This is a genomic window from Rhodococcus sp. T7, from assembly GCF_009872365.1.
Lineage (GTDB): Bacteria > Actinomycetota > Actinomycetes > Mycobacteriales > Mycobacteriaceae > Rhodococcus_F.
Genome location: NZ_WXYH01000111.1, coordinates 226,642 through 267,916 on the forward strand (window position 1 = coordinate 226,642; position 41,275 = coordinate 267,916).

The 41,275-nt window shown below is 68.2% G+C and carries 41 protein-coding genes and 1 tRNA gene (1 of these 42 cut by a window edge); 32 read left to right on the forward strand and 10 right to left on the reverse strand.

What is annotated here, in order from left to right:
* Positions 1-412, reverse strand: the 5' portion of a protein-coding gene (locus tag MLGJGCBP_RS14455; protein ID WP_160096390.1) for an ArsA family ATPase. 605 nt of this gene lie to the left of the window's left edge; only the first 412 of its 1,017 coding nucleotides appear in the window; the start codon lies at positions 410-412; the stop codon falls past the left edge of the window.
* A 55-nt stretch (positions 413-467) separates the two neighbouring features.
* Here MLGJGCBP_RS14455 and MLGJGCBP_RS14460 point away from each other — a divergent pair, with 55 nt between their 5' ends.
* Genes MLGJGCBP_RS14460 through MLGJGCBP_RS14470 form a run of 3 tightly spaced genes read left to right on the forward strand, consistent with a single transcriptional unit; the run spans position 468 to position 1,910 of the window.
* Positions 468-632: a DUF4177 domain-containing protein gene (locus MLGJGCBP_RS14460; protein WP_005248493.1), complete on the forward strand. Its 165-nt coding sequence runs from the start codon at positions 468-470 to the stop codon at positions 630-632.
* A 5-nt stretch (positions 633-637) separates the two neighbouring features.
* Positions 638-1,114 carry a RidA family protein gene (locus tag MLGJGCBP_RS14465; RefSeq protein ID WP_087557261.1) on the forward strand — a complete coding sequence of 159 codons (477 nt, stop codon included), beginning with the start codon at positions 638-640 and terminating at the stop codon, positions 1,112-1,114.
* 4 nt (positions 1,115-1,118) lie between these two features.
* Positions 1,119-1,910 carry an MBL fold metallo-hydrolase gene (locus MLGJGCBP_RS14470; protein ID WP_160096392.1) on the forward strand — a complete coding sequence of 264 codons (792 nt, stop codon included), beginning with the start codon at positions 1,119-1,121 and terminating at the stop codon, positions 1,908-1,910.
* A gap of 63 nt (positions 1,911-1,973) precedes the next feature.
* Here MLGJGCBP_RS14470 and MLGJGCBP_RS14475 read toward each other — a convergent pair whose 3' ends face one another.
* Positions 1,974-2,648: a Crp/Fnr family transcriptional regulator gene (locus tag MLGJGCBP_RS14475; protein ID WP_005256089.1), complete on the reverse strand. Its 675-nt coding sequence runs from the start codon at positions 2,646-2,648 to the stop codon at positions 1,974-1,976.
* A 219-nt stretch (positions 2,649-2,867) separates the two neighbouring features.
* Positions 2,868-3,140 (reverse strand): hypothetical protein, encoded by a 273-nt coding sequence (locus tag MLGJGCBP_RS14480; protein ID WP_012691409.1) that lies wholly within the window; start codon positions 3,138-3,140, stop codon positions 2,868-2,870.
* Between the two features lie 81 nt (positions 3,141-3,221).
* On the opposite strand from MLGJGCBP_RS14480, the gene nth reads away from it, so the two are divergent.
* Genes nth through marP form a run of 4 tightly spaced genes read left to right on the forward strand, consistent with a single transcriptional unit; the run spans position 3,222 to position 6,627 of the window.
* Complete coding sequence (gene nth / locus MLGJGCBP_RS14485; protein WP_160096394.1) at positions 3,222-4,007, forward strand: endonuclease III; 786 nt, start codon at positions 3,222-3,224, stop codon at positions 4,005-4,007.
* 12 nt (positions 4,008-4,019) lie between these two features.
* Positions 4,020-4,682: a TlpA family protein disulfide reductase gene (locus MLGJGCBP_RS14490; RefSeq protein WP_160096396.1), complete on the forward strand. Its 663-nt coding sequence runs from the start codon at positions 4,020-4,022 to the stop codon at positions 4,680-4,682.
* Entirely contained in the window at positions 4,679-5,440 is a 762-nt protein-coding gene (locus tag MLGJGCBP_RS14495) for an NUDIX hydrolase (RefSeq protein ID WP_160096398.1), read from the forward strand. Before MLGJGCBP_RS14490 ends, MLGJGCBP_RS14495 begins: the two co-directional genes overlap by 4 nt.
* Positions 5,437-6,627, forward strand: a complete 1,191-nt coding sequence (gene marP / locus MLGJGCBP_RS14500; protein WP_160096399.1) for an acid resistance serine protease MarP — start codon at positions 5,437-5,439, stop codon at positions 6,625-6,627. Before MLGJGCBP_RS14495 ends, marP begins: the two co-directional genes overlap by 4 nt.
* Before the next feature lie 3 nt (positions 6,628-6,630).
* Here marP and MLGJGCBP_RS14505 read toward each other — a convergent pair whose 3' ends face one another.
* From MLGJGCBP_RS14505 to nhaA, 3 genes are read right to left on the reverse strand one after another with little or no spacing between them, the layout of a single operon-like run.
* Positions 6,631-7,569: an alpha/beta fold hydrolase gene (locus MLGJGCBP_RS14505; protein ID WP_087557267.1), complete on the reverse strand. Its 939-nt coding sequence runs from the start codon at positions 7,567-7,569 to the stop codon at positions 6,631-6,633.
* 9 nt (positions 7,570-7,578) lie between these two features.
* Positions 7,579-8,103, reverse strand: coding sequence for a phage holin family protein (locus tag MLGJGCBP_RS14510; RefSeq protein WP_087557268.1), 525 nt, complete (start codon positions 8,101-8,103; stop codon positions 7,579-7,581).
* Positions 8,100-9,335, reverse strand: a complete 1,236-nt coding sequence (gene nhaA / locus MLGJGCBP_RS14515; protein WP_160096401.1) for a Na+/H+ antiporter NhaA — start codon at positions 9,333-9,335, stop codon at positions 8,100-8,102. The genes MLGJGCBP_RS14510 and nhaA overlap by 4 nt, the downstream gene beginning before the upstream one ends.
* A 177-nt stretch (positions 9,336-9,512) precedes the next feature.
* Here nhaA and MLGJGCBP_RS14520 point away from each other — a divergent pair, with 177 nt between their 5' ends.
* A complete protein-coding gene (locus MLGJGCBP_RS14520; RefSeq protein ID WP_087557269.1) occupies positions 9,513-10,898 on the forward strand; it encodes an MFS transporter in 1,386 nt (461 codons plus the stop codon).
* Between the two features lie 83 nt (positions 10,899-10,981).
* Positions 10,982-12,694, forward strand: a complete 1,713-nt coding sequence (locus tag MLGJGCBP_RS14525; protein WP_236581085.1) for an adenylate/guanylate cyclase domain-containing protein — start codon at positions 10,982-10,984, stop codon at positions 12,692-12,694.
* A 43-nt stretch (positions 12,695-12,737) separates the two neighbouring features.
* On the opposite strand, the gene acs is transcribed toward MLGJGCBP_RS14525, so the two are convergent.
* Positions 12,738-14,762, reverse strand: coding sequence for an acetate--CoA ligase (acs, locus tag MLGJGCBP_RS14530; RefSeq protein WP_236581086.1), 2,025 nt, complete (start codon positions 14,760-14,762; stop codon positions 12,738-12,740).
* Positions 14,763-15,078: 316 nt separating this feature from the next.
* Between acs and MLGJGCBP_RS14535 the strand changes: the two genes are divergently transcribed.
* The 5 genes from MLGJGCBP_RS14535 (at position 15,079) to MLGJGCBP_RS14555 (ending at position 21,235) form a co-directional block, all read left to right on the forward strand.
* Positions 15,079-16,695, forward strand: a complete 1,617-nt coding sequence (locus tag MLGJGCBP_RS14535) for a peptide ABC transporter substrate-binding protein (RefSeq protein WP_160096403.1) — start codon at positions 15,079-15,081, stop codon at positions 16,693-16,695.
* A gap of 123 nt (positions 16,696-16,818) precedes the next feature.
* Positions 16,819-17,745 carry an ABC transporter permease gene (locus MLGJGCBP_RS14540; RefSeq protein ID WP_012691421.1) on the forward strand — a complete coding sequence of 309 codons (927 nt, stop codon included), beginning with the start codon at positions 16,819-16,821 and terminating at the stop codon, positions 17,743-17,745.
* Entirely contained in the window at positions 17,738-18,712 is a 975-nt protein-coding gene (locus tag MLGJGCBP_RS14545; protein ID WP_160096405.1) for an ABC transporter permease, read from the forward strand. Before MLGJGCBP_RS14540 ends, MLGJGCBP_RS14545 begins: the two co-directional genes overlap by 8 nt.
* A 5-nt stretch (positions 18,713-18,717) precedes the next feature.
* Positions 18,718-20,454, forward strand: coding sequence for a dipeptide ABC transporter ATP-binding protein (locus tag MLGJGCBP_RS14550; protein WP_442972100.1), 1,737 nt, complete (start codon positions 18,718-18,720; stop codon positions 20,452-20,454).
* 31 nt (positions 20,455-20,485) lie between these two features.
* Entirely contained in the window at positions 20,486-21,235 is a 750-nt protein-coding gene (locus MLGJGCBP_RS14555) for an oxidoreductase (RefSeq protein ID WP_160096409.1), read from the forward strand.
* Between the two features lie 414 nt (positions 21,236-21,649).
* On the opposite strand, the gene MLGJGCBP_RS14560 is transcribed toward MLGJGCBP_RS14555, so the two are convergent.
* The gene (locus MLGJGCBP_RS14560) at positions 21,650-22,486 is read right to left on the reverse strand and encodes an HAD-IB family hydrolase (protein ID WP_160096411.1); all 837 of its coding nucleotides are present in this window, start codon (positions 22,484-22,486) and stop codon (positions 21,650-21,652) included.
* A gap of 383 nt (positions 22,487-22,869) precedes the next feature.
* Between MLGJGCBP_RS14560 and ssd the strand changes: the two genes are divergently transcribed.
* The 8 genes from ssd (at position 22,870) to MLGJGCBP_RS14605 (ending at position 29,141) form a co-directional block, all read left to right on the forward strand.
* Entirely contained in the window at positions 22,870-23,955 is a 1,086-nt protein-coding gene (gene ssd, locus MLGJGCBP_RS14570; RefSeq protein ID WP_087557276.1) for a septum site-determining protein Ssd, read from the forward strand.
* Positions 23,952-25,151, forward strand: a complete 1,200-nt coding sequence (locus MLGJGCBP_RS14575) for a TadA family conjugal transfer-associated ATPase (protein WP_087557306.1) — start codon at positions 23,952-23,954, stop codon at positions 25,149-25,151. The genes ssd and MLGJGCBP_RS14575 overlap by 4 nt, the downstream gene beginning before the upstream one ends.
* A complete protein-coding gene (locus MLGJGCBP_RS14580; RefSeq protein ID WP_160096415.1) occupies positions 25,148-25,939 on the forward strand; it encodes a type II secretion system F family protein in 792 nt (263 codons plus the stop codon). Before MLGJGCBP_RS14575 ends, MLGJGCBP_RS14580 begins: the two co-directional genes overlap by 4 nt.
* On the forward strand, positions 25,936-26,523 hold the full coding sequence (locus MLGJGCBP_RS14585) for a type II secretion system F family protein (protein ID WP_160096417.1): 588 nt from the start codon (positions 25,936-25,938) through the stop codon (positions 26,521-26,523). The genes MLGJGCBP_RS14580 and MLGJGCBP_RS14585 overlap by 4 nt, the downstream gene beginning before the upstream one ends.
* Positions 26,524-26,580: 57 nt before the next feature.
* A complete protein-coding gene (locus MLGJGCBP_RS14590) occupies positions 26,581-26,799 on the forward strand; it encodes a DUF4244 domain-containing protein (RefSeq protein ID WP_087557278.1) in 219 nt (72 codons plus the stop codon).
* Positions 26,799-27,173 (forward strand): TadE family type IV pilus minor pilin, encoded by a 375-nt coding sequence (locus MLGJGCBP_RS14595; protein ID WP_087557279.1) that lies wholly within the window; start codon positions 26,799-26,801, stop codon positions 27,171-27,173. Before MLGJGCBP_RS14590 ends, MLGJGCBP_RS14595 begins: the two co-directional genes overlap by 1 nt.
* Positions 27,170-27,526 carry an Rv3654c family TadE-like protein gene (locus MLGJGCBP_RS14600; RefSeq protein WP_160096419.1) on the forward strand — a complete coding sequence of 119 codons (357 nt, stop codon included), beginning with the start codon at positions 27,170-27,172 and terminating at the stop codon, positions 27,524-27,526. The genes MLGJGCBP_RS14595 and MLGJGCBP_RS14600 overlap by 4 nt, the downstream gene beginning before the upstream one ends.
* Before the next feature lie 208 nt (positions 27,527-27,734).
* Positions 27,735-29,141 (forward strand): MFS transporter, encoded by a 1,407-nt coding sequence (locus MLGJGCBP_RS14605; protein WP_160096421.1) that lies wholly within the window; start codon positions 27,735-27,737, stop codon positions 29,139-29,141.
* 28 nt (positions 29,142-29,169) lie between these two features.
* On the opposite strand, the gene MLGJGCBP_RS14610 is transcribed toward MLGJGCBP_RS14605, so the two are convergent.
* Positions 29,170-30,066, reverse strand: a complete 897-nt coding sequence (locus MLGJGCBP_RS14610) for a LysR family transcriptional regulator (RefSeq protein ID WP_160096423.1) — start codon at positions 30,064-30,066, stop codon at positions 29,170-29,172.
* A 110-nt stretch (positions 30,067-30,176) separates the two neighbouring features.
* Between MLGJGCBP_RS14610 and MLGJGCBP_RS14615 the strand changes: the two genes are divergently transcribed.
* On the forward strand, positions 30,177-31,097 hold the full coding sequence (locus tag MLGJGCBP_RS14615) for a CoA transferase subunit A (RefSeq protein ID WP_160096454.1): 921 nt from the start codon (positions 30,177-30,179) through the stop codon (positions 31,095-31,097).
* Complete coding sequence (locus tag MLGJGCBP_RS14620) at positions 31,094-31,876, forward strand: CoA-transferase subunit beta (protein ID WP_160096425.1); 783 nt, start codon at positions 31,094-31,096, stop codon at positions 31,874-31,876. The genes MLGJGCBP_RS14615 and MLGJGCBP_RS14620 overlap by 4 nt, the downstream gene beginning before the upstream one ends.
* Positions 31,877-31,892: 16 nt before the next feature.
* On the opposite strand, the gene MLGJGCBP_RS14625 is transcribed toward MLGJGCBP_RS14620, so the two are convergent.
* A complete protein-coding gene (locus MLGJGCBP_RS14625; protein ID WP_160096427.1) occupies positions 31,893-34,256 on the reverse strand; it encodes a DEAD/DEAH box helicase in 2,364 nt (787 codons plus the stop codon).
* Between the two features lie 396 nt (positions 34,257-34,652).
* On the opposite strand from MLGJGCBP_RS14625, the gene MLGJGCBP_RS14630 reads away from it, so the two are divergent.
* From MLGJGCBP_RS14630 to MLGJGCBP_RS14660, 8 genes are all read left to right on the forward strand, one after another.
* Positions 34,653-34,856 carry a cold-shock protein gene (locus tag MLGJGCBP_RS14630; RefSeq protein ID WP_005248460.1) on the forward strand — a complete coding sequence of 68 codons (204 nt, stop codon included), beginning with the start codon at positions 34,653-34,655 and terminating at the stop codon, positions 34,854-34,856.
* 141 nt (positions 34,857-34,997) lie between these two features.
* Positions 34,998-35,582, forward strand: a complete 585-nt coding sequence (locus tag MLGJGCBP_RS14635) for a hypothetical protein (protein ID WP_124393240.1) — start codon at positions 34,998-35,000, stop codon at positions 35,580-35,582.
* A gap of 137 nt (positions 35,583-35,719) precedes the next feature.
* The gene (gene topA, locus MLGJGCBP_RS14640; RefSeq protein WP_160096429.1) at positions 35,720-38,641 is read left to right on the forward strand and encodes a type I DNA topoisomerase; all 2,922 of its coding nucleotides are present in this window, start codon (positions 35,720-35,722) and stop codon (positions 38,639-38,641) included.
* Between the two features lie 52 nt (positions 38,642-38,693).
* A complete protein-coding gene (locus MLGJGCBP_RS14645) occupies positions 38,694-39,908 on the forward strand; it encodes a DNA polymerase III subunit delta' (RefSeq protein ID WP_087557288.1) in 1,215 nt (404 codons plus the stop codon).
* Between the two features lie 31 nt (positions 39,909-39,939).
* A tRNA-Thr gene (locus tag MLGJGCBP_RS14650) sits at positions 39,940-40,012 on the forward strand.
* 97 nt (positions 40,013-40,109) lie between these two features.
* Complete coding sequence (locus MLGJGCBP_RS14655; protein ID WP_160096431.1) at positions 40,110-40,547, forward strand: DUF2752 domain-containing protein; 438 nt, start codon at positions 40,110-40,112, stop codon at positions 40,545-40,547.
* A gap of 42 nt (positions 40,548-40,589) precedes the next feature.
* A complete protein-coding gene (locus MLGJGCBP_RS53215; RefSeq protein WP_005248443.1) occupies positions 40,590-40,712 on the forward strand; it encodes a hypothetical protein in 123 nt (40 codons plus the stop codon).
* 48 nt (positions 40,713-40,760) lie between these two features.
* Complete coding sequence (locus MLGJGCBP_RS14660) at positions 40,761-40,958, forward strand: hypothetical protein (protein WP_087557290.1); 198 nt, start codon at positions 40,761-40,763, stop codon at positions 40,956-40,958.
* Positions 40,959-41,275 lie beyond the last annotated feature (317 nt).

A 41,275-nucleotide genomic window follows, 5' to 3' on the forward strand; every position in this document is an offset into this window, starting at 1 on the left:
TGCCGGTCAGCAGCACGTCCCGGAGGCCCGGTGCGATGGTGGTGGCGAACTCGATGGCGCCGAACTTGCGCATCGCGCGGCCCGCGAACCCGAGGTTGTAGAACATCTCGAGGTATTCGAGGAACGCGGTCTCGATGTCGATGGCCAGCGCCATGACCTCCCCGCCACCCTCGGCGGCCGCGACCTTCGTCTCCTGCGGCGGCAGCGGGGGCACGTCGAAGAGCTGAGCGATCCCCTGTCTGCCCTCGACTTCCACCAGTAGCACGCGGCGCCCACCCTCGGCCAGGGCGAGCGCCAACGCGGCGGCCACCGTGGACTTTCCGGTGCCGCCCTTTCCGGACACGAAGTGCAGCCGGGCCCGCGCGGCCTTCTCGGGCCACGTCGGGGTGAGCTGGTCTGGGGATGCAACCACGGGGTCGAGCCTATAAGTCTGGGAGCCGGGATGTGCGGGGGATAGGCTCACCGGCATGAGTGAATTGACTTCCTGGGAGTACGCCACCGTTCCGCTGCTCACACATGCGACCAAGCAGATCCTCGACCAGTGGGGCACCGACGGCTGGGAACTGGTGACGGTTCTGCCCGGACCCACCGGCGAGCAGCACGTCGCGTACCTGAAGCGTCCGAAGGGCTGACGGCCGTGGCGCAGACACAGAACTGGTCCGCCCGCCTGACCGAACTCGGCATCACGCTGCCGTCCGTCGTCCCGCCGGTGGCCGCCTACGTGCCCGCCGTGCGCACCGGCAACTACGTCTACACGTCCGGGCAGCTGCCGATCGTCGAGGGCAAGCTGACGATCGCGGGCAAGCTCGGCGCCGGTGTGTCGGACGAGGACGCCAAGGCCGCGGCCCGGGCATGCGCTCTGAACGCGCTGGCGGCGGTCGACGCCCTCGTCGGCATCGACTCGGTGGTGCGGATCGTCAAGGTCGTCGGATTCGTCGCCTCCGCCGAGGGATTCACCGGACAGCCCGGCGTCGTGAACGGTGCCTCCGAGTTCCTCGGCGAGGTGTTCGGGGATGCCGGCGCCCACGCCCGGTCGGCGGTCGGTGTCGCGGAACTGCCGCTCGGCGCCCCCGTCGAGGTCGAACTCATCGCCGAAGTGCAACCGGAGTCGTAGTGCCATGACTCTTGCCCATCCGGCCTACGCCCAGGTGCGGGAGGTCACCCCGATCGTCTCGGTGATGCTCGAGGACAATCCCGGCATGATGACGCTCGACGGCACCAACACGTGGATTCTGCGGGCGCCGGGCCGGGACGAGTGTGTGGTCGTCGACCCGGGTGACGCCGACGAGGAGCACCTCGCCCGCGTCGCCGCACTCGGACCGGTCGCGCTGACGCTGATCACCCACCGTCACTTCGACCACACCGGGGGCGTGCAGCGGTTCTTCGAACTCACCGGCGCGCCCGTGCGTTCGGTGGACCCGGAGTTCCTCCGCGGCGGCGGCGAACCCCTCGTGGACGGCGAGACCATCGACGTCGCAGGGCTCACCCTCACAGTGATCGCCACGCCCGGGCACACGAAGGACTCCGTGTCCTTCACCGTGGAAGGTGAGGGCACCGTCCTCACCGGCGACACGATCCTCGGCCGCGGCACCACGGTGCTCGACGACTCGGACGGCGACCTCGGCGACTACCTGTCGTCGCTGCGCCGGCTGCTGGACCTCGGCACAGGACACCGGGTGATGCCCGGCCACGGACCCGAACTGCCCGACCTGAACGTCGTGGCGCAGCAGTACCTCGATCACCGCGAGGAGCGACTCGACCAGGTGCGGGCCGCGCTCGGTGCGCTCGGCGGCGCCCCCACGGTCCGCGAGGTGGTCGAGCACGTCTACTCGGACGTCGATCCGAAGTTGTGGCCGGTGGCGGAGAAGTCCGTCAACGTGCAGCTCGCGTACCTGCGCAGCCTCGACTGACCGCACAACGACGTCGGCCACCCCCTCGCCGTGAGGGGGTGGCCGACGTCGTGGATGCGGGGACTACCGTGCGCGACGTGCCAGGCGCTCGGAGTCGGAGATCAGCACGCTCTTGCCTTCGAGGCGCAGCCATCCGCGGTGCGCGAAGTCGGCGAGCGCCTTGTTGACCGTCTCGCGGGAAGCGCCGACGAGCTGGGCGATCTCTTCCTGCGTGAGGTCGTGGGTGACGCGCAGCGAGCCCGCCTCCTGGGTGCCGAACCGCTGTGCGAGCTGCAGCAGCGCCTTGGCGACACGACCGGGGACGTCCGTGAAGATGAGGTCGGCCAGGTTGTTGTTGGTACGACGCAGACGGCGCGCGAGAACCCGCAGCAGCTGCTCGGCGATCTCGGGTCGGTGGTCGATCCACGCCTTGAGCGCTTCGCGGTCCATGCTGACCGCGCGGACCTCGGTGACCGTGGTCGCGGTGGACGTACGCGGACCCGGGTCGAAGATGGACAGCTCACCGAACATGTCGGACGGGCCCATGATCGTCAGCAGGTTCTCACGGCCGTCCGGCGAGCGGCGGCCGATCTTCACCTTGCCGGAAACGATGATGTACAGGCGGTCACCGGGCTCACCTTCGTTGAAGATGACATGTCCGCGGGGGAAGTCGACAGGCTGCAGCTGCTTGGTCAGCGCCGCTACCGCTGAGGGCTCGACTCCTTGGAAGATGCCGGCTCTTGCCAGGACGTCGTCCACGTGCGCTCCTTGGGAATATTGTTCGTCTGTATGCATATTGTGCGCGATTTGCTGCATGTCGACGATGCCCCGGTGATCCGCGGCGTGTCGCTGTGCAACAGGTACGGCTCTGAAGTCTACGTTGAGACGGCTCGGTCTGAGTGACCGATACCACGGAAGTCGCAAAAGTTAACCGGATGATGCGTCCGGTGGTGCGTCTTGCCGGGGGTTGTCCAGGGGTCAGCTGGCGCGCCGCGAGCCCACTTCGGTGATGTCGGCGTCGTCGGATTCGAAGCCCGACCGCCCCTTGCGACGTCGATGGAAGCGTGCCAATGCGTGGGGGAAACCTTCGTGGGCCAGGGTGGCCACTTCGTCGTGACTTGCCTGGTCGAGGAACTCTTCCACCTCTTGCTGACGAACCGTGAGCCGGCGGAGTCTGAACTCCACCCGCTCCATTGCCAGCGCAAACAGCATCAGCAGCACTGGGAAGAGGACCACAGCGAGACCTTGCATACCGGGAAGTAAACACTGCAAAGGTCTCAGAAGCGACACAGCAGCAATTCGGATCGGTCGGGTGTCCGTACAGTTGATCCCGTGCATGCGACCCCCAGCGACGGCTCCGAAGTGCGTGGACGCACCCGTTCGCGGGCCGCGAAGCAGGAAGAAACCCGGCTCGGACTCGTCCGGCGCGCCCGGCGGATGAACCGCAGGCTCGCCGAGGCCTTCCCTCACGTCTACTGCGAACTCGACTTCACCACACCCCTGGACCTCGCCGTCGCGACGATCCTGTCCGCGCAGTGCACTGACGTGCGGGTGAACATGGTGACGCCGGCGCTGTTCGCCCGCTACCCCGACGCGAAGGCGTACGCGGAGGCCGAACGCACCGAACTCGAGGAGTACATCCGGTCCACCGGTTTCTACCGGAACAAGACGAATTCTCTGATCGGGCTCGGGCAGGCCCTGCTCGAGCGATTCGACGGCGAGGTCCCCGGCAATCTGAAGGATCTCGTGACGCTGCCCGGGATCGGCCGGAAGACGGCCAACGTGATCCTCGGCAATGCGTTCGATGTGCCCGGAATCACCGTCGACACCCACTTCGGGCGGCTCGTGCGGCGGTGGAAGTGGACCGAGGAGGAAGACCCGGTCAAGGTCGAGCACGCCATCGGCGCCCTGATCGAGCGCAAGGAGTGGACGCTGCTCTCGCACCGGGTGATCTTCCACGGCAGACGCGTCTGCCACGCCCGCAAGCCCGCCTGCGGGGTGTGTGTGCTCGCAGGCGACTGTCCGTCGTACGGGGTCGGCCCGATCGACCCCGACGTCGCCGCGGGACTGGTTCGTGGACCGGAGACGGAGCATCTGCTGCGCCTGGCCGGCAGGTGAGGGTCGATACGAGTGTCTAGCGCAGCGCGGTGGAGTCTGGCCGCCCTCGTGGTCGTGGTGGCGCTCGTCGTCGCGATCTGGCCGCGGGGCGACGACGCGGGAACGCCGTCGTACGAGGACCGGTTCGGTGCGGGTGGCGCCGCCCCGACGTCGGTGAGCGCCGATCCCGACGCCCTCGCGGCACTGAGGACGCAGGCGGGCCTGGCTCCGTGCCCCGCTCCGGCGGTCGCGTCCGGGTCTTCCGCGGATCCCGTGCTGTCCGGCATCACGCTGGAATGCGTGGGCGACGGCAGTCAGGTGGATCTGGCGGCCGCGTTCGGTGGTAAACCGGCGCTGCTGAACCTGTGGGCGTACTGGTGTGGCCCCTGCGCCGAGGAGTTGCCCTATATGCAGCAGTTTTCGGATCGTGCGGGTGACGCGGTTACCGTGCTTACGGTGCACACCGATCCCAACGAGTCCAGCGCGCTGTCGCGGCTCATCGACTACTCCGTCACCCTGCCCGGTGTGCAGGACGGCGACGGTCGCGTCCGCGTCGCGGTCGGGGCGCCGCCCGTCCTCCCGGTCTCGGTGCTGATCCGGCCCGACGGCACGGTGGCGAAGGTGCTGCCACAACCGTTCCGCAGCGTCGACGAGATCGCGGACGCCGTCGAACAGAACCTGGGGGTGGCGGCATGACGTCTTCCGTGGACGGCGTCGCCGTTCCGCCCTGGCTGCGCAGGGTCGTGCACCGCACGCCCGCCGACCCGCACCGGATCAACCCCGTCCTCGATCGGCGCGCACCCACCGGGACGACCACCCGGGAGGCGGCGGTGCTCGTGTTGTTCGGCGGCCCCGTCGAGGCGGACCCGCTGATGTCGGGCGGCCTGCCCGCCGGCGCGGACATCCTGCTCACCCAGCGTGCGTCCACGATGCGGCAGCACAGTGGTCAGGTGGCCTTCCCCGGCGGCGCCAGCGACCCCGGCGACGAGGGACCCATCGCGACCGCGTTGCGGGAGGCCCAGGAGGAGACGGGACTCGACCCGTCCGGTGTCCGCCCGCTCGCCGTGCTCGAGGAGATCTTCATCCCACCGTCCGGATTCGACGTCACCCCGGTCCTCGCGTACTGGGAGAAGCCCAGCGAGGTCGGCGTGGTCGATCCCGCGGAAGCGGAACGCGTCGCCCGGGTTCCCGTGCACACCCTGATCGATCCGCGGAACCGGTTCCAGGTGCGCCACCCGGCCGGGTACCAGGGCCCCGCGTTCGCCGCCGACGGCATGCTCGTGTGGGGTTTCACCGCAGGCATCCTCGCCGCCCTGTTCGCCGTCTCCGGCTGGGAACAGGAGTGGGACCGCCGCGACATCCGCGACCTCGACACCGTCCTCGCCGAACTCGACAACGACCTCGACGACGACCACCTGACCCACGGTCACGGCCGCCCGGCGGCCGAGCGATGACCGGGTCGCACTGGATCGACCTCGCCATCGTCCTGATCGCCTTCGTCGCCGCGACGTCGGGCTGGCGCCAGGGCGCCGTGGCATCGGTACTCGCCTTCATCGGCGTGGTGCTGGGTGCGGTCGCGGGCATCCTGATCGCCCCGCACGTGCTGGTGCACGTGGACGAGGGACGCGGTCGCGTGCTGGTCGGCATCGCCCTGATCGTGGTGCTGGTGATCGTCGGCGAGGTCGCGGGCATGGTCCTCGGCCGGGCCGCGCGGGGAAGCATGCACAGTCCGGTCGCGCGTTCCGTCGACAGCGTGATCGGCGCCTGCGTGCAGGCCGTCGCGGTGTTCATCGCGGCGTGGCTGCTGGCGATCCCGCTCACGTCCTCGTCCCAGCCCCAGCTGGCGGCGGCGGTCCGCGGATCGAGCGTCCTCGAAACGGTCGACAACATCGCGCCCGCCTGGATGCGGCAACTGCCCACCGAGTTCACCGCCCTGCTCGACACGTCCGGGCTTCCCGACGTCATCGGGCCGTTCGGGCGCACCCCCATCACGACCGTCGACCCGCCGGACGCCAGCGTTCTGGAGAGCCCCGTCGCGTCCTCGCTGCAGTCGAGCGTGCTGAGGATCCGGGGTGTCGCCCCGAGTTGCCAGCGGGCGCTGGAGGGATCCGGCTTCGTCGTGGCACCCGACCGGGTGATGACCAACGCGCACGTGGTCGCGGGTACGGCGGGCATCGTCGTCGACACCGCGAACGGGCCGATGGACGCCGAGGTCGTGCTGTTCGACCCGTCCGCCGACGTCGCGGTTCTCGAGGTGCCCGGACTGGACGCTCCCGTCCTGAACTTCGCGCCCGAGCCCGCGCAGACCGGCGACAACGCGCTGGTGGTCGGCTACCCGGGCGGCGGGCCGTACACGGCCAGCGCGGCGCGGGTCCGGGAGATCCTGGACCTCAGCGGTCCCGACATCTACCGGGCGGGAACCGTCCAGCGTGAGGTGTACACGGTCCGCGGTTCCATCCGGCAGGGCAACTCGGGCGGACCGCTCGTCGACAGTGACGGCCGGGTGCTCGGGGTGGTGTTCGGCGCCGCCGTCGACAACAGCGACACCGGGTTCGTGCTCACCGCCGCCGAGGTGTCGCGTCAGTTGCAGGCGGCGTCCGGGGCGTCGGTCGCCGTGGACACCGGGGCGTGCATTCTCTGACGGTCAGACCGTGCGGGGTGCGACGAGGTCGAGCAGGGCGGCGTTGACGCGTTCCGGGGCCTCCCAGTGCGCGTAGTGGCCGACCCCGGGCACGGTGTGCATCTGCTGGGTGGGTGCGAAGCGGTGGCTGCGGCGCACCGTGTCCGCGAGCACGTACGGGTCGAGGTCTCCGTGGAGGTGCAGGACGGGGATCCGCAGCGTCTGATCCATCGACGCCATGAACCGGCTGCCGTCCGGCCGGAACTGACTGCGGAACGCCCACCGCTGGTACTCCAGGGTGCAGTGCGCGGTGCCGGGGATCTGGATCGCCGACCGCATCCGTGACACCACGACGTCGAATTCCGGGTTCTCCGTCCAGCCGGGTCCGGAGCGTTCGCGGATCAACCGCTCGACCTCCGACCCGTCGTCCCGGGTGAGGCGACGTTCGGGACGCCACGGCACCTGGCAGGAGACGAACGAGGGCAGCAGGGCTTTGCGCTGGTAGCGGTCGTGGAGGACGGCCTGCTTGAGCGCGACGGGATGCGGCGAGCTGACCAGTGCGATCGACCGGACGAGACGAGCGTGCAGGACTGCCGTGGCCCAGCAGACCAGGCCGCCGTCGGCGTGCCCGACGAGTGTGGCCTCGCCGTAGCCCATCGCCCGGATCAGGCCGGCGATGTCGCCGGCCAGCGTCCACCCGTCGTAGCCGCGCGGCGGTTTGTCGGAATCGCCGTAGCCGCGGAGGTCGACGGCGACGGCCCGGTACCCCTCCGCGGACAGCGCCGTCAGCTGGTGGCGCCACGACCACCAGAAGTCCGCGAACCCGTGCAGCAGGACGACGAGCGGCGCATCCGGTGCGGATGCGCCGACCTCGACGGTGTGGAATCGGATTCCGTTGGCATGGATGTCGCGATGAATCCAGGGGCCGTCGAAACGGACGGTGGACGGATCGGGTGGTGCCACAGGAGCGAGTTACCGCGCGTGACGTCCGGTGGACGATGCGAGATGGGCTTCCGCATCCGAGTACGACGTGGGCAGCACGGTCTTGGCCTGCCTCAGGGAGTCGATGGTCTTCTCGGGCGCGCGGAGTTTGCGTACCCGCAGATAACCGAGCAGGGCGAGTATCGCCGTCACCACGACCATGATCAGGAAGACGATCAGGAACGCCAGCCAACGGGCGATCCACACGTCGAGGAGTTCGGCGAGGAAGAAGAAGAAGAAGAACGAGCTGAACAGCAGCACGGTGAACGCGAGGATGAAGAACAGGCTGCCCTGCAGGCCCTTCTTGACCTCACCGGTGACCTCGGCCTTCGCGAGCTCGACCTCGGCGCGGACCAGGGTGGACACCTGCGCGGTCGCATGCTTGACCAGCGTGCCGAGGCTCGCCTCGCCGGGTGTCTGAGCGTCCACATCCGTGAGCGGGATCGACGACACCGTGTTCGGCACCCCGTCTCCCGTGTAACGCGGGCTGTCTCCCTTGCCGTGAGTGATGCTCACTTGTCGACCCCTCCAGGTAGCTCTTGCACGTCCGAGTCATCCTGCCGGGCCGCATGGGCCCGACCGCGTCGCCACAGTAACGCTGATCCGATCAGCGACGCTGTCAACGATGTCACGAGCACCGCGACCTTAGCTATTTCGGCCTCGCTGCCGTCACCGATTCCCGCAAGCGCGAGATCCGCTACGAGAAGGCTAACGGTGAACCCGATCGCACCGAGCACTGAGAGGGCAAACATGTCCCGGAACCCGAGTGCACGCGGTTTCTTCGCGATACCCAGGCGGATCGCGAGCCAGGAGATGCCGAAGATGCCGACGGTCTTGCCGACGAGGAGTCCGGCGATCACGGACTGCGAGATGGGGTTGGTGAACAGCTGCCCGAGGAGTTCGCTGCTGAGGGCGACCCCGGAGGCGAACAGGGCGAACACCGGGACACAGAAGCCCGCCGAAAACGGCTGGATGCGGTGCTCGAGGCGGGAGCCCGGGGATTCGTGTTCGCCGGGGTCGCGCCGCACCCGGGTGAGGAGACCGAGAGCGACGCCGGCCAGCGTGGCGTGGATTCCGGCTTGATGCATGCAGTACCAGGTGAACAGAGCGAGCGGAACGTAGAGCCATGGGGTGGTGATGCGCCGGTGCTGGGCGACGGCGTAGGCGACCAGGCACACGGCGGCGCCGAGCAGCCACAGCATGGCGATCGAACTGGTGAACAGGACCGCGATGAGCACGATCGCGAGGAGGTCGTCGACGACGGCCAGGCTGAGCAGGAACACGCGGGCGCTCGCCGGGATGCGGGACCCGGTCAGCGCCAGCACACCCAGTGCGAACGCGATGTCGGTGGCGACGGGAATGGCCCAGCCCCGGTCCATGCCGGGTGTTCCGGCGCCGATCGTGGCGGCGATGATCGCGGGCACCACCACGCCGCCGCAGGCCGCGATGATCGGGAGAAGGGCACGTTTGCGGTCGGCGAGTTCGCCCACCACCAGTTCCCGTTTCAGTTCCAGGCCTGCGACGAAGAAGAAGACCGCCAGCAGCCCGTCCTGCGCCCACGTCCCGACCGTCAGGTTCAGGTGTAGCGCCTCCGGGCCGATCGTCCAGTCGCGCAACGCGAAGTAGGAATCCGAGACGGGAGAGTTCGCCCACAGGAGGGCCACCGCGGCGGCGGCCAGCAGGATCGAACCGCCGACCGTCTCGGTGCGGAGGTAGCGGGAGAGTTCGGAGCGGATGGGCTGGGTCACCGGGGGGCGCTCGCTTTCGATGTGGTCCGGGTACGGCAATTGCTCTGCCGACCAGACTTCCCGGCGCACCGAGAAGAGCTTATCCAATTTGCCAAGCGAAAGACACGAGGTGTTCAATTCCTAAGGAATGGACTCTCGTCCCAATAGTTGAAATAACGTCGTGCAGGAGTAAGTCGAGTGAGCAGTGCCGTCGATACGTCGAAACCAGATCCGGACGGCGGGGCCACCGTCGCCGGCGTACCCAGAAGCCGGATCGTCGTCGCGAGCATGGTGGGAACGTCCATCGAGTTCTACGACTTCTACATCTATGCGACCGCGGCCGTGTCCGTGTTCCCGCACCTGTTCTTCCCCAAGGGAAACGGCACCACTGCGCTGCTGGCGTCACTCGCCACGTTCGGACTCGCGTTCGTCGCCCGGCCGCTCGGTTCGATCCTGTTCGGCCACTTCGGCGATCGCATCGGACGCAAGACGACGCTCGTCGGCTCCCTCCTTACCATGGGCATCGCCACGTTCGTGATCGGTCTGCTGCCCACCTATCACCAGATCGGCATCGTCGCGCCCGCGCTGCTGGCGTTGATGCGCTTCTGCCAGGGCCTCGGACTGGGCGGTGAGTGGAGCGGCGCGGCACTGCTCGCGACCGAGACCGCGCAGAAGGGCAAGCGTGCCTGGGCGGCCATGTGGCCGCAGCTGGGCGCGCCGATCGGCTTCTTCCTCGCCAACGGTCTGTTCCTGATCATCACGCTGTTCATGGACCACGACAACAGCAGCCCCGACCTGGACGGCGCATTCCTCACCTGGGGCTGGCGGATCCCGTTCCTGCTCAGCGCGATCATGGTGATGATCGGTCTGTACGTGCGGCTCAAGCTGGAGGAGACGCCCGTGTTCGCCCGCGCCGTCGCGCGCGGCGAGAAGGTGAAGACCCCGATCGCCGAGGTGTTCAAGACCAGTTGGCGTCAGCTGATCATCGGCACGTTCGTCATGCTCGCCACGTACACGCTCTTCTACATCATGACCACGTGGGTGCTGAGCTACGGCACCGGCAAGACCCCCGCCCAGGGCGGCACGGGAGCCGGGTTCCACTACACCGACTTCCTGGTCCTCCAGCTGATCGCGGTCCTGTTCTTCGCCGCCGCGGTCCCCGTGTCGGGGTGGCTGGCCGACCGCTACGGTCGTCGCATCACGCTGCTCACCATCACCGGGTTCATCATGCTGTTCGGACTCACGTTCGGTGTCATGCTGAACCAGGACGGCATGGGCAACGCTCGCATGCTCGTGTTCCTGGCAATCGGAATGTTGTTGATGGGCATGACCTTCGGGCCGATGAGTGCCGTTCTGCCCGAGCTGTTCCCGACCAACGTGCGCTACACGGGTTCGGGGATCGCCTACAACACCGCCAGCATCCTCGGTGCCGCCGTCGCACCGTTCATCGCCACCTGGCTCGCCACGTCGTACGGCGTCGGCTGGGTGGGCATCTACCTGCTCATCGCCGCCGCGCTCACGTTCGTCGCGCTGCTGGTGATGAAGGAGACGAAGAACGAGTCCCTCGACGACGTAGGGGCCTAGCCCCTGTGCGCCTTTCTGGTAGCAGGAGCAACCAGAAAGGCTCACGGGCGCGGAGCGCCTATCGCAACATCGATCTGTCGCCGGTGCGATTCGCTCCGATGCTGGACCGTCGCCGCAAGGGGCACTATTCGGCGGAGACTCGTTCGTACGGACGGCGGGTGCGGTACGAGGAGTTCCCGTTCGAATGGGTCGAGGGCCGGTTCTATCAGGTCCTTCGCCGCTTCTCCCGCGGTCCGCTCGCGGAGGTGTCCACGGGTGTCCGGCTCCACCCGGCCGCCGACGGGACCGACGTCGAGGTGTTCGCCCGGATCGTCCCGCGCACCCGGTTCGGCGCGATTGCCGCGCGAACGCTGCTGGCGCGCACGGGCATACGGAAGACGGTGGCGCTCGCCCACGCGCTGGAGCGACACGTCCGCGACCCGGAGACGCACGCCGTTCCCGCCCTGCCGCCGCCGGAGCAACTCGACGCCGGCCGGCTGGAACTCCGCACGACGCAGCTGTCGCGATCGCACGACGCCCCGAACTTGATCGGGCGCTTGGAGTCCCACTTGCGGACCGCCTCCGACCTGGAGGTGACGGGCATGCGCCCGTTCGAGCTGGCGGACCGCTGGGGTGCCGACCGGATACAACTGCTGTACGTCTTCCTCCACGCCGCGGACTGCGGTCTGCTGGACCTGAGCTGGAGCGTCCTGTGCCCGGTCTGCCGGACCGCCCGCGAGGACGCCGACCGGATTCGACAGTTGCCGAGTCGCGTCCACTGCGACACCTGCGACATCGCGTTCGACACGGACCTCGCGCGGTCGGTGGAGATCCGTTTCGACGTCAACCCGGCCGTCCGCCGGGCGGAGCGGGCCCGGTACTGCATCGGTGGTCCGGCGAATTCACCGTCGGCGGTGGCTCAGTTGCGGCTCGGGCCGGGGGAGCGGCGCTGTGAGCGGCTCGAACTCGACCCGGGGTGGTTGCGGCTCCGGTGTTATCAGGTGGGTACCCCGGTGGTCTGCGAGGTCGGTCCTGCCGGTGGCACGCTGCGGGTCGACTGCGGGCCCGGTGAACTCCGGGTGCGTGATGCGCCCGGTACCGACGGCGCGTGCCTGCTGGAGGTCGCTAACCGGCTCCCCGGTGAGGCGCTGGTGGTGGTCGAGCGGGAGCGGTGGAAGGACGCCGCGGCGACCGGCGCGCTCGTGACGTCGCTCGACGGTTTTCAGGACCTGTTCCCGGATCAGGGGGTGGCGCCGGGCGACGAGATCGGGATCGCGAACCTGGCGGTGCTGTTCACGGATCTGAGCGGTTCGACCGCCCTGTACGAGCGCATCGGCGACGTCCGGGCGTTCGCGTTCGTGCAGAGCCATTTCCGCTACCTGCGTGACGCGGTGGTCCGCGAGAACGGCAGCGTCGTGAAGCAGATGGGTGACGCGGTCATGGCGACGTTCGCCGATGCGAGGGAGGCCTGGTCGGCGGCGGCGTCGATGCAGAGCGGCTGGGACGAGTTCCGTCGCAGGCACCTCGGCGACGACGACTCGGTGTCGTTGAAAGTCGGGTTGCACCAGGGGCCTGCCGTGATGATCGACAACGACGGCCGGATCGACTACTTCGGTGCGACGGTCAACCTGGCGGCCCGGGTACAGGGCTGTGCTGCGGGCGGCGACATCGTTCTGTCCCGGGCCGTTCACGACGACCCGGAGGTGGCGCCGCTGCTCGCGACGTCCGGCTACCGGTGCGACATCTTCACCACCGGGCTGAAGGGAATCGGCGAGGAGCAGACGCTGTGGCGGCTTTCGCCGCCCGTGAGTGGTTGAGGAGTGCAGAGACTCGTCAACCACTCACGGGGCGCGGAGCGCCCTACTTGCCACGGATGGCGTCGAAGACCTTGGGGTCGACGAGGGTGGAGGTGTCGCCGAGGTCGCGGCCCTCGGCGATGTCCTTGAGCAGGCGCCGCATGATCTTGCCGGAGCGGGTCTTGGGGAGTTCGGGGACGATCGTGATCTGGCGGGGCTTGGCGATCGGGCTGATCTCCCGGGACACCTCGGCCTTGAGTTCGGCGATGAGGGTGTCGCCGGTGTTCTCGACGCCTTCGCGGAGGATGACGAACGCGACGATGCCCTGGCCGGTGGTCTCGTCGGCGGCACCGACGACGGCGGCTTCGGCGACACCGTGGTGGCCGACGAGGGCGGATTCGACCTCGGAGGTGGAGATGCGGTGGCCGGAGACGTTCATGACGTCGTCGACGCGGCCGAGGACCCACAGGGCGCCGTCCTCGTCGTACTTGGCGCCGTCACCGGCGAAGTACCAGCCCTGCTCGGGGTACCGGGACCAGTAGGTTTCGCGGTAGCGGTCCATGTCGCCCCAGATGCCGCGGAGCATCGCCGGCCACGGCTTGTCGAGGACGAGGTAGCCGGAGCCGCCGGCGCCGAGTTCCTTCGCGTCGTCGTCGACGATCTTCGCGGAGATCCCGGGCAGCGGCGCCATCGCGGAGCCGGGTTTGGTCGCGGTGATCCCGGGCAGCGGGGAGATCATGATGGCGCCGGTCTCGGTCTGCCACCAGGTGTCGACGATGGGGGCCCGGTTCCCGCCGATCACCTCGCGGAACCACTTCCACGCCTCGGGGTTGATCGGTTCGCCGACGGAGCCGAGGAGCCGGATCGAGGACAGGTCGTGGGCGTCGGGGATGTCCCTGCCCCACTTCATGAACGTGCGCACCAGCGTGGGGGCGGTGTAGTAGATGCTGACGCCGTACTTCTCGATGATCTGGAAGTGGCGGTGCTCGTCGGGGGAGTTCGGGGTGCCCTCGTAGACCACCTGGGTGACGCCGTTGGACAGCGGTCCGTAGACGATGTAGCTGTGGCCGGTGACCCAGCCGATGTCGGCGGTGCACCAGTACACGTCCTGGCCGGCCTTGTGGTCGAACACGTTGTGGTGGGTGTACGACGCTTGGGTGAGGTAGCCGCCGGAGGTGTGGATGATGCCCTTGGGCTTTCCGGTGGTGCCGGAGGTGTAGAGGATGAACAGCGGGTGCTCGGCGTCGAACGGCTGGGCCTCGTGGGTGCCGGACGCCTTCTCGACGGTCTCGTGCCACCACAGGTCCCGGCCGTCGGCGACCGCGACGTCGATGCCGGTGCGCTTGACGACGAGGACGTGCTCGACGGACGCGGCCCCGTCGACCGCCTCGTCGACGGCGGGCTTGAGGGGTGCGGCCTGGCCGCGGCGCCACTGCCCGTCGACGGTGACGACGAGTTTGGCTTCGGCGTCGTCGATACGCGAGCGCAGGGCGCTGGCGGAGAAGCCGGCGAAGACCACGGAGTGGGTCAGGCCCAGGCGGGCGCAGGCGAGCATGGTGACGATGGCCTCGGGGATCATCGGCATGTAGATCGCGACGCGGTCGCCGGCGACGAGTCCGAGGTCGGTGAAGGTGTTGGCGGCCTTGCTGACTTCGGTGAGCAGGTCGTTGTAGGTCAGGTCGCGGGTGTCGCCCGGTTCGCCTTCGAAGTGGATGGCGACGCGGTCGCCGTTGCCGGCGAGGACGTGGCGGTCGACGCAGTTGAAGGCGACGTTGAGTTGTCCGCCGACGAACCATTTCGCGACGGGTGCGTCGGACCAGTCGAGTACCTCGGAGAACGGCGTGTGCCAGTGCAGGCGCTCGGCCTGGGTGGCCCAGAATGCGAGTCGGTCCTCGTCTGCGGCAGCCTGGAGTTCGGGTCCGGCGTTCGCAGTGGCGGTGAACTCGGGGCTCGGCGGATATACCTGCGGGGCGGCATCGGAATGGTCCGACTTCTCCGTCGCTCCGCTCGCCTGTGTGGAATTCCCCGTCGCTCCGCTCGCCTGGGCGGCCTTCCCCGTCGCTCCGCTCGCCTGTGCTGCACTGGTCATTGTGGGCCGGCCTTCTTTCCAGTCTCGACTTCGGCACTTCTAGCACGTGTGAGGGTAGTCACAAGGGCCCCCGAGCGCACCGTTGCACAGGGTTGCAAGCCCATATTCTGCGACGATCGGTCGAATAGGCGCGACGGACGGCAGACGCGGACGACGAGCGGCGACCCCGGCGCCGACGATGTTTCGATCGGGTGCCGATTCCACGAGTTTCACCCGTCGTGGCCACACAGATTGAAACCTTGACTTATCGTCATCCCATCGTTCGGGCTGCGCCCGGCACCGCTGCCCGGAACCATGCAGATCTGGGAGGAACGTCTTGCGCATCACACGTGTGGCAACCGTCGTTCTGGCGGTCGGCCTGGCAGCAGGGATGCTGTCCGCCTGCTCGTCCGGTGACTCGTCGGGCGGGGGTGGCAGCGGCATCGTCAACGCCTGGGCGGGTGAACCGCAGAATCCGTTGATTCCCACCAATACCAGCGAGAATCAGGGTGGCCGCGTCGTCGATGCGCTGTTCGCGGGACTCGTCTCCTACGACTCCGACGGTGGTGTGAACAACGAGGTCGCCGAGTCCATCGAGACGACCGACGGCAAGACCTTCACCGTGAAGCTGAAGGACGGCTGGACGTTCACGGACGGCACGCCGGTCACCGCAGCCTCGTTCGTCGACGCCTGGAACTACGGCGCGCTGTCGACGAACGCGCAGCTCCAGGCGTCCTTCTTCGACCCGATCGAGGGCTACGACGAGGTGGCTGCGGAGAACCCCACGGCGCAGACCATGTCGGGACTGAAGGTGGTCGACGACTCGACGTTCACGATCGAACTCAAGCAACCCGAGTCCGCCTTCCCGGACCGTCTCGGTTTCGCCGCGTACTACCCGCTGCCGGCGGTGGCGTACCAGGACATGGCGGCGTTCGGCGAGAATCCCGTCGGCAACGGGCCGTACATGATGTCGGGTCCCGGGGCGTGGCAGCACAACGTGCGGATCGACACCGTCGTGAACCCCGACTACAACGGCAACCGCAAGCCGAAGAACGCCGGCGTCGACTTCGTCATGTACAACAGCCTCGACACGGCGTACACGGATCTGCTCGCGGGCAACGTCGACGTCCTCGACCAGGTGCCGCCGAGCGCGGTCACCACGTTCGAGACCGACCTGCCGGGGCGCACCGTGAACCAGCCGTCCGCGACCATCGAGACGTTCACGATCCCGGGCCGCCTGCCGCACTTCAGCGGTGAGGAGGGCACGCTGCGCAGGCAGGCCATCTCGATGGCGATCAACCGCGACCAGATCACCCAGCAGATCTACAACAACACCCGTACCCCCGCGCTCGACTTCACCAGCCCCGCCATCGAGGGCTGGTCGGATTCGCTGGTCGGCAACGGCAACCTGAAGTACGACCCGGAAGCGGCGAAGAAGCTGTGGGCCCAGGCCGACTCCATCGCCCCGTGGTCGGGCAGTTTCGAGATCGCGTACAACGGCGACGGCGGCCACAAGGAGTGGGTCGACGCCACCGCCAACAACATCCGCAACACGCTCGGTATCGACGCGAAGGGCAAGGAGTATCCGACGTTCGCGCAGATCCGCACGGAGGCCACCAACCGGACCATCCCCAGCGCGTTCCGTTCGGGGTGGCAGGGTGACTACCCGCAGCAGTACGGCTTCCTCGCGCAGAACTACCAGACCGGCGGCAGCTCCAACGACGGCGACTACTCGAACCCCGAGTTCGACCGGTTGCTGCGCGCCTCCGCGGGTGAGGTCGATCCCGACAAGGCACAGGACCTGCTGAACCAGGCGCAGGAGGTTCTCCTGCACGACCTGCCCGCGGTCCCGACGTGGTACCGCAACGCGGCGAGCGGCTGGTCCGAGAACGTGTCGAACGTGGTCATCGACTGGAAGGGCATCCCGATGTACTCGGACATCGAGAAGAACTGACGCACGGGAGTTTTCTCCGACGGGTGGGGCCGCGAGCTGTCAGTTCGCGGCCCCGTTCGGGAGTACTGGCCGAGGCTCCGGATTTCTTGACGTCACGGTCCCCGACGAATAGGAGGTGATCCGATGCTCTGGTACGTCGGTCGCCGTTTGCTTCAGATGATTCCCGTGTTCCTCGGGGCCACGTTCCTGATCTACGCGATGGTGTTCCTGCTGCCCGGAGACCCGATCGCGGCGTTGGCGGGCGACAAGGCCCTCAGCCCCGCGGTGGCGGCGCAGCTCCGCGCCCGGTACCACCTCGACCAACCGTTCCTGATGCAGTACTTCCTGTATCTGAAGGGCATCTTCACGCTCGACTTCGGTACGTCCTTCTCCGGTCGTCCCGTCAGCGAGGTTCTGGCGCAGGCCTTTCCGATCACCATCAAGTTGTCTCTGATGGCGCTCGCGATCGAAGGGATCTTCGGGATCGGTTTCGGCCTGTTCGCCGGGCTCCGCAAGGGCGGCATCTTCGACAGTTCCGTCCTCCTCGTCAGCCTGGTGATCATCGCGATCCCGATCTTCGTCATCGGTTTCCTCGCCCAGTTCTTCATCGGTGTGAAGTGGGGACTGGTGCCGCCGACGGTCGGGGGCAACACCAGTTTCAAGAATCTCCTGCTGCCCGCCTTCGTCCTCGGGTCGGTGTCGTTCGCGTACGTGCTCCGGCTCACGCGGACGTCGGTCGCCGAGAATCTCACCGCCGACTACGTGAGAACCGCAACGGCCAAGGGTCTTTCACGACGCCGGGTGGTGCAGGTGCACGTGCTGCGGAACTCGCTGATCCCGGTGGTCACCTTCCTCGGCGCCGATCTCGCCACCCTGATGGGCGGCGCGATCGTCACCGAGGGCATCTTCAACATCAACGGCGTCGGCGGCACGATCTATCAGGCGGTCACCCGCGGCGAGGCGCCCACGGTGGTGTCCTTCGTGACGGTGCTGATCGTCATCTATTTGCTCGCCAACCTGATCGTCGACCTCCTGTACGCCGCGCTCGACCCGAGGATTCGCTATGTCTGAGAAAGTGGAGAGTCAGTCGGCCGGAACGGGCGACCGGAAGACCCGTCAGGCGCATTTCGTGGCGCCCGAGGAAGTGGCGGCGCCGGGGGAGACCGACGCCGTCCACATCGAGCAGCCACCGACGAGCATGTGGTCGGATGCATGGCGCGATCTACGTAAGCGCCCGCTGTTCCTCGTCGCATCGGTGATCATCGTCGTGGTGATCGCCGTGGCGGCGTTTCCGGACCTGTTCACCAGCACCGATCCCCGGTTCTGCGATCTCGCGTTCAGCATGCAGGGGCCTTCGGCGGGCCACTGGTTCGGATTCGACAAGCAGGGCTGCGACATCTACTCCCGCACGATCCACGGGGCGCGGGCGTCGGTGCTGGTGGGCGTCGGTGTCACGTCGATCGTGCTGGTGGTCGGCGTGGTGTTCGGATCGGTCGCCGGGTTCTACGGCGGCGCGGTGGACTCGCTGCTGTCCCGGGTCGCCGACATCTTCTTCGGCATCCCGCTGATCCTCGCCGCGATCGTCCTGATGCAGCTGTTCACCAACCGCACCATCTGGACGCTGATCGTCGTCCTCGCCCTGTTCGGGTGGCCGCAGATGGCGAGGATCGCTCGTGGCGCGGTGATCTCGGCGAAGAGCAACGACTATGTGATGGCGTCGCGTGCGCTCGGCGTCTCGAACGTGCGCACCCTCGTCCGGCACGTGCTGCCGAACTCCCTGGCCCCGATCATCGTGATCGCGACCATCTCCCTCGGCATCTACATCGTGGCCGAGGCGACGCTGTCGTTCCTCGGCATCGGGTTGCCGTCCACCGAGATCTCGTGGGGCGGAGACATCAGCACCGCCCAGGTCACGCTGCGTCAGGGTTCGCCGATCCTGTTCTATCCGGCGACCGCGCTGGCGATCACGGTCCTGGGTTTCATCATGATGGGCGACGCTCTCCGGGACGCGCTCGATCCCAAGGCCCGGAAGAGGTGAGCGCGATGACCGCGAACGATTCGGCGGGACCGCAGGATTCGGCCGACGAGGTGCCGTTGCTCGAGATCCGGGACCTGGAGGTGTCGTTCCAGTCCCACTCCGGGCTCGTGCCCGCGGTGCGTCGTGTCAGCCTCACGGTGTATCCGGGGCAGACGGTGGCGATCGTCGGTGAGTCCGGTTCGGGCAAGTCCACCACCGCTCACGCGATCATCAACCTGCTGCCCGGAACGGGAAAGGTGACCGGTGGTCGGATCCTGTTCGAGGGGCAGGACCTGGCGGAGGCGTCCGAGCGCGAGTTCGTCGCACTGCGCGGGAAGAAGATCGGCCTCGTCCCGCAAGACCCGATGTCCAACCTCAACCCGGTGTGGAAGGTCGGGTTCCAGATCGAGGAGGCGTTGGAGGCCAACGGGATCGCGAAGGGCAAGGCCGCGAAGGCGCGTGCCGCCGAACTCCTCGAGGAGGCGGGCCTCGCCGACGCCGAGGACCGGCTGGGCCAGTATCCGCACGAATTCTCCGGCGGCATGCGTCAGCGCGCGCTCATCGCCATCGGGCTGTCGGCGCGCCCGCAACTGCTGATCGCGGACGAGCCCACGTCCGCCCTCGACGTCACGGTCCAACGTCAGATCCTCGACCACCTGGACGGTCTCACCGACGAACTCGGCACCGCGGTCCTGCTCATCACCCACGACCTCGGTCTGGCCGCGGAGCGGGCCGAACACCTGATCGTGATGAGCAAGGGGCGGGTCGTCGAGGCGGGGCCCGCGCTGGAGATCCTGCAGCGGCCGCGTCACCCGTACACCCGGAAACTGGTGGCCGCGGCGCCGTCGCTGGCATCGCAACGCCGGAGTTCTTCGCTGGCCCGGGCGGACATCCGGGAGCACGCGCTCGAAGTGGTGGGCGAGGCCGAGCAGCACGGCCAGATCGGCGTCGAATTCGGCAAAGCCACCGACGACGTGGTCGTCGCCACCGGGCTGACCAAGGTGTTCAAGATCCGCCACGGGCTACGGAAGTCCACCGACTTCACCGCCGTCGACGACGTCTCGTTCGCGGTCCGGCGCGGGACGACCACGGCCATCGTCGGAGAGTCCGGGTCGGGCAAGTCGACGGTCGCGCAGATGGTGCTCGGACTTCTCGCTCCGACGTCGGGGAATGTCGTGTTCGACGGCAAGGACGTCGCGACGCTGGACCGCAGGGAGATGCTCGCGTTCCGTCGGCGGGTGCAGCCGATCTTCCAGAATCCGTACGGCACGCTCGACCCGATGTACTCGATCTTCCGCACCGTCGAGGAGCCCCTGCGCACCCACAAGGTGGGGACGAAGGCGGAGCGGGAAGCGCGGGTGCGCGATCTGCTGGACAAGGTGGCGTTGCCGGCTTCGGTGATGCGGAGGTTCCCGAACGAGCTGTCCGGTGGCCAGCGGCAGAGGGTGGCGATCGCCCGGGCGCTGGCGCTGCAGCCCGAGATGGTGGTGTGCGACGAGGCGGTGTCGGCGCTCGACGTGCTGGTCCAGGATCAGATCCTCACGCTGCTGAACGACCTGCAGGCGGAGTTGGGGCTGACGTACCTGTTCATCACCCACGACCTGGCGGTGGTGCGGCAGATCGCCGACGACGTACTCGTCATGTCCGCGGGCGCGATCGTGGAGAAAGCCACCACCGACGAGGTCTTCACGGCCCCGAAGGAGGAGTACACCCGGAAGTTGCTGGACGCGATTCCCGGCGGATCGATCCGGCTCGGCGCCTGACCCGCGGCGGCGCCGGGTAGCGTTCCGGTACGTGAGCGACCCGTTGCAGCCCCTCGTCGACCTTCCCGGTGTCCGCGAAGCCGCGGACCGTGCGCGCGATGCGCTCGGCGCGGTTCACCGCCACAAGACCAATCGGCGCGGCTGGCCGACCACGGCGGCCGAGGCGGCGGTTCGTGCCGCCCGCGCCTCGGCGTCGCTGGACGGTGGCAGCACCGAACTGCCCGCCCCCGGCGAGGCCGGCGACCCCATCCTGTCGGGTGCCCTGCGCGTCGGGCAGGCTCTCGACGGTGACGCCCTCACGCTTCTGCAGTCCACGTGGCAGCGCGCGCCACTGCAGGCCCTCGCGCGGCTGCACCTGCTGGCCGCGGCCGACCTCGTGGAGGATCAGGAATTGCTCGGCAGGCCTCGCGCCGGGGCCGGTGTCGCGGAGCGGCTGGACGGTCTGGCTCAGCTCGTGACGGGGGGGACGGCCGCACCCGCGCCGGTGCTGGCGGCGGTGGTGCACGGGGAATTGTTGACGCTGAGGCCGTTCGGGGTGGGCGACGGCATCGTCGCCCGCGCTGCGTCCCGTCTGGTCTCGGTGTCGAGCGGGCTCGATCCCCACAATCTCGGGGTTCCGGAGGTCAGCTGGCTGCGACGGCAGCAGGCGTACCGCAACGGGGCAGCCGCCTTCGCCTCGGGCCAACCGGAGGGGGTCGGGAGCTGGGTCGTCCTCTGCTGCGGTGCGCTGGAGGCCGGAGCCCGCGAGGCCACGTCGATCGCGGAAGCGGCGGCGAGTTAGCTCGAAGCGGTTGCGCTGCAACATGTTCCCGAACATGTGAAACGGGCGGCGCTGCCGACTGGTGTCGACTTCGCCGCCCGTTAGCACGGACAACCGGTTACCAAGCGTGCAATGGTGGGTTGTGTAGGTGGCCTCGGCGAGAGTCCGAATATCGTCGGGTCGTCCTTGCAACCTGTGCAGGGTCCTTGCCGGTGAAGACTCGAGTCTCGCAGGCCCACAACGCTTTTGCCCTTATAGTGGCTTATGCTTCGCGTGGGTACCTAGTGCCCGTGCTGGGAATCCCGGTCGGGAGATCGATCCTTCTCTTCTGGGTCGACCTTGGCCTTCCGTTCTTCCGTAACTCCTTTGTACCCCGTGACCCCCCTCACAGCAAGTATCAAATCAGGTTTGTGACCGTGTCGCGGGTTGCGGCGGTCAGCGCTTGCGGCGCAACACTCCATAGGTGAATGCGCCCGCGACGAGGGCTCCGATGCTCACCGCGGCGGTGGTCGCCACGGTGGTGGCGGACGGCGCCTGGAGGCGCGCTCTGAGGGAGACCGGATTCGAGAAAGTCAATATGGGCCAACCGTTTCCGGCCGCGGCCTTCCGGAGCGCCCGGTCCGGGTTGACGGCCGTCGGGTGGCCGACCGCGGTCAGCATCGGCAGGTCGGTCACGGAGTCGGAGTAGGCGTAGCATGCCGACAGGTCGTAGTGGTATTCGTCGGCTAGTTGCCGCATCGCCTCGACCTTGCCGCCACCGTAGCAGTAGAACTCCACCTCGCCCGTGTAGAGCCCGTCCGCGACCGCCATGCGGGTGGCCATGCTGCGTGTCGCCCCGAGTGCTTCGGCGATCGGCGTCACCACTTCCTCGCCCGACGCCGAGACGACGATGACGTCGTGACCCCGCAACTTGTGGTCCGCGATGAGGTCGGCGGCCTCCGCGAACACCAGGGGGTCCACGATGTCGTGCAGGGTCTCGGCGACGACGGACCGCACCTGCTCCACGTTCCAGCCCGCGCACATGCTCGTGAGGTAGGCGCGCATCCGCTCCATCTGATCGTGGTCCGCGCCCGACAGCAGAAACAGGAACTGCGCGTAACTGCTCTTGAGGACGGACCGTCGATTGATCAGGCCCTGGTCGAAGAACGGTCTGCTGAACGCGAGGGTGCTGGATTTCGCGATGATCGTCTTGTCGAGGTCGAAGAATGCGGCAACCCGACCCGTCTCGGTGTGTCGACCTGTCTTGGCACTTCTCTGTGGCTTCGCGGTCACAATTTCCAAGGATATGCGGACTTCGGCTCAGGGTGCGTGTTCCGTGTGACCGCTCGGAACAGGGGCGTTCGGTATCTCCGACACCGTAAAACATTTGAACAGTTGAACTTGCAAATACTGATCTGGTGAGGTGTAGTATTGCTGATGTCCGGATTTGATCCGGACGATGTTCAGCCCGACCCCCCGGGGCTGAACACTGACGACCCTCGCCTCCTCCCCCCCTGGCGAGGGTCGTCCTCTGTTTGTGGCCGGTCTGCCACCCTTCGCTTTCTGCTCTCTAAAAATTGGTGCGGTGGTACCAGTTTTTATCCCCAACCCCGAAGTTGTCCACAATTCGAACCGGGCCTCTTTCCGCGGTATCCGGCAGCGGGCACGCTCGCTGCATGGACGCACGAGACGGTGGCGAAGTGCTGGTTCTGGTCGACGATCCGGCGCTGCTGCACAGCATCAGGCGCGTGGCGGCTGCGGCCGACCGGACGCTGAACGAGGCCGAGGTCGCCGACGCCCGGCACACCTGGGGCAGCGCGCCGATCGTCGTGCTCGACCCGAGCGCCGCCGCCGCGTGCCGCAACCGGCTCCCACGCCGGCGCCGGGTCGTACTGCTGTGTGACGGGCCGCCGGGCATCGACGAGTGGCGGATCGCGACCGCGGTCGGTGCCGAGCACGTACTGGCCGTGCCCGACGACGAGTCGGCTCTGGTCGCCGTTCTCGGCGAGCAGCCCCAGCGGCCCGACGCGGACGGAACCGTCGTCGCCGTGGTCGGCGGATGCGGCGGCGCCGGCGCGTCCACCCTGGCGGCCGCAACAGCCCTCACCGCGGCGACGCGGCCGCAGCCCACACTGCTGCTCGACACCGACTCGTGGGGATCCGGGCTCGACGTGCTGCTGGGCATCGAGGACGTGCCCGGACTGCGGTGGTCGGGACTGTCGATCGAGGGCGGCCGGATCTCCTCGGGCGCGCTCCGGGACGCGCTGCCGGCCCGCGGCGAGCACCTGAGGGTCCTCGCCTGCAGCAGGACCGGGCACGGCGCGGGACCGACGGCGGCCGCGATCCGCGCCGTGACCGACGCCGGGCGACAGGCCGGTGACCTGGTCGTGTGCGACGTGTCGCGGTTCCCCGGCCCGGTCACCGAAGCCGTCCTCGAACTCGCCGACCTCGTGGTCCTCGTCGTGCCGGCGACCGTCCGGGCCTGCATCGCCGCGGGCAAGGTGTCGCACTGGATTACCGAACGGAACCCCAATCAGGGACTGGTGGTCCGCGGCCCCGCACCCGGTGGGCTTCGCGGCGCCGACGTGGCGGAGGTCCTCGATCTGCCGCTGATCGCGTCGATGCGCGCCGAGCGCGCGCTCACCGGAATGCTCGAACACGGGGGTCTGCGGCCGGGACGGCGCTCTCCGCTGGGCGCCGCGACCGAGGCGGTCCTCGACACCGTCGGCAGCCGACCGCGGACGCGGGAGTGGGCGGCATGAGTTCCCTCGTCACCCCCGACCTCCTCGACCGGGTGCGCGAACGCCTCGCGCACACGTCCGGCGAGCCGACACCGGCGACGGTCGCCGCGGCCATCCGGACCGAGTCCGGCGGCGTGCTCGGCGACACCGACCTGCTCGGCGCGTTGCGGGTGCTCATGACCGAACTCACCGGCGCAGGCCCGCTCGAGTCGCTGCTGACGGAGCCCGGTGTCGCGGACGTGCTCGTCACGGCGCCGGACCGGGTGTGGGTGGATCGTGGCCGCGGACTCGAACGCGCAGCGGTCCGGTTCACCGACGAGGCGGCGGTGCGCCGACTCGCCCAGCGGCTGGCGCTGTCCGCCGGACGCCGCCTCGACGACGCTCAGCCGTGGGTCGACGGAAGGCTGCGGGACGTCGGAAACGGCTCGTTCGGTGTACGGCTGCATGCCGTCCTCGCGCCCGTCGCCCAGGGCGGCACCTGCCTGTCGCTGCGGGTGCTGCGCCCGGCCACCCAGGGGCTGGGCGCGCTCGTCGCGGGCGGCGCCGTCACCGCGGCGGCTCACGATCTGCTGGTGAAGATCGTGCGCGCACGCCTCGCCTTCCTGGTCACCGGCGGCACCGGGGCCGGGAAGACCACGCTGCTGGCCGCGTTGCTGGGTGCGGTGGATCCGGCCGAACGGATCGTGTGCGTCGAGGACGCCGCGGAATTGGCGCCGACGCACCCGCACGTGGTCCGGCTCGTGGCCCGGGCACCGAACGTCGAGGGTGTGGGCGAGGTGACCGTCCGGGACCTCGTCCGGCAGTCCCTCCGTATGCGACCCGACCGGATCGTCGTGGGCGAGGTGCGCGGCGCCGAAGTAGTCGATTTGCTCACAGCGCTCAACACGGGTCACGACGGCGGTGCCGGAACGGTGCACGCCAACTCCCCCGAGGAGGTGCCCGCCCGGCTCGAAGCGCTTGCGGCACTGGGCGGAATGGACCGCGCGGCGCTGCACAGTCAGCTGGCCGCGGCCGTGCAGGTGATCCTGCACGTCCACCGCTCGTCGAGCGGGGTGCGGCAGTTGACGCAGATCGGTGTCGTCACTCGCGACGAGCACGGACGCGTCACGATCGTTCCCGCCTGGAGTCGCGACACAGGGGAGGGGCCGGCGGTGGACCGGCTCCGCCACTGGTGTTCTCGGCGGGAACCGGCCGTGTCTGGTGGGGAGGCGTCGTGATAGTAGGTCTGGTGGTGCTGGCGTGCGCGGTGCTGGCGGTGCCGTCCGCGCGGTCGCGTCCGCGCTTGCTCGCGGTGACCGGACGGGGAGGTTCCCGGCGGCGGATGCGTTTGCCCTGGGCGGTTCCGGCGGCGCTCGCCGGCGCTCCGGTCGTGTACGAACTGGGCGGGGTCTGCGCGGTTCTGGCTGCGGTGATCGTCTGTGCGACAGTACGGTTCAGGTCGGTGCGACGCCGGTCCGCGAAAGCGAAGGATGCCGATCTGCGTGTCGTGCTCGCGGGCCTCGAGGTGGTGACGGCGGAACTCCGGGTGGGCGCGCACCCGGCCGCGGCCTGTCAGACGGCGGCCGACGAATCGGTGGGCAGTGTGTCGGCGGCCTTCCGGGCCGCGTCGGCGCGCTCGCGGCTCGGGGGATCCGCCGCCGACGGGTTCCGCATCGCAGACTCCCGAGTCGGCACCGAGTTGGGGCGAATCGCCGACATCTGGGCGGTGGCCGACGCGCACGGTCTCGCGCTGGCGGAACTGCTCGAGGCGGCGCGGACGGACCTGTTGGGGCGCAGCCGCTTCCGTCAGCGAACCGAGGCGTCGCTCGCCGGGGCGAGGGCGACGGCGACCGTACTGGCCGGGCTGCCGCTCCTGGGTGTCGGTCTCGGCCAGATGATGGGAGCGTCCCCGCTGACGGTGCTGTTCGGCGGCGGGCTGGGCGGCATCCTGCTGCTGCTCGGTGCGGGGCTGGTGTGCGCCGGTCTGCTGTGGACCGACCGGATCACTGGACGGGTGACGGGATGATCTGGGGCGCGGTACTTCTCCTCGCGTGCGCCGTGCTGGTTCTCCCCGCGCCCAGATCGCCGGTGCAGCGACTGCGCGGCGACGCCGGCGGTGCGGGCGAGACAGAGGCCACGACGGACGACCCCACGCGCCGCGAGGACCCGCTCGCGACCGCCGCCGCCTTCGACCTGCTGGCAGCGTGCCTGCGTGCAGGGTTGCCGGTCGCGACCGCAGCACAGGCCGTGTCACGGTCGGCACCGGCGCCGCTGTCGGAATCGCTCCGCCGCGCCGCAGACCTGCTCGCGCTGGGGGCCGACGCGGCGACCGCATGGGAGGCGGCGGCGTCGGACCCGGCCACCGAATCGCTCGCCCGGATGGCGCGACGGTCCGCGGCGTCGGGTTCGTCGCTTGCCGGTTCGATGACGGAACTCGCCGCCGACGGCCGAACACAGGTCGAGCACCTGGCGGCGGCATCGGCCGAACGAGCGGGCGTGCTCATCAGCGGTCCGCTCGGGTTGTGCTTCCTGCCGGCGTTCATCTGTCTCGGGATCATCCCGGTCGTCGTCGGGCTGGCCTCGCGCGTGCTGGACGGCGGGTTGCTGTGACGCGCAGACACTTCCGGCGCAGGACCTCTGCGCCGGACACTCTGAAGGGGGAACACCATGAAACACGGAATCCGGTCGGTGGCGGCAGTGCGGGCACTGACGGCACACCTGATGCTGCTCGCGACGGACGAGGACGGCATGTCGACCGCCGAGTACGCCATCGGCACGATCGCGGCCGCGGCGTTCGGGGCCGTCCTGTATTCGGTCGTCACCGGCGACAGTATCGTCACGGCATTGACGAACATCATCGACAAAGCGCTGAACACCGCGGTGTGATGAGGTCCGCCGAGAACCTGCGCCGGTCGGAGGCGGGCGGCGTCACGGTGGAGGCGGCGATAGCGATCGCGTCGATCGTCGCGGTGGTCGTGCTGTGTGTCGGCGCGATCACCGCGGTGACGCTGCACGTCCGGTGTGTCGATTCGGCCCGCGAGGCCGCCCGGCTCACCGCCCGCGGAGATCACGAGTCGGCGATCTCCGCGGCGCAGAGAGTGGCCCCGGACGGCGCCGACGTATCGGTCCGGACCGAAGGGGAGTTCGTCGTCGCGACCGTGCGGGCACACAGTCCGCTTCTTCCGCTCGTGAACATCTCCGCGGAGGCGGTGGCTGCGCTCGAACCCACGGTGCCGGGGTGGAGCGGGGGAGGCCGATGAACTCGGGGATCTCCGACGACCGCGGTGCCGCGACGGTGCTGGCGTGTTGCGCGCTCGCGGCCTTGGTGGTGGTCACGGCGATGCTGGTGCACGTCGGTTCGGCGGTGGCGGTGCGGCACCGCGCGCAGTCGGCGGCGGATCTGGCCGCTCTTGCCGCGGCCGTCGGTCTGGACCGCGGCACCGACGCGGCGTGCGACGCGGCGCGGGAGGTCGCGGGGCGGATGCGCACCGAGGTCGTGTCCTGTGAGGTCGACGACTGGGACGTGGAGGTCGCGGTCACCGCGCACGTGATCCTGTCCGTGCCGGGTGTCCGGGACGCGCAGGCGGTGGCGCGGGCGGGCCCGGCGGAGTGACATCGGGCCCCGCGGACTGACGTCGACGGCAGGACGGTGCCGGCGACGCCCATCGCTCCAGCGTGCGCGGGGTTTCCCGGATTATGATCAGATCGGTAATAATCCCCGGTCAGAACAGTATTGGACGGCATTGATCCTGTGATGCGAGTCTCACTGAAGCGAGCTGGTTTCCATACAGACCACTTCCCTTGGCGAGAGAGGGCACTACATGACCACGGCACCACCGAAGACCGAGGCCGAGACGAAAGCACGGAGAGCGGGCATCGCCTCGTTCATCGGCACCACGATCGAGTGGTACGACTTCTACATCTACGGCACCGCGTCCGCCCTGGTCTTCGGGCAGGTGTTCTTCTCCGACACCCTGCCTGCGGGCATGGGCACCCTGCTGGCGTTCGTCACGCTGTGGGCCGGGTTCCTCGCTCGCCCGATCGGCGGCATCGTCTTCGGGCATCTCGGCGACAAGATCGGCCGGAAGACCACCCTGGTCATCACGCTCATGATGATGGGGACCGCCACGGTCGGGATCGGCCTCCTGCCCTCCTACGCGCAGATCGGGGTGTGGGCGCCCGTCGCGCTGGTCTTCCTCCGCCTCGTTCAGGGCGTGGCCGTGGGTGGCGAGTGGGGCGGGGCCGTCCTGATCGCCAGTGAGAACGCACCCAAGGGGAAGGGAATTCTGTACTCCGCGTTCGCGCAGCAGGGCTCGCCCGCCGGGAACCTTCTGGCCACGATGGCGTTCTTCCTGCTCTCGGCGATGCCCACCCCGGAATTCGTGCTGTACGGCTGGCGTATCCCGTTCCTGATCTCCGCGGTCCTGGTGATCGTCGGCATGATCATCCGCCTCAAACTCGAAGAGTCGGACGCCATGAAGACCGTGCTGAAGCGCAAGAAGACCGTCGCACTGCCGATCGGTGAGGTCCTGCGCAAGCACTGGGTCCTCGTCCTGCTCGGTGCGGGCGCGCTGCCCCTGGCGCAGGTGACGTATTTCAAGAACACCTTCGCGTTGTCCTGGGCCACCAGCGAACTCGGCTACGACCGCGGCACGTTCCTCGGTGCCATCGCGATCGCCCTCGTCGTGCAGTTCATCGTGCAGCCGTTCGGCGCCGTCCTGGTGTCTCGGATCGACATGCGGAAAGCCATGTGCATCATGGTGATTCCCGAGTTCGTCCTGATGCCGGCGATGTTCTTCGCGATCCGGACCGAGAACTTCGCCGTCGCCGTGGTCATGATGTGCCTCGCGACCATTCCGCACTCGATGTTCTACGGCGCGATCGCCGGTGTGCTCGCCCGTGCCTTCCCCGCCAACATTCGCTACACCGGCCTGTCGGCGGCCTACCAGCTGTGTTCGCTGATCGTCGGCGGCGGCACCCCGGTACTGGCGCAGTGGATGCTCAACTCGTCCGGCAACATCGTCGGTGTCGCCTTCGTGTCGGCCGGCTACGCCGCCGTGTCGCTGGTCTGCACGCTGCTGCTCCTGAACCGGACCGGATTCGACGCGCGCCGGTTGTCGACGGCGGAGCAGTCCGACGCCGACGAACTGCAACTCGACGTCGAGGAAGACGGCGCGATCGACGGCACTCCGAGCGCAGGGCCCGCACGTGCGACAGCCCACTCCTGACCGCGCAGTGTCATCCCGGAGGGGACAGTCATTCCGGAGTGGGCAGCGCTTCCTCGGACAACCTGAGCACTTCCCGCAACGCGGCGCTGTCGTCGTCCGCGCGCCACGCGATCCGCAACTGCAGGGTGCTGGGACCTCCGATCAGCGGGAGAAACACGACATCCGGGTTGTTGACGTTCTCGACGACGGAGGAGACGGTCAACGCGCAGCCGACCTCCGCGGACACCAACGCCATCAACGATATCGAGTCCGGCGCGCTCTGCACGATCCGGGGCGTGAAACCGGCGTCGTGGGCCGCCCGCTGCAGGGAGTCGCGCAGCGCCGATCCGGGATCGGCGGGCAGCGCCACCCAGGGCTCGGTCGCCAACTCCTCGATCCGGACGCCGTCCCTGCCCGCGAGCGGGTGGTCGACGGTCACGGCCACCACGAAGTCCTCGTTGAGGATGACGCGGGACGCGATGCCCGGTGGGGTGAAGATCCACCGGCCCAGGCCGATGTCGAGGGTTCCGTCGAGGAGCTTGTTCAGTGCCTCGCTCGCGAAAGCGGAACTGTTCAAAACGAATTCGATTCCCGGATGAGTGTGCCGGACGAGTTTCGCCCACCGTCCGATGAGCAGATGGGACGAGACGCCGGAGAAGCCGATGCGCACCCGGCCGACCTGGCCGCGCCCGGCGGCGGCGACGGCGATCTCCGCGAGCCGGCAGGCGTCCAGGATCTCGCGCGCCGGGCCGAGCAGTGCCTCGCCGGCGGAGGTGAGGCGGACGTTCCGGGTGTTCCGGTCGAACAGGGTTGCCCCGAGTTGTTTCTCCAGTTGCCGAATGGTTCTGCTCAGCGGCGGCTGAGCCGAGTGCAGGCGCTGTGCGGCCCGGCCGAAATGCAACTCCTCGGCGACGGCGAGAAAGGCAGTGATCTGAGAAATCTCCACACCAGAACTATTGCAGTTCGAGCAATAGACCTGTCAACACTATTGAGCGCGACGGCGGTAATTCGGTGGGAAGGGTCCAGAAGCGGCTCCCGGTGGTTCCGGAGAAGGGCATGGCGATGAGCAAAGTGGTCAGCATGGCGGAGGCCATCGAGACGTACGTCGAAGACGGCATGACCGTGTGTCTCGAGGGTTTCTCGCATCTCATCTCGTTCGCGGCTGCGCACGAGATCATCCGGCAGCAGCGCCAGAATCTGACGCTGTGCCGGATGACGCCGGACATCGTGTCGGATCAACTCGTGGCCGCCGGTTGTGTCACCAAGCTCGTGGCCTCATTCTTTGCGAGCGGCTCGGCCGGGTCCCTGCACGAGTTGCGCCGTCGCATCGAGCGTCACGATCCGGCGCCGCTCGAGGTCGAGGAGTACAGCCACTACGGAATGGTCTGCCGCTATCAGGCGGGCGCCGCCGGGCTGCCGTTCTTTCCGCTGCGGTCGTACGCCGGAAGCGACCTTCCGCGGCTCAACCCTAGAATTCGCCTGGTCGACGACCCCTACGGGGAGGGCACTGTCTACGTCGTGCCGCCGCTGAACCCGGACGTGACCATCGTTCACGCGCAGCGCGCCGACCGTCACGGCAACGTGCAGATCTGGGGGATCTCCGGGGTTCAGCAGGAGGCGGTGTATGCGGCGGGGAAGGCGATCGCGGTCGTCGAGGAGATCGTCGACGACGACGTCGTCCGCTCCGATCCCAACCGCACGCTGATCCCGTCCCATGCGGTCGATGCCGTCGTCGTCTGTCCGCGCGGGGCGCATCCTTCGTATGTGCAGGGCTATTACGACCGGGACTGCGCGTTCTACCGACGCTGGACCGCGATCAGCAAGGACTCGGGACTCCTGCAGGCGTGGCTGAAGGAATGGGTGCACGGCACCGCGAATCATGAGGAGTACCTGGACAAACTCGGCGACGACTACTGGGACGACCTCGCCGTCGCGCCGCGATTCTCCGAACCGGTCGACTACGGGAGCAGAAAATGACCACAGCACGAGTCGGAGGGATCTCGGCGACCGAGGTCATCGTGTCCGTCGCCGCCCGCGAGCTCGCCGGCAAGAGGCGTGTCTTCGCCGGGGTCGGCCTGCCGACGCTCGCCGTCGACCTGGCGAAACGAACCAGCAACCCGGACGTCGAACTGATCTACGAATCGGGTGTGTGCGGCGCCCATCCCAGCGCGATGGCCGAGGGCATCGCCGACTCGGTGGTCGTGTCGGGCGCGGAGTCGGTGGTGTCGATGCAGGCGTTGTTCGGGTACGTGCTGCAGGGCGGCAGCGTGGACGTCGGGTTCCTCGGCGCGGCCCAGATCGACAGGTACGGCAGCCTCAACACCAGCATCATCGGCGACTGGGACAAGCCGACGGTCCGGTTGCCCGGAGCCGGTGGTGCCGCGGAAATCATGCCCAACGCCGGCGAGATCTTCGTGGTGATGCGGCGCCACGATCCGAGCGCCTTCCCCGCGGAACTCGACTTCTGCACGTCGCCGAGCCCGGTCCGGGCCCGGGCGGCGGGCGACGGGATCGCCCCTCGCGGCCGCGGGGTGACGAAGGTGTTCACGAACCTCGGCGTGCTGTCGCGGCAGGGCCCGTTCGACGAACTCGAGTTGGTCAGCGTGCACGAGGGGGTCACCGTCGACGACGTGCGGGCGCAGACCGGCTGGGATTTGAAGGTCGCGGACGATGTCACGGTCACCGCGCCGCCGACCGGCGAGGAGATTCACCTGCTCCGCGACGTGATCGACACGGTGCGGTTGTATCTGCGCTGATCGGAACGCCGGTATCTCAGCCGAGCGAGTCCAGCACCGCGGAGAGGACCCGGATCGCCCCGTCCTTGTCGAGGGGATCGTTGCCGTTTCCGCACTTCGGCGAGTACACGCAGGACGGGCACCCGGACGTGCAGTCGCACGATCGGATCGCTTCGCGGGTCGCGCCGAGCCAGCGGGCGAGTTCGGCGTGCCCCCGGTCGGCGAATCCGGCGCCGCCGGCGTGACCGTCGTAGACGAACACGGTGGGCAGCCCGGTGTCGGCGTGCAACGCCGTCGAGACGCCGCCGATGTCGCCTCGATCGCACACCGCGACGAGGGGTAGGAGCCCGATCGCCGCGTGTTCCGCGGCGTGGAGTGCCCCGGGCACGCGTTCCGCCGGAACACCGGCCTGTAGCAGAAGTTCCGGGGTGATCGTGTACATCACCGCGCGGGTGGGGAGGGTGTGTTTCGGCATGTCCAGTTCGACGGCGTCGAGGATCTCGCCGGACGGCAGTCGCCGCAGGTATCCGATCACCTGATGGGTCACCTCGACCTCGACGAGCGCGACCTCGACGTCGCCGAACTGCTTCTGCTCGAGTACCGAGGTGACGGTGATCTCGGTGGTTTCGCGGGCCGACGTCGTCCAGTCGGGGTCCTCCGCGTGCACCAGGGCGAGGCCCTGGTCGAGGTCGAGTTCGTCGACGACGTACGACTCACCCTGATGGATGTGGACGGCGCCGGGGTGCGCCGTGGCGGGAGCGCGGCCGGTGTCGACCGTTCCGAGCATGCGTCCGGATTCCGATACGACAATCGCCACTTGGGTTCCGATTCCACCCCGGATATCCACTGCCCCATGAGGATTTGTGCCGGCGGTGACGAACCAGCCGTGTGCGCGCCGGCGGATCAGGCCCTGTTCCGACAGCTTCCTGAGCACGTCGACCGCCCCGAACGCTTCGGCCTCCGCGTCGGACAGTGGTAGTTCCATTGCCGCGCAGAGCAACTGCGGGCCGAGGACGTACGGATTGCTCGGGTCGGTGACGGTGGCCTCGACGGGTTTGTCGAGCAGCGCGGACGGATGGTGGACGAGGTAGGTGTCGAGCGGGTCGTCCCGCGCGACCAGCACCACGAGCGAACCTTCGCCGCGCCTGCCGGACCGGCCGCCCTGCTGCCAGAACGACGCCACCGTGCCGGGGAACCCGGCGACGACGACGGCGTCGAGGCCGGCGATGTCGACGCCCAGTTCCAGCGCATTCGTCGTTGCCGCCCCGAGCAGGGTGCCGTCGGCGAGGGCAGTTTCGAGTTCACGCCGGTCCTCGGCGAGGTAACCGGCCCGGTACGACGCGACGCGCGACGCGAGTTCGGGATCGATCTCCCCGAGTAGGCGTTTGGTTGCCATCGCGGTCAGTTCGGCGCCCCGGCGGGAGCGCACGAAGGTCAGCGTGCGGGCGCCTTCGGCCATCAGATCGGCCATGATGCGTGCGGCCTCGGACCCGGCGGGCCGCCGGACGGGGCTTCCGTTCTCCCCGGTGACCTCCCGCATGAGCGGGGGTTCCCACAGCGCGACGGTCCGGGGACCGTGCGGCGAACCGTCTTCCACGACCTCGGCGCAGGGTGCCCCGATCAGCCTCGACGCCGCCGCCCCGGGGTCGGCGGTGGTGGCGGACGCGAGGACGAAGACGGGATCGGCGCCGTACCGCGCCGCGATGCGCCGCAGCCGCCGCAGCACGAGCGCGACATTCGAGCCGAAGACGCCACGGTAGGAGTGGCATTCGTCGATCACCACGTACGCCAGATTGCGGAAGAAGTGCGCCCATCGCTGGTGGGTCCGCAGGAGCGAGATGTGCAGCATGTCGGGGTTCGTGAAGAGCCACCGCGAGTTCTCCCGGGCCCAGTGCCGCACCTCGAGTGGGGTGTCGCCGTCGAACACACACGGGCACGCGCTCCGCAGGTCGTCCCCGGCGTCCATGACATCGGAGTCGATGAGTGCCGTCACCGCCCGGAGCTGGTCCGCTCCCAGCGCCTTGGTCGGCGAGAGGTAGAGGGCGGTCGCCCGCGGATCCGTTGCCAGAGTGGTGAGTACCGGAAGCTGGTAGGCGAGGGATTTGCCCGACGCGGTTCCGGTGGAAACCACGACGTTCGTCCCGTGATGCGCCAGGTCGGCGGCGGCGGCCTGATGAGTCCAGGGACGGGCGATCCCGTTCTCCTGCATGGCCCGGACGACGCTGGGGTGCGCCCAGGCGGGCCATTCCGACAGTTGAGAAGTCCGCGCAGGCATTTCTGCGGCGAAAGTGAGCGGGTTTTCGTCCCGGGGAACGCCCTCGAGCACTCGGTTCAGCAGTGTTCGGCCGTATGTTTCGCCCGTATTTCCACTGTCGTCACGGGGTGAAAACGGTGTGCTCACTGAAGTCTCCGGGCTGTCGTAGGGACGGGCGAGTAGCTTCCACACCGCCACGACCTGCGCATTTGATGATAACGAGTGCCTCGGACGGCCTGTCGCCCGGGGTGTCGCGAGTCCGTCGCCAATGCTCAGTTCCGGGCCTGTTCGCTACAAGATCAACTTTTTGTGTGAATTGTTCGGATTTCGACTGTTGCGTTCCCGGAGTTCATGGTTGACTACAACTGGTCGCAGCTTCTGTGTTCGTAGGCTTGAAAGAGTGAACGTTCGCAGGATCGATGTTGCGAACGCGGTGCTCTGCTTTTCCTGAGGGGGAAATCTAGAAGTACAGCGGTCGGAACCGGCCCGGCGGACTGTATGTGCTGTCCGCCGAATCCGGTGGTTAGAAAGAGAAGGAAAAGCATGGCACAGGGCACTGTGAAGTGGTTCAACGCGGAAAAGGGCTTCGGCTTCATCGCACCCGAAGACGGCTCCGCTGACGTCTTCGTTCACTACTCCGAGATCCAGGGCAGCGGCTTCCGCACCCTCGAGGAGAACCAGCGCGTGGAGTTCGAGGTCGGCCAGGGCACCAAGGGTCCCCAGGCAACCGGCGTTCGCGCAGTCTGATTCTGCCGTTCACGTTCGTGAACACGTAAATCAGATAGGCGGGGTCCTCGTGGCCGCGTCTGATTCGTCCCCCATCGCCTGAGGCGGTGGGGGACGAGTCGTTTTCACGGCAACGGTGCCGTGGCAAAAGGGGGTACTTCAGTGAGTCAGCTCTCCTTCTTCTCCGCGGAGGCGATGCCGCCGGCTATCACCGATCTGTGCGGTCTTCTCGCGGCGACGGGCCAGGTGGTCACGTCCGGCGGGCGGGCGCGCATCTCGATCGTGGTCGACGCGCAGTGGCGGGCGGAGGCGATCGCGGAGCTGATCGGGCAGGCCGGACTCGAGGTCGAGATCACGCGCAGCGACGAGGGCAGCCCCCTGGTCCGCACCGCGTCCGTCGTCGACCTGCGGCCTCTCGCGGACCAGTGGACGAGGGGAGCGGTCAAGGCGGTGCCCTCCGGCTGGGTGCCGTCGGGGCGTCAGCTGAGGGTGTGGGCGCTGGCGTCGGGCAGGGGTGAAGCGGAGGGTGAACGGTTCGTCCTCGGACTCGATCCGCACGCCCCGGATACCCACGCGCCGTTGGCCCAGGCGTTGATGCGGGCGGGCATCGCGCCGACGCTGATCGGCACCCGTGGGTCCGGTCCGGGGCTCCGGATCTCGGGTCGGCGTAGGCTCGGCAGACTCGTCGAGAGCATCGGCGAGGCTCCCGGAAATGTGGACGACCGTACCGGTTGGCCCCACGTGTAGGGCCGTGTAGACGGTACTGATCTGCGAGGATGGGTTCCGGGTATGTCACTCTAGTAATAGGCGAACCGGGTATAAAAGGGTTTGTCTGCACAACTGTCGAGTGGCAGCGATCGACTTCAGGAAGGCTCGGGCTTCAGGTGGCTAAAGGGGACAACGGCAGTGCACAGGGTGCGGCGGGAGCGTCCGGCCAGCCTCGCCGCCTCGTGATCGTCGAGTCGCCGACCAAGGCCCGCAAGATCGCCCCGTACCTCGGGAAGAACTATGTCGTCGAGGCGTCGGTCGGCCACATCCGCGACCTTCCGCGAGGAGCCGCCGACGTCCCGGCCAAGTACAAGGGTGAGCCGTGGGCGCGGCTCGGCGTCAACGTCGACCAGGACTTCGAACCGCTCTACGTGGTCAGCCCGGAGAAGAAGTCCAAGGTCACGGAGCTGAAGAGCCTCCTCAAGGACGCCGACGAACTTTTCCTCGCCACCGACCCCGACCGCGAGGGCGAAGCTATCGCCTGGCACCTCCTCGAAACGCTCAAGCCGAAGATCCCGGTTCGCCGGATGGTCTTCCACGAGATCACCGAGCCGGCCATCCGCGCCGCGGCCGAGGACACCCGCGAGCTCGACAACGACCTGGTCGACGCGCAGGAGACCCGCCGCATCCTCGACCGTCTGTACGGCTACGAGGTCAGCCCCGTGCTGTGGAAGAAGGTCATGCCGAGGCTGTCGGCGGGCCGCGTGCAGTCCGTCGCCACCCGCGTCATCGTGCAGCGGGAACGCGAGCGGATGGCGTTCCGCTCGGCGTCCTACTGGGACATCTCCGCCACCCTCGACGCCGGCGCGGAAGCGAGCCCCCGCAGTTTCGGGGCGCGTCTGGTGACCGTCGACGGGTCCCGGGTGGCGTCCGGCCGCGACTTCGGTTCGGACGGCCAGCTGAAGACGAGCACCGTCACGGTGCTGGACGAGGCGCGGGCGCAGCGTCTGGCCGAGTCCCTCGCGGGTGTCGATCTCACCGTCTCTTCCGCGGAGAGCAAGCCGTACACCCGCAAGCCGTACGCGCCGTTCATGACGTCGACGCTGCAGCAGGAGGCGGGCCGCAAGCTGCGGTTCACGTCCGAGCGGACCATGCGCATCGCGCAGCGGCTGTACGAGAACGGCTACATCACCTACATGCGTACCGACTCGACGACGCTGTCGTCGTCGGCGATCGCTGCCGCCCGGGCGCAGGCCACCGAGTTGTACGGCGCCGAGTACGTGCACGACACTCCGCGGCAGTACACCCGCAAGGTCAAGAACGCGCAGGAGGCGCACGAGGCGATCCGCCCCGCCGGCGATGTGTTCCAGACCCCCGGTCAGCTGCATTCGCGCCTCGACACCGACGAGTTCCGTCTGTACGAGCTGATCTGGCAGCGCACCGTCGCGTCGCAGATGGCCGACGCGCGGGGCACGACGCTGACCCTGCGGATCACCGGAACGGCGGGCACCGGCGAGGAGTGCACCTTCTCGTCGTCGGGCCGCACCATCACGTTCGCCGGCTTCCTGAAGGCCTATGTGGAGAGCGTCGACGAGGAGGCGGGCGGCCAGTCCGACGACGCCGAGTCCCGTCTGCCGGTGCTCGTCGAGGGCCAGGCGGTCACCGCCACCAAACTCGATCCCGACGGGCACACCACCAACCCGCCCGCCCGCTACACCGAAGCGAGCCTGATCAAGACCCTGGAAGAGCTGGGCATCGGCCGCCCGTCCACGTATTCGTCGATCATCAAGACCATCCTCGATCGCGGATACGTCTACAAACGCGGTAGCGCGCTGGTCCCGTCCTGGGTGGCGTTCGCCGTGATCGGCCTTCTCGAGATGCACTTCGGACGGTTGGTCGACTTCGACTTCACCGCCGGCATGGAAGACGACCTCGACGCGATCGCCGGTGGCCGCGAACAGCGCGGCAACTGGCTCAGCAGTTTCTACTTCGGCGGCGACCACGGAGCCGAGGGTTCGGTGGCCCGTGAGGGCGGCCTGAAGAAGATGGTCGGCGTCAACCTCGAGGAGATCGACGCCCGCGAGGTCAACTCGATCAGGCTCTTCGACGATGCCGAGGGACGGGAAGTGCACGTCCGCGTTGGACGGTTCGGTCCGTATCTCGAACGGATGGTCCAGAACCCGGACGATCCCGAGGGCGACCTCATCTCGCAGCGTGCCAATCTGCCCGACGACCTCCCGCCGGACGAGCTGACACCGGAGTACGCGGAGAAGCTGTTCTCGACCCCGCAGGAGGGTCGCAAGCTGGGCGTCGACCCGCTGACCGGGCACGAGATCGTCGCGAAGGAGGGCCGCTTCGGTCCGTACGTCACCGAGATCCTGCCCGAGCCGGAACCGGAGCCCGAACCGGCCGTGGTGCCGGTGACCGACGAATCGGCCGACGGGACGACCAAGACGAAGACGGCTGCCGCCAAGAAGGCGCCCGCGAAGAAGGCGGCGAAGAAGGCCACCGGCCCGAAGCCACGGACGGGCTCGCTGCTCAAGTCGATGGACCTGGCGACGGTAACCCTCGACGACGCCCTCAAGCTGCTGTCGCTGCCGCGTGTGGTGGGTGTCGATCCGGAGTCGAAGGAGGAGATCACCGCGCAGAACGGCCGCTACGGCCCGTACCTGAAGAAGGGCACGGACTCGCGGTCGCTCGCCACCGAGGACCAGATGTTCACGGTGACCCTCGACGAGGCGCTGAAGATCTACGCGGAGCCCAAACGCCGCGGACGTCAGGCCGCCGCCACCCCGCCGCTGCGGGAGCTGGGTGTCGACTCGGTCAGCGAGAAGCCGATGGTGATCAAGGACGGCCGGTTCGGTCCGTACGTCACGGACGGTGAAACCAACGCCAGCCTCCGCAAGGGCGACGAGGTGGAGTCCATCACCGACGCCCGCGCTTCCGAACTGCTCGCGGATCGGCGTGCCCGCGGCCCCGTCAAGAAGAAGGCCGCTGCGAAGAAGGCTCCCGCCAAGAAGGCGGCCAAGAAGACTGCCGCCAAGAAGGCGCCGGCCAAGAAGGCTGCCTCGAAGAAGGCCGCGGACAAGAAGGCGTGAGCCGGTATCTCGGGCCGGTAGGGATGTCGCACGTGCCGGTTAGGCTGGCGCGGTGACGGTATTCGACCGGTTGGTGGGCCAGGAGGACGTCGAGTCCGAGCTGACGGCCGCGGCGACGGCCGCCCGTCGTGGAGTCGGCGAGATGGGTTCCTCGATGACGCACTCGTGGTTGTTCACCGGCCCGCCCGGCTCGGGTAGGTCGGTGGCCGCGCAGTGTTTCGCCGCCGCTCTGCAGTGCACGAGCGACGGCATTCCCGGCTGCGGCGTCTGCCATGCCTGCACCACCGCGATGGCCGGCACCCACGGCGACGTCCGCCAGGTCGTCCCCGAGGGCCTGAGCATCAGCGTCAAGGAGATGCGCGCCATCGTGCAGACCGCCGCCCGCCGGCCGAGTACCGGGCGCTGGCAGATCGTGGTCGTCGAGGATGCGGACCGGCTCACCGAGGGTGCCGCCAACGCGCTCCTGAAAGTGGTGGAGGAGCCACCGGACCGCACCGTGTTCCTGCTGTGCGCGCCTTCCGTCGACCCGCAGGACATCTCCGTGACGCTGCGGTCGCGCTGCCGGCACATCCATCTCGTGACGCCGTCGGCCGACTCCATCGCCAAGGTCCTGCGCGAGCGGGACGGCCTGGACCCCGAAGACGCGCAATTGGCTGCCTCGATCAGCGGCGGCCACGTCGGGCGGGCCCGGCGTCTCGCGACGGATCTGAACGCCAAGGTGCGTCGGAGGGACGCGCTGGACCTGGCGGTCGCGGCGCTGCGGCCCGCCACCGCGTTCGCCGCTGCGGAAGAACTGGTGCGTTCCGCCGACGCGGAGGCGAAGGAGATGAGCGCCGCTCGGGACGAGCAGGAGACCGAAGAGTTGCGCACCGCACTGGGTGCGGGCGGTACCGGTAAGGGTGCGGCCGGAGCGCTCCGCGGCTCGGCAGGTGTGCTGAAGGATCTCGAGAAGCGGCAGAAGTCCCGGGCCACCCGCACGGGCCGCGACGCACTCGACCGCGCACTGATCGATCTGGCCGGTCTCTACCGCGACGCGCTCGCCGTCGCGTGGAAGTCGAACGCCGCCGCGAACCACCCGGACATGGCCGATCGGGCCGCCGATCTCGCGTCGCGAACCACCCCGGAAGGCCTTCTGAAGTGCATCGAAGCCGTCCTGGAGTGCCGCGAGGCGATCACCGTCAACGTCAAACCGCAGTGGGCTGTCGACGCCATGGTGGCCAGTCTCGGCGACGCGTTCAGGGAGCCGTTTTCGCATACTCGGGGTTGAGGCGCTAGACTCGCCACCGCCGAAAGGCACCGCTGCCTTAGCTCAGTCGGTAGAGCATTTCACTCGTAATGAAAAGGTCGAGAGTTCGATTCTCTCAGGCAGCTCAGCGGTCCTCTGGCCCTTCCCGATCAGTCGGGAAGGGCCAGAGTCGTCTCCGGGTCCGATCCACCGGAGACCGGAGAGATCGGGAAGACTGGACGGGTGGACACCCAGAGTGGAACTCCGGCGACGCGGGCGGGCGGTCTGCGCGCACTCGGAGCACCTGCCGCTGTCGCCGCCGGCGCCGTGGTCGCGACCGCCATCCTCCACTTCCGGGATCCGCATCAGCAGGGTTCGTACGGTTTCTGTCCCGTCTACGCACTGACCGGGTGGTGGTGCCCGGCCTGTGGCGGGCTGCGGGCGGTGCATGACCTGACCAACCTCGACCTCGGCCCGGCCGTCGCCGGCAATGTCCTGATCGTCCCGTTCATCGCGGTGATGATTTTCGCGTGGATCGGATGGGCACGTCGGCGCTGGCAAGGACGACGCGATCCCATCTTCGTGGTGGGACCGCGAGTGACAGTGGGTGTGCTCATTCTCCTTGCGGCGTTTACCGTCACCAGGAACACATCTTGGGGAAGCTGGCTCGCGCCGGCCTGACACCTGGTCGCCGCGGGCACGAAACAGAGAGTCGGTTCACAGATGGCAATGCAGGTCTTTTCGCTGATCGCAATCCTGGGCGCGCTGATCGTCCTCATTCCGACCGCGCTGCGAGTCTTCGGCAAGAGCGACAACGTGAAGGCGCCGGACGAGACCGAGGAGTGAGTGCGTTGTGCTCTCGACAACCCATCGCCGCACGACCATGATTTCGATATGAGCGATTCGCTGAAGGACCGGGTGCGCGAGAAGCTGTTGCGTCAGCTGGCCGAGGACGGGGGGCACCCGGTCCAGGAGGCGGAGGGGGACGATCCACGATTGGTTTCCATCGACTCCGACCTCGCGGCGTTGGAACAAGCATCGGAGGGCGATCTGGTGATCGAGCAACTAGCGGCCAAGTACTGGGTGCCCTGAATCGGGGGTTTAGCGACGTTGACCTGGCGATTTGGTGTTCTTGTTTCCCTTCGCGTAACTTATTCCAGGTCAGAGCGACACGGACACCGACCCCGGCCGGAAGGCGGGGGACACGAGGTTGGACGAAGGCGCCTGGTAAATCGGAAGTTCACCGCCGTGTATGGTGGTGCTTCAACCCCGGTTTGATCTTGCTCAGCGTCACGGCTTGCGCCGGTGAAGCTGGTAGGATAAGATGGAACGGTTGCCCCGGAGCGGCTGGCGAGTGAGTCAGAAGTGATGGTGTGCGCGTGTTCTTTGAGAACTCAACAGTGTGTCGA

What these genes read in the sequence shown, in the direction of transcription:
- MLGJGCBP_RS14595 (WP_087557279.1), top strand. Translation starts at nt 26,799, where the DNA reads ATGAGGTCCGCCGAGAACCTGCGCCGGTCGGAGGCGGGCGGCGTCACG.
- MLGJGCBP_RS14620 (WP_160096425.1), top strand. Translation starts at nt 31,094, where the DNA reads ATGACCACAGCACGAGTCGGAGGGATCTCGGCGACCGAGGTCATCGTG.
- marP (WP_160096399.1), top strand. Translation starts at nt 5,437, where the DNA reads ATGACCGGGTCGCACTGGATCGACCTCGCCATCGTCCTGATCGCCTTC.
- MLGJGCBP_RS14495 (WP_160096398.1), top strand. Translation starts at nt 4,679, where the DNA reads ATGACGTCTTCCGTGGACGGCGTCGCCGTTCCGCCCTGGCTGCGCAGG.
- MLGJGCBP_RS14630 (WP_005248460.1), top strand. Translation starts at nt 34,653, where the DNA reads ATGGCACAGGGCACTGTGAAGTGGTTCAACGCGGAAAAGGGCTTCGGC.
- MLGJGCBP_RS14460 (WP_005248493.1), top strand. Translation starts at nt 468, where the DNA reads ATGAGTGAATTGACTTCCTGGGAGTACGCCACCGTTCCGCTGCTCACA.
- MLGJGCBP_RS14600 (WP_160096419.1), top strand. Translation starts at nt 27,170, where the DNA reads ATGAACTCGGGGATCTCCGACGACCGCGGTGCCGCGACGGTGCTGGCG.
- MLGJGCBP_RS14540 (WP_012691421.1), top strand. Translation starts at nt 16,819, where the DNA reads ATGCTCTGGTACGTCGGTCGCCGTTTGCTTCAGATGATTCCCGTGTTC.
- MLGJGCBP_RS14605 (WP_160096421.1), top strand. Translation starts at nt 27,735, where the DNA reads ATGACCACGGCACCACCGAAGACCGAGGCCGAGACGAAAGCACGGAGA.
- MLGJGCBP_RS14660 (WP_087557290.1), top strand. Translation starts at nt 40,761, where the DNA reads ATGAGCGATTCGCTGAAGGACCGGGTGCGCGAGAAGCTGTTGCGTCAG.
- MLGJGCBP_RS14615 (WP_160096454.1), top strand. Translation starts at nt 30,177, where the DNA reads ATGGCGATGAGCAAAGTGGTCAGCATGGCGGAGGCCATCGAGACGTAC.
- ssd (WP_087557276.1), top strand. Translation starts at nt 22,870, where the DNA reads ATGGACGCACGAGACGGTGGCGAAGTGCTGGTTCTGGTCGACGATCCG.
- MLGJGCBP_RS53215 (WP_005248443.1), top strand. Translation starts at nt 40,590, where the DNA reads ATGGCAATGCAGGTCTTTTCGCTGATCGCAATCCTGGGCGCGCTGATC.
- MLGJGCBP_RS14590 (WP_087557278.1), top strand. Translation starts at nt 26,581, where the DNA reads ATGAAACACGGAATCCGGTCGGTGGCGGCAGTGCGGGCACTGACGGCA.
- MLGJGCBP_RS14575 (WP_087557306.1), top strand. Translation starts at nt 23,952, where the DNA reads ATGAGTTCCCTCGTCACCCCCGACCTCCTCGACCGGGTGCGCGAACGC.
- MLGJGCBP_RS14480 (WP_012691409.1), bottom strand. Translation starts at nt 3,140, where the DNA reads ATGCAAGGTCTCGCTGTGGTCCTCTTCCCAGTGCTGCTGATGCTGTTT.
- MLGJGCBP_RS14545 (WP_160096405.1), top strand. Translation starts at nt 17,738, where the DNA reads ATGTCTGAGAAAGTGGAGAGTCAGTCGGCCGGAACGGGCGACCGGAAG.
- acs (WP_236581086.1), bottom strand. Translation starts at nt 14,762, where the DNA reads ATGACCAGTGCAGCACAGGCGAGCGGAGCGACGGGGAAGGCCGCCCAG.
- MLGJGCBP_RS14470 (WP_160096392.1), top strand. Translation starts at nt 1,119, where the DNA reads ATGACTCTTGCCCATCCGGCCTACGCCCAGGTGCGGGAGGTCACCCCG.
- MLGJGCBP_RS14550 (WP_442972100.1), top strand. Translation starts at nt 18,718, where the DNA reads ATGACCGCGAACGATTCGGCGGGACCGCAGGATTCGGCCGACGAGGTG.
- MLGJGCBP_RS14585 (WP_160096417.1), top strand. Translation starts at nt 25,936, where the DNA reads ATGATCTGGGGCGCGGTACTTCTCCTCGCGTGCGCCGTGCTGGTTCTC.